Annotated in this window: 48 protein-coding genes (2 of these 48 cut by a window edge); 17 read left to right on the top strand and 31 right to left on the bottom strand. The window is 71.5% G+C overall.

Annotation, left to right across the window (positions count from 1 at the left end):
- The 8 genes from ahcY to P8T65_RS28215 all read right to left on the bottom strand — a co-directional run.
- Positions 1-947: the 5' portion of an adenosylhomocysteinase gene (gene ahcY / locus P8T65_RS28250; RefSeq protein ID WP_316728016.1), read on the bottom strand. It extends 511 nt beyond the left edge of the window; only the first 947 of its 1,458 coding nucleotides appear in the window; it begins with the start codon at positions 945-947; its stop codon lies off the left edge, out of view.
- A gap of 353 nt (positions 948-1,300) precedes the next feature.
- Entirely contained in the window at positions 1,301-2,278 is a 978-nt protein-coding gene (locus P8T65_RS28245) for a cation diffusion facilitator family transporter (protein ID WP_316728015.1), read from the bottom strand.
- Positions 2,279-2,476: 198 nt separating this feature from the next.
- Positions 2,477-3,628: a mannose-6-phosphate isomerase, class I gene (manA, locus tag P8T65_RS28240; protein WP_316728014.1), complete on the bottom strand. Its 1,152-nt coding sequence runs from the start codon at positions 3,626-3,628 to the stop codon at positions 2,477-2,479.
- Between the two features lie 106 nt (positions 3,629-3,734).
- Positions 3,735-4,862, bottom strand: coding sequence for an SIS domain-containing protein (locus tag P8T65_RS28235; protein WP_316728013.1), 1,128 nt, complete (start codon positions 4,860-4,862; stop codon positions 3,735-3,737).
- A gap of 117 nt (positions 4,863-4,979) precedes the next feature.
- On the bottom strand, positions 4,980-5,150 hold the full coding sequence (locus P8T65_RS28230; protein ID WP_005485663.1) for a Trm112 family protein: 171 nt from the start codon (positions 5,148-5,150) through the stop codon (positions 4,980-4,982).
- Positions 5,151-5,382: 232 nt separating this feature from the next.
- Positions 5,383-6,747: a phosphomannomutase/phosphoglucomutase gene (locus tag P8T65_RS28225; protein WP_316728011.1), complete on the bottom strand. Its 1,365-nt coding sequence runs from the start codon at positions 6,745-6,747 to the stop codon at positions 5,383-5,385.
- A gap of 117 nt (positions 6,748-6,864) precedes the next feature.
- Complete coding sequence (locus P8T65_RS28220) at positions 6,865-8,481, bottom strand: L-lactate permease (protein ID WP_316728010.1); 1,617 nt, start codon at positions 8,479-8,481, stop codon at positions 6,865-6,867.
- A gap of 248 nt (positions 8,482-8,729) precedes the next feature.
- Complete coding sequence (locus P8T65_RS28215; RefSeq protein WP_086804662.1) at positions 8,730-9,152, bottom strand: DUF3499 domain-containing protein; 423 nt, start codon at positions 9,150-9,152, stop codon at positions 8,730-8,732.
- Positions 9,153-9,499: 347 nt separating this feature from the next.
- Here P8T65_RS28215 and P8T65_RS28210 point away from each other — a divergent pair, with 347 nt between their 5' ends.
- A complete protein-coding gene (locus P8T65_RS28210) occupies positions 9,500-9,955 on the top strand; it encodes a metallopeptidase family protein (RefSeq protein WP_316731763.1) in 456 nt (151 codons plus the stop codon).
- A gap of 218 nt (positions 9,956-10,173) precedes the next feature.
- Here the strand turns inward: P8T65_RS28210 and P8T65_RS28205 are convergent, their stop codons facing one another.
- From P8T65_RS28205 to P8T65_RS28195, 3 genes are all read right to left on the bottom strand, one after another.
- Positions 10,174-11,676: a DUF5719 family protein gene (locus P8T65_RS28205; RefSeq protein WP_316728008.1), complete on the bottom strand. Its 1,503-nt coding sequence runs from the start codon at positions 11,674-11,676 to the stop codon at positions 10,174-10,176.
- Positions 11,673-15,302 carry a glycosyltransferase family 2 protein gene (locus P8T65_RS28200; protein ID WP_316728007.1) on the bottom strand — a complete coding sequence of 1,210 codons (3,630 nt, stop codon included), beginning with the start codon at positions 15,300-15,302 and terminating at the stop codon, positions 11,673-11,675. The genes P8T65_RS28205 and P8T65_RS28200 overlap by 4 nt, the downstream gene beginning before the upstream one ends.
- Before the next feature lie 201 nt (positions 15,303-15,503).
- On the bottom strand, positions 15,504-15,767 hold the full coding sequence (locus P8T65_RS28195) for a WhiB family transcriptional regulator (protein WP_003975777.1): 264 nt from the start codon (positions 15,765-15,767) through the stop codon (positions 15,504-15,506).
- A 627-nt stretch (positions 15,768-16,394) separates the two neighbouring features.
- On the opposite strand from P8T65_RS28195, the gene P8T65_RS28190 reads away from it, so the two are divergent.
- From P8T65_RS28190 to P8T65_RS28175, 4 genes are all read left to right on the top strand, one after another.
- A complete protein-coding gene (locus P8T65_RS28190) occupies positions 16,395-16,892 on the top strand; it encodes a cysteine dioxygenase family protein (protein WP_316728006.1) in 498 nt (165 codons plus the stop codon).
- A gap of 117 nt (positions 16,893-17,009) precedes the next feature.
- On the top strand, positions 17,010-17,969 hold the full coding sequence (gene cofD / locus P8T65_RS28185) for a 2-phospho-L-lactate transferase (RefSeq protein ID WP_316728005.1): 960 nt from the start codon (positions 17,010-17,012) through the stop codon (positions 17,967-17,969).
- A 98-nt stretch (positions 17,970-18,067) separates the two neighbouring features.
- Complete coding sequence (locus P8T65_RS28180) at positions 18,068-19,369, top strand: coenzyme F420-0:L-glutamate ligase (protein WP_316731762.1); 1,302 nt, start codon at positions 18,068-18,070, stop codon at positions 19,367-19,369.
- A gap of 148 nt (positions 19,370-19,517) precedes the next feature.
- Positions 19,518-20,519, top strand: a complete 1,002-nt coding sequence (locus P8T65_RS28175) for a DNA-3-methyladenine glycosylase 2 family protein (protein WP_316728004.1) — start codon at positions 19,518-19,520, stop codon at positions 20,517-20,519.
- 217 nt (positions 20,520-20,736) lie between these two features.
- Here P8T65_RS28175 and P8T65_RS28170 read toward each other — a convergent pair whose 3' ends face one another.
- Complete coding sequence (locus P8T65_RS28170; RefSeq protein WP_316728003.1) at positions 20,737-21,819, bottom strand: NDP-sugar synthase; 1,083 nt, start codon at positions 21,817-21,819, stop codon at positions 20,737-20,739.
- A 201-nt stretch (positions 21,820-22,020) separates the two neighbouring features.
- Complete coding sequence (locus tag P8T65_RS28165) at positions 22,021-23,478, bottom strand: peptidoglycan recognition protein (RefSeq protein ID WP_316731761.1); 1,458 nt, start codon at positions 23,476-23,478, stop codon at positions 22,021-22,023.
- A 120-nt stretch (positions 23,479-23,598) separates the two neighbouring features.
- Between P8T65_RS28165 and P8T65_RS28160 the strand changes: the two genes are divergently transcribed.
- The 4 genes from P8T65_RS28160 to P8T65_RS28145 all read left to right on the top strand — a co-directional run bounded on the left by P8T65_RS28160 (position 23,599) and on the right by P8T65_RS28145 (position 29,785).
- Positions 23,599-24,354, top strand: coding sequence for a TIGR03089 family protein (locus tag P8T65_RS28160; protein WP_316728002.1), 756 nt, complete (start codon positions 23,599-23,601; stop codon positions 24,352-24,354).
- A 250-nt stretch (positions 24,355-24,604) separates the two neighbouring features.
- On the top strand, positions 24,605-25,801 hold the full coding sequence (locus tag P8T65_RS28155) for an LCP family protein (RefSeq protein WP_316728000.1): 1,197 nt from the start codon (positions 24,605-24,607) through the stop codon (positions 25,799-25,801).
- 244 nt (positions 25,802-26,045) lie between these two features.
- The gene (locus tag P8T65_RS28150; RefSeq protein WP_316727998.1) at positions 26,046-27,800 is read left to right on the top strand and encodes an LCP family protein; all 1,755 of its coding nucleotides are present in this window, start codon (positions 26,046-26,048) and stop codon (positions 27,798-27,800) included.
- A 290-nt stretch (positions 27,801-28,090) separates the two neighbouring features.
- The gene (locus tag P8T65_RS28145) at positions 28,091-29,785 is read left to right on the top strand and encodes an LCP family protein (protein ID WP_316727997.1); all 1,695 of its coding nucleotides are present in this window, start codon (positions 28,091-28,093) and stop codon (positions 29,783-29,785) included.
- Positions 29,786-29,893: 108 nt separating this feature from the next.
- Here P8T65_RS28145 and P8T65_RS28140 read toward each other — a convergent pair whose 3' ends face one another.
- Positions 29,894-30,922: a glycosyltransferase family 2 protein gene (locus tag P8T65_RS28140; RefSeq protein ID WP_316727995.1), complete on the bottom strand. Its 1,029-nt coding sequence runs from the start codon at positions 30,920-30,922 to the stop codon at positions 29,894-29,896.
- Between the two features lie 222 nt (positions 30,923-31,144).
- On the opposite strand from P8T65_RS28140, the gene P8T65_RS28135 reads away from it, so the two are divergent.
- Complete coding sequence (locus tag P8T65_RS28135) at positions 31,145-32,509, top strand: LCP family protein (protein ID WP_316731760.1); 1,365 nt, start codon at positions 31,145-31,147, stop codon at positions 32,507-32,509.
- 162 nt (positions 32,510-32,671) lie between these two features.
- Positions 32,672-33,946: an LCP family protein gene (locus P8T65_RS28130; RefSeq protein WP_316727993.1), complete on the top strand. Its 1,275-nt coding sequence runs from the start codon at positions 32,672-32,674 to the stop codon at positions 33,944-33,946.
- Between the two features lie 97 nt (positions 33,947-34,043).
- Here the strand turns inward: P8T65_RS28130 and P8T65_RS28125 are convergent, their stop codons facing one another.
- The 4 genes from P8T65_RS28125 to P8T65_RS28110 form a co-directional block, all read right to left on the bottom strand.
- Entirely contained in the window at positions 34,044-34,409 is a 366-nt protein-coding gene (locus P8T65_RS28125) for a four-helix bundle copper-binding protein (RefSeq protein ID WP_215455871.1), read from the bottom strand.
- Positions 34,410-34,739: 330 nt separating this feature from the next.
- Entirely contained in the window at positions 34,740-35,165 is a 426-nt protein-coding gene (locus P8T65_RS28120; RefSeq protein WP_316727991.1) for an SRPBCC domain-containing protein, read from the bottom strand.
- Between the two features lie 4 nt (positions 35,166-35,169).
- Positions 35,170-35,514 carry a metalloregulator ArsR/SmtB family transcription factor gene (locus P8T65_RS28115; RefSeq protein WP_316727990.1) on the bottom strand — a complete coding sequence of 115 codons (345 nt, stop codon included), beginning with the start codon at positions 35,512-35,514 and terminating at the stop codon, positions 35,170-35,172.
- Between the two features lie 164 nt (positions 35,515-35,678).
- Positions 35,679-36,836: an acyl-CoA dehydrogenase gene (locus P8T65_RS28110; protein WP_316727988.1), complete on the bottom strand. Its 1,158-nt coding sequence runs from the start codon at positions 36,834-36,836 to the stop codon at positions 35,679-35,681.
- A gap of 229 nt (positions 36,837-37,065) precedes the next feature.
- On the opposite strand from P8T65_RS28110, the gene P8T65_RS28105 reads away from it, so the two are divergent.
- The gene (locus P8T65_RS28105) at positions 37,066-38,409 is read left to right on the top strand and encodes a UDP-glucose/GDP-mannose dehydrogenase family protein (protein ID WP_316727987.1); all 1,344 of its coding nucleotides are present in this window, start codon (positions 37,066-37,068) and stop codon (positions 38,407-38,409) included.
- 155 nt (positions 38,410-38,564) lie between these two features.
- Here P8T65_RS28105 and P8T65_RS28100 read toward each other — a convergent pair whose 3' ends face one another.
- Positions 38,565-39,071, bottom strand: coding sequence for a CGNR zinc finger domain-containing protein (locus P8T65_RS28100; protein WP_316727986.1), 507 nt, complete (start codon positions 39,069-39,071; stop codon positions 38,565-38,567).
- A gap of 106 nt (positions 39,072-39,177) precedes the next feature.
- Between P8T65_RS28100 and P8T65_RS28095 the strand changes: the two genes are divergently transcribed.
- Positions 39,178-39,540, top strand: coding sequence for a VOC family protein (locus tag P8T65_RS28095; protein WP_316727985.1), 363 nt, complete (start codon positions 39,178-39,180; stop codon positions 39,538-39,540).
- Between the two features lie 126 nt (positions 39,541-39,666).
- Here the strand turns inward: P8T65_RS28095 and P8T65_RS28090 are convergent, their stop codons facing one another.
- The 4 genes from P8T65_RS28090 to P8T65_RS28075 form a co-directional block, all read right to left on the bottom strand.
- Complete coding sequence (locus P8T65_RS28090; protein ID WP_316727984.1) at positions 39,667-40,992, bottom strand: dipeptidase; 1,326 nt, start codon at positions 40,990-40,992, stop codon at positions 39,667-39,669.
- A 164-nt stretch (positions 40,993-41,156) separates the two neighbouring features.
- Positions 41,157-42,341 (bottom strand): dipeptidase, encoded by a 1,185-nt coding sequence (locus P8T65_RS28085; RefSeq protein WP_316731759.1) that lies wholly within the window; start codon positions 42,339-42,341, stop codon positions 41,157-41,159.
- A gap of 53 nt (positions 42,342-42,394) precedes the next feature.
- On the bottom strand, positions 42,395-42,928 hold the full coding sequence (gene purE / locus P8T65_RS28080; protein ID WP_184893276.1) for a 5-(carboxyamino)imidazole ribonucleotide mutase: 534 nt from the start codon (positions 42,926-42,928) through the stop codon (positions 42,395-42,397).
- Positions 42,925-44,085 (bottom strand): 5-(carboxyamino)imidazole ribonucleotide synthase, encoded by a 1,161-nt coding sequence (locus tag P8T65_RS28075; protein ID WP_316727983.1) that lies wholly within the window; start codon positions 44,083-44,085, stop codon positions 42,925-42,927. The genes purE and P8T65_RS28075 overlap by 4 nt, the downstream gene beginning before the upstream one ends.
- Positions 44,086-44,357: 272 nt before the next feature.
- Here P8T65_RS28075 and P8T65_RS28070 point away from each other — a divergent pair, with 272 nt between their 5' ends.
- Entirely contained in the window at positions 44,358-44,900 is a 543-nt protein-coding gene (locus P8T65_RS28070) for a GtrA family protein (RefSeq protein WP_316727982.1), read from the top strand.
- Positions 44,901-45,106: 206 nt separating this feature from the next.
- Here P8T65_RS28070 and P8T65_RS28065 read toward each other — a convergent pair whose 3' ends face one another.
- Together P8T65_RS28065 and P8T65_RS28060 are read right to left on the bottom strand one after the other, a co-directional pair.
- Positions 45,107-46,375 carry a HAMP domain-containing histidine kinase gene (locus P8T65_RS28065; RefSeq protein WP_184893270.1) on the bottom strand — a complete coding sequence of 423 codons (1,269 nt, stop codon included), beginning with the start codon at positions 46,373-46,375 and terminating at the stop codon, positions 45,107-45,109.
- Positions 46,376-46,574: 199 nt separating this feature from the next.
- The gene (locus tag P8T65_RS28060; RefSeq protein ID WP_184893268.1) at positions 46,575-47,252 is read right to left on the bottom strand and encodes a response regulator transcription factor; all 678 of its coding nucleotides are present in this window, start codon (positions 47,250-47,252) and stop codon (positions 46,575-46,577) included.
- A gap of 480 nt (positions 47,253-47,732) precedes the next feature.
- On the opposite strand from P8T65_RS28060, the gene P8T65_RS28055 reads away from it, so the two are divergent.
- A complete protein-coding gene (locus P8T65_RS28055) occupies positions 47,733-49,238 on the top strand; it encodes an oligopeptide:H+ symporter (RefSeq protein WP_316727980.1) in 1,506 nt (501 codons plus the stop codon).
- An 88-nt stretch (positions 49,239-49,326) separates the two neighbouring features.
- On the opposite strand, the gene P8T65_RS28050 is transcribed toward P8T65_RS28055, so the two are convergent.
- From P8T65_RS28050 to P8T65_RS28030, 5 genes are all read right to left on the bottom strand, one after another.
- Positions 49,327-49,641 carry a hypothetical protein gene (locus P8T65_RS28050; RefSeq protein WP_316727979.1) on the bottom strand — a complete coding sequence of 105 codons (315 nt, stop codon included), beginning with the start codon at positions 49,639-49,641 and terminating at the stop codon, positions 49,327-49,329.
- A gap of 184 nt (positions 49,642-49,825) precedes the next feature.
- Entirely contained in the window at positions 49,826-50,887 is a 1,062-nt protein-coding gene (locus P8T65_RS28045) for a hypothetical protein (protein WP_316731758.1), read from the bottom strand.
- Between the two features lie 87 nt (positions 50,888-50,974).
- Entirely contained in the window at positions 50,975-51,712 is a 738-nt protein-coding gene (locus P8T65_RS28040; RefSeq protein ID WP_316727978.1) for an LPXTG cell wall anchor domain-containing protein, read from the bottom strand.
- A gap of 168 nt (positions 51,713-51,880) precedes the next feature.
- Positions 51,881-52,396, bottom strand: coding sequence for an ATP-binding protein (locus P8T65_RS28035; protein WP_316727977.1), 516 nt, complete (start codon positions 52,394-52,396; stop codon positions 51,881-51,883).
- A gap of 390 nt (positions 52,397-52,786) precedes the next feature.
- Positions 52,787-53,155, bottom strand: a complete 369-nt coding sequence (locus P8T65_RS28030) for an STAS domain-containing protein (RefSeq protein ID WP_230221066.1) — start codon at positions 53,153-53,155, stop codon at positions 52,787-52,789.
- Between the two features lie 247 nt (positions 53,156-53,402).
- On the opposite strand from P8T65_RS28030, the gene P8T65_RS28025 reads away from it, so the two are divergent.
- Positions 53,403-54,305: an RNA polymerase sigma factor SigF gene (locus tag P8T65_RS28025; protein ID WP_316731757.1), complete on the top strand. Its 903-nt coding sequence runs from the start codon at positions 53,403-53,405 to the stop codon at positions 54,303-54,305.
- A gap of 241 nt (positions 54,306-54,546) precedes the next feature.
- Positions 54,547-56,574 carry an RICIN domain-containing protein gene (locus P8T65_RS28020; protein WP_316727976.1) on the top strand — a complete coding sequence of 676 codons (2,028 nt, stop codon included), beginning with the start codon at positions 54,547-54,549 and terminating at the stop codon, positions 56,572-56,574.
- 82 nt (positions 56,575-56,656) lie between these two features.
- Here the strand turns inward: P8T65_RS28020 and hutI are convergent, their stop codons facing one another.
- Positions 56,657-57,671: the 3' portion of an imidazolonepropionase gene (gene hutI / locus P8T65_RS28015; protein ID WP_316727975.1), read on the bottom strand. Its footprint extends 317 nt past the window's final position; only the last 1,015 of its 1,332 coding nucleotides appear in the window; its start codon lies off the right edge, out of view; its stop codon occupies positions 56,657-56,659.

The following is a 57,671-nucleotide window of genomic DNA, read 5'->3' as shown; positions in this document are numbered from 1 at the left end:
TCGTCGAGGGTCGTGACCTGGTAGCCGTCCATCGCCGCCTGCAGGGCGCAGATCGGGTCGATCTCGGTGACGATGACACGGGCGCCCTGACCGCGCAGGGACTCCGCGCAGCCCTTGCCGACGTCGCCGTAGCCGCAGACCACGGCCGTCTTGCCGCCGATGAGGACGTCGGTGGCACGGTTGATGCCGTCGATCAGGGAGTGGCGGCAGCCGTACTTGTTGTCGAACTTCGACTTGGTGACGGCGTCGTTCACGTTGATCGCCGGGAAAAGCAGGACACCGTCGCGCTGCATCTCGTACAGGCGGTGGACGCCGGTGGTGGTCTCCTCGGTCACGCCGCGGATCTCCGAGGCGAGCTGGGTCCACTTCTGCGAGCCCTCGGTGATGGTGCGGTTGAGGAGTTCGAGGATGACGCGGTGCTCCTCGTTCTCGGCGGTGTCGACCGCCGGGACCTCGCCCGCCTTCTCGTACTCGACACCCTTGTGCACCAGAAGGGTGGCGTCACCACCGTCGTCGAGGATCATGTTCGGGCCGCCTGTGGGGCTGTCCGGCCAGGTCAGCGCCTGCTCGGTGCACCACCAGTACTCCTCCAGCGTCTCGCCCTTCCAGGCGAAGACCGGGACGCCCTGGGGGTTGTCCACCGTGCCGTTCGGGCCGACCGCGATCGCGGCGGCGGCGTGGTCCTGGGTGGAGAAGATGTTGCAGGAGGCCCAGCGGACTCGGGCGCCGAGGGCGACCAGGGTCTCGATGAGAACAGCGGTCTGCACGGTCATGTGCAGGGAGCCGGTGACGCGGGCGCCGGCCAGCGGCTGGGACTCGGCGTACTCCTTGCGGATCGCCATCAGACCGGGCATCTCGTGCTCGGCGAGGGTGATCTCCTTGCGGCCGAACGCGGCCAGGGAGATGTCGGCGACCTTGAAGTCCTGCCGGTTGTCGACAGTCGTCATTGCGAACTGCTCCTCGGTGTCGGGTCGAGGGTGGGTAGGGCTGGTCTGCGCGGCGGCGGACACAGGGGTGCCCCGAAGGAGACACGGGCATGCCCGCGTGCGCGCAGCGCAGTCCGTCGGAGGCCCTCTCTCCCTCGGTCGGTCCGCGGTGGGACCGCCCGACCGCCATCAGCAGCGACGTCTGGCTCCGTCCCAAGCTACACCGGTTGGCTCTGCCTGCCCCAGTCCGCCTGCGTACAGATCGAGCCGAAGAGAGCGGTCCGGCGGGGAACGGGCAGGGGCCCGTCGCGGTCGTTCGTGCGACGGGCCCCGGTGTTCGGTGCCTGGTGGAACGGCCCGAACGGGCCGGTGGGTCAGTGCTCGGCGGGAGCGGTCGGGCCGCCGGGCGCGGCCTCGGGGTCGGCGCCCTTGACGGCTTCGGCCTCGCTGTAGATGTCGGGCTCCAGGTAGATGACCCGGGCGATCGGGACGGCCTCGCGGATGCGGGCCTCGGCCGCGTTGATGGCGTTCGCGACCTCGGTGGCCGTGTCGTCGTGCCGGACGGCGATCTTGGCGGCGACGAGCAGCTCTTCGGGGCCGAGGTGGAGCGTGCGCATGTGGATGACGCGGGTGACGGTGTCGCCGTCGACGACGGCCTGCGCGATCTTCTCGACGTCCTCGGCGCCGGCGGACTCGCCGAGGAGGAGGGACTTGGTCTCGGCGGCGAGGACGATCGCGATCAGGATGAGCAGGACGCCGATGCAGAGGGTGCCGATGCCGTCCCAGACGCCGTCGCCGGTGAGCAGGGCGAGGCCGACGCCGCCGAGGGCGAGGATCAGGCCGACGAGGGCGCCGAGGTCCTCCAGGAGGACGACCGGCAGCTCGGGGGCCTTGGCGTGGCGGACGAACTCGGTCCAGGACTTGTTGCCCCGCAGGACGTTGGACTCCTTGATGGCGGTCCGGAAGGAGAAGGTCTCGGCGATGATCGCGAAGACGAGGACGCCGACCGGCCAGTACCAGGCCTCGATCTCGTGCGGGTGCTTGATCTTCTCGTAGCCCTCGTAGAGGGCGAACATGCCGCCGACGGAGAAGAGGACGATGGAGACGAGGAAGGCGTAGATGTAGCGCTCGCGGCCGTAGCCGAAGGGGTGTTCGGCGGTCGCCTCGCGCTTGGCCTTCTTGCCGCCGAGGAGCAGCAGGGCCTGGTTGCCGGAGTCGGCGAGCGAGTGCACGGACTCGGCGAGCATCGACGACGAGTTACTGAAGAGGAACGCCACGAACTTCGCTACCGCGATCGCGAGGTTGGCGGCGAGTGCCGCCACGATCGCCTTGGTGCCGCCTGACGCGCTCATGTGTCCGAGGTGTCCCTTCGCCTACGCATACGTCTGTGCGCGGGATGGGTACCCACGCTTCGGTCCGTCACCGGCCGGGCTTTGCCCGCCTTTTGCAGGGGGCATTGTTGCAGCCCGGCCCGGTGTCGGTGCATCGGGTCGTGGATAGGGAGGGGACGTGGATCGGAAGGGGTCGTGGATCGGGAGTGCGTCAGGCCGTCACGCGAGCACGGTCGCGCGGAACAGCGTGCCCGGGCCGGACACCTCGGCCTTCTCGTCCGCCGGTACGAAGACGGACTCGCCGGGGGCGAGGGTGTGTTCGCCCGCCCGGACCGAACCAGCCGTGCAGAGAAGGATCTGCGGGGTGGCGCGAGTGAGATCGTGCGGGGCGGCGGCCTCGGGGAGGACGAAGCGGGAGAGGCGGAACTCGTCGATGGGCGTCTCGTAGACCTCTTCGCCGTCGGGGGACGCCTCCGGGCGCAGCACGCCCGGGTCGGTCGCCTCGAAGCGGACGATGCGCAGGAGTTCGGGGACGTCGACGTGCTTGGGGGTGAGGCCGCAGCGCAGCACGTTGTCGGAGTTGGCCATGATCTCGACGCCGAGGCCGTTCAGGTACGCGTGCGGGATCCCGGCGCCCAGGAACAGGGCCTCGCCGGGCTGCAGGCGTACGTGGTTGAGGAGCATGGCGGCGATGACGCCGGGGTCGCCCGGGTAGTGGTGGGCGATGTCGGCGTAGGGGGCGTGGGCGCCGCCGAGGCGGGCGCAGGCGGCCGCGGCCTCGGTGACGGTGTGGGCCATCTCCTCGGGGTCGGCGCCCAGGACGGCGGTCAACACCTCGCGCAGCGCCGCCTCTTCGGGGTGGGCGTGCAGGAGGTCGACGTACGGCTTGAGGGAGTCGACGTCGAGGGCGGCCAGCAGCTCGGCGGCTTGCAGCGGTTCGCGGAAGCCGCACAGGCCGTCGAACTCCGTGAGGGCGCAGATCAGTTCCGGCTTGTGGTTGGCGTCCTTGTAGTTGCGGTGTCCCGCGTCGATCGGGATGCCGCGCCGCTCCTCGTCCTCGTACCCCTCCCTGGCCTGTTCGAGGTCGGGGTGGACCTGGAGGGAGAGGGGCGCGCCGGCGGCGAGAAGCTTCAGGAGGAAGGGGAGGCGGGGGCCGAACTTCTCGACGGTCCGGGTGCCCAGCTCGCGTTCCGGTGCCTCGTCGATCACCTCGGTGAGGGGGCCGCGTCCGGTGCGCGAGGGCGCGCCGGGGTGGGCTCCCATCCACATCTCCGCCTGCGGCTCGCCCGTGGGGGCCACTCCGAGGAGCTCCGGGATGGCGGTGGTCGAACCCCAGGCGTAGGGGCGGACGGTGTTGTCGAGGCGGTCCATGGTGTGTGTTTCTCCGTACGTGGGGAGCCGGCCGGGCCCCGGTCGAGGTCGGGCCCGGTCGGGATCGGGCTCCGCGCGGGTCGGGCTTCGGAAGCGTCCGTGAGGATCAGGCTCCGGAGGCGAGCGACAGGTAAACGGCGGCGAAATCGGTGATGGCGATCATCTCCGCGAGGGTCTCCAGGTCGGTGCCCTCCTCGGGTTCCAGCTCGCTGATCGCGGTGTCGTGGCCGAGGGCCAGCTCGCGGGCGGCCGGGACGGCGCTGAGGCCGCCGGTGGGGCGGTCGCGAAGGAGCACCACGCGCGCGTGGAGGGCGGGCGGTTCCTCGACGCGGTCGCGGAAGAAGTCGTCGGGGTCGGCGCTCGCGGCGAGCGGACCGGACAGCAGCACCGTGTGCGAGGCGAGCGCCTCCGGCAGCTGGGCGGCGAGGGCCGGGCGCCCCGCCAGCTCGGCGAGCGCGGAAGCGAAACGGCGGCCCACGGGGGCCGCTGCCTGGCCCTCGGTCCAGATCACCGGGAGGGCGTCGGCCAGCTCGGCGGCGAGCGTCTTGGCCGGATTGCTGTAGGTGGCGATGGCGGGGCCGCAGCGCTCGGCGACGTGGTCGAGGCGGTCGGCGACCTTCTGCAGGGCGTCGGGCGCGGCGGCGACCAGGCCGGTGCGGTCCAGCAGCGCGAGCATCGGGGTGAGCAGCGCCCACAGCACGCCGGGGGCGGCGGCGCCGAGGGGCACCTCCTGCTCGTACGGGCCGGTCGCCATCGGTACGAAGAGTCCGTGGGCGCCTTCCATGGCCTCGGCGACCGGGGTGCGGGGCGGGGCGACGGCGACGACCGTGCAGCCGCGGCGGTAGGCCTGGTCGATCAGGAGCGCCAGGCCGGGTTCGGCGCCGTCGGCGGTGGCGATCAGGAGGAGGTCGACCGAGCCCGCCCAGCCCGGGAGGTCCCAGCGCAGGGCACCCGCCGCGGGGGCCACGCCGGTGGGGTGCAGGCGGGTGAGGGGACAACTGGATCCCGCGAGGGCGCCGAGCAGGTCGGCGACGCCCGCGGAGGCCATGCCGGGGCCCGCGATCAGGAGAGCGCGGGGCCGGCCGTCGGGTTTCAGGTCGGGGATACCGGCCTCGGTGCCGAGACGGATGGCCGTGCGGACCCGGGCGCCCGCCTCGGCGGCGCCGCGGAGCAGGTCGCGGCGGTCCGCCTCCGACAGGGCGTCGGGGGTGTCTAGCAGCGATTCGTCGAGCATGGGCGGCAGCCTCCGATCACCAGGTGCCCTGATGCGCCTTTTGCCGGGTTTCCCGGCTCGTGCGGGGTTACGCCTTGCGCGGGAGCGTGATCGCGCGGGACCTGCAGGTCGGGCGGGTCAGGCGGGGCGGCGGGCCTCGTCGACGAGGAGTACGGGGATGCCGTCCCGGATCGGGTAGGCGAGGCCGCAGTCCTGGCTCGTGCAGGTCAGCTCGGTGTCCTCCTCCGTGAGGGGGGCGTGGCACGCCGGGCAGGCGAGGATCTCCAGGAGGCCGGCTTCGAGCGGCATGTCGGGGTCCCTTCGGGGGGCGGGTTCGTGCGGTGCGGCCTGGTCAGAGTACCGCCGTGCGGGGGTTGGCGCCGGGGTTGGGGGCCGGTGCCGTTTGCGCCCGCGCCGCCCTTACCCGTCCCTCCGCAAGGGGCTGCGCCCCTTTGACCCCCACACGTCCGCCCGGTGGGGCTGCTCGCGCAGTTCCCCGCGCCCCTGGAAAAGCAGGGGCTGTGCCCCGTACTTTTCCAGATCAGGACCTGATGATCGCCAGGACCTCGTCCCTCACCTTTGCCATCGTCGTCTCGTCCCTCGCCTCCGCGTTCAGTCTCAGGAGGGGTTCCGTGTTGGAGGGACGGACGTTGAACCACCAGTCGGGCGCGGAGACCGTGAGGCCGTCGAGGTCGTCCAGGGTGAGGTCCTCGCGGTTCTCGTACGCGGAGCGGATCGCGGCCAGGCGGTCCGACTGGTCGGCGACCGTGGAGTTGATCTCGCCGGAGCCGGCGTAGCGGTCGTACTCGGCGAGGAGGCCGGAGAGAGGGCCGTCCTGGCCGCCGAGAGCGGCGAGGACGTGGAGGGCGGCCAGCATGCCCGTGTCGGCGTTCCAGAAGTCCGCGAAGTAGTAGTGGGCGGAGTGCTCGCCGCCGAAGATGGCGCCGGATCTGGCCATCTCGGCCTTGATGAAGGAGTGGCCGACACGGGTGCGCACCGGCGTCCCGCCGTTCTCGCGCACCACCTCCGGGACGGACCAGGAGGTGATCAGGTTGTGGATGACCGTGCCCTTGCCACCGTGCTTGGCGAGTTCGCGGGAGGCGACCAGGGCGGTGATCGCGGAGGGCGAGACGGCGTCGCCCCGCTCGTCTACCACGAAACACCGGTCGGCGTCGCCGTCGAAGGCGATGCCGAGGTCGGCGCCCTCCTCGCGGACGCGCTTCTGGAGGTCGACGATGTTCGCCGGGTCGAGGGGGTTGGCCTCGTGGTTCGGGAACGTGCCGTCCAGCTCGAAGTACATCGGGACCAGGTCCAGCGGCAGGCCCGCGAAGACGGTGGGGACGGTGTGGCCGCCCATGCCGTTGCCCGCGTCGACGACGACCTTCAGGGGGCGGACGGAGGTGAGGTCGACGAGGCCGCGCAGGTGCGCCGCATAGTCCTCCAACGTGTCCCGGTGGGTGATCGTCCCCGGTGTGGCAGCCGGGGCCGGGGCTCCCGACTCGCTCCAGGCCTCGACCAGCTCGCGGATCTCGGCGAGACCTGTGTCCTGGCCGACGGGGGCGGCTCCGGCGCGGCACATCTTGATGCCGTTGTACTGGGCGGGGTTGTGGGAGGCGGTGAACATCGCGCCGGGCAGGTTCAGCACGCCGGACGCGTAGTAGAGCTGGTCCGTGGAGCAGAGGCCGATCTCGGTGACGTCCACGCCGAGCGCCGCCGCGCCGCGGGCGAAGGCGCGGGACAGGCCGGGCGAGGACGGCCGCATGTCGTGGCCGATCACGACGGCGTCCGCGCCGGTCACCTGGGCGAAGGCCGCCCCGAAGAGCTCGGCCAGGGGCTCGTCCCACTGGTCCGGGACCACCCCGCGTACGTCGTACGCCTTCACGATCGTCGACAGATCAGCCGCCATGGCCACACCCTCCTGAAGTCCCCACCGGATCACCCCAAACTACTCGGGCGCACCGACAGCCGACGGTGGTACCTCCGAGTGGCCGCCCGGGACGGCGCCGGTCCGGCCGGAGGGCCCTCAGGGAAGCATCCATTCCAGTACGGGCGTGCTCTGCCCCACCACGATCAGGCACATCACCAGCAACAGCCCGAGGCTCCATGGCAGCACCTTGCGCAGCAGGTCTCCCTCGCGCCCGGCGAGGCCGACGGCGGCGCAGGCGATGGTGAGGTTCTGCGGGGAGATCATCTTGCCGAGGACCCCGCCCGAGCTGTTGGCGGCGGCGAGCAGTTCCGGCGACAGGCCCGACTCGCGGGCCGCGCTCACCTGGAGGGCGCCGAACAGGGCGTTGGCGGAGGTGTCCGAGCCGGTGACCGCGACGCCGAACCAGCCGAGGACGGGCGACAGGAAGGCGAGTCCCGCGCCGGCCGCCGCCACGAAGTGGCCGATGGTGGCGGCCTGTCCGGAGAGGTTCATGACGTGGGCGAGGGCGAGCACGGACGTCACGGTGAGGATCGCGAACCGCAGTTCGTGGACCGTCGCGGCCCACTCCCTGACCGCCACGCGCGCGTGGACCCCCAGGACGACGGCCGTGCACACACCGGCGAGCAGCACGAGCGTGCCGCCGGTGGACACGATCGGCCAGGTGAAGACGTTGCCTCCGACGGGGTCGCCGACGGGGTCCGTGACGTTCAGGAAGGGCCAGTCGTACGTCCGCGTCGCCCCGGCCAGCCAGTCCTTCACCACCGGGATCTGGGCGACGGAGAAGATCACGACGATCAGCGCGTACGGGGCGTAGGCGCGCAGGACTTCGCGCCGGGGGTCCCGCTCGTCGAGGCCGTCGCTGCGTACGCCGGTCAGGACGGTGGCACGTACGGGCGCGGCGGCGGGCCGTCGGGCTTGCGGTACGGCGACGAGGGCGCCCGCGCCCAGCAAGGCGGCGCCGATGTCGGCGAGTTGCGCGGAGACGTAGTTGGAGGCGATGAACTGGGCGACGGCAAAGGCGAGTCCGCATGCGAGGGCGGGCGCCCAGGTCTCGCGCAGCCCGCGCCGCCCGTCGACGAGCCAGACCAGGACCAGGGGCACCACGAGGGCGAGCAGCGGTGTCTGGCGGCCGACCACGGACGCGACGGTGTCCAGGGGCAGTTCGGTGACCTGCGCGAGCGTGACGACCGGGGTGCCCATGGCGCCGAAGGCGACGGGCGCGGTGTTGGCGACCAGGGCGACCACGGCGGCCTTCACCGGTTCGAAGCCGAGCGCGACGAGCATGACGGAGCAGATGGCGACCGGCGCGCCGAAGCCGGCGAGGGCTTCCAGGAGCGCGCCGAAGCAGAACGCGACGACGAGCGCCTGGATGCGCGGGTCGTCGGAGAGCCGTCCGAAGGAGCGGCGCAGGATGTCGAAGTGCCGGGTGTGGACGGTCATCCGGTACACCCACAGGGCGTTGACGACGATCCACATGATCGGGAAGAGGCCGAAAGCGGCCCCCTGGGCAGCGCTGGAGAGCGTCTGGCCGAGCGGCATGCGGAAGGCGAGCCAGGCGACCAGAAGGGCCGCCAGAAGGCCGATCAGGCCTGCCAGATGGGCTTTCAGTCGCACACCGCCGAGCAGGATCAGGACGGTGACGAGGGGCAGGGTCGCTACGAGGGCGGACAGGCCGAGTGAACCGGCCACGGGTTCCAGTTGCTGGACGTACACGGAGCCTCCCCGGATTCCGCGATACGGAAGCGGCTTCTCATGGCACGGGCACCCGGAATGATCGCGTCCGCACCGACAGGACGTCAACGGGTGTGCACCACGGAGCGGAACGGCGCGAACGGAAACAGCCACGACGGGACGGAGGGCGACGGGAGGGATGCACGGACTCGCGGATTCTCGGCAACGAGCCCGCGTGGGGCTCTAGTTCGCGGGGTGCGTCCGGGGGTCGGCCGCCGGGGAGCGTGTGCTCAGTTGTCCGGTGAGCGCAGCACCCGGAGATGGCCGCGGCGGGCGACCTCCATCGGGTCGGCCGTGCGGGCGCCGCCACCGGCCTCGGCCGCGCGCTGCTGCGGGCGGGCCGCCTCGCGCACGGCGTTGGCAAGGGCCTCCAGGTCATCACCGCTGGGGCGCGCGGGGGCCGAGGCGTCCAGCAGCCGTACGACCTCCCAGCCGCGTGGCGCGGTGAGGCGCTCGGAGTGCTCGGCGCACAGGTCGTAGCAGTGGGGTTCGGCGTAGGTGGCGAGAGGGCCGAGGACCGCGGTCGAGTCGGCGTAGACGTACGTCAGCGTCGCGACGGCGGGGCGGCCGCAAGCGGTGCGCGAACAGCGACGTACAGGGCTCACGACGTTGGACGGTACCGCACTCTTGAGCGGGCCGCGACGACTCTGCACCAGGTCACCCCCCCGTGTCGTGCTGTGAAACGCCCCACACGCCCCTCCGAACCCACGGCGTTGACCTGCGAGTAGCCGCGCGTCCGCAATGCCGAACGACGCCGAACGCGATCAATTTTCCGCACAAACCAGTCCAATTGGCGCGAGTTCGCCGGTCTCGCGGAGATACGGAAACGAGCCCAACCTTGGCTGGAATGGTCATCCGGCGACATGCCAACCGGCGCGCCGGAGTAGCGCCGTACGGCGCGCCGGTTGGACATGCCAGGTCAGCCGGTGCGGGTCCGGAGACGCGGCCGGGAGTGTGGAGCCGGGCGGGCGGACCGTCCGGGGACTACGCTTCACAGGTGATGGACGACCTCGTACCGCCCCGCGCCGCATCCGCACCCGGGCCCCGCCGCCGTGATCGGCACGGCAGGGGGATGCGCGGGCCGATCGCGCCGCCGCAGGTGCCGCTCGCGGCGAGCCGCGCGGACGTGTTCGCGGATCTCGTGCAGGACTCCGTGGAGCGGCTGGAGCGGCGGTGGCCGCAGCTGGCCGACATCGACTTCCTCGTGCTGGAGGTGCCGCGGCTCGACGGGCCGTCGGACGGGGCGTGGAACGACGAGGCGGTGCCGCTCGGGGGGATCGTGGGGGCACGGGAGGGGCGGCCGGCCCGCGTGGTCGTGTATCGGCGGCCGGTGGAGATTCGTACCAAGGGGCGGGAGGAGCGGGCCGCGCTGGTGCATGAGGTCGTGGTGGAGCAGGTGGCCGAGTTGTTGGGGCTGAATCCGGAGACTGTGGATCCTCGGTACGGGGAGGACTGACCGGGGGTGGGGGTGCGCCCCGGAGGGATGTCGCCCCGCCGCCCCATCCTCAAGGGGCTGCGCCCCTTCGCCCCCCAGACGTCCGTCCGGTGGGGCTTCTCGCGCAGTTCCCCGCGCCCCTTGAGGGCCTGCGGCCACTCAGGGGCGAAAAGCACGGGGCGCAGGCCCCGCTTTTCAGGGGCGCGGGGAACTGCGCGAACAACCCCCACCCGCACCCGCTAACGCTGCATGATCGACAGGTCCTGGTGGGCCTTCGGAACCGCTACCGTTCCCCGGTCGTTCGGGAGGGTTTGGATGGTGAAGGCGGGGATGTTGTCGAACTTGGATTCCAGGGTGCGGGAGGCGTAGACGGGGCCGCCTGACGTCGACTCCACGGTGAGTGCGTAGGCGCCCTTGAGGCCGTTCGGGGCGGGCATCTCCACGTTCTGGGTGGTGCCGGCCTTGATCGTGAAGGTCTTCGTCGCGGCCTCACCACCCCCGCTGCCCACAGACGCGGTGATCTTGACCTTGGCCGCGGCGGTGGGCGCGGTGAGGGCCAGGGTCGTGCCCTTGGCGCGGTTGTCCGTGACCGTGGCGCGCGCGCCGACCGGGCGGGTCGCCGGGATGAACGCCGTCTCCTGGCTCGCGCCCTTGCCCCGGACGACCCGGAGCGCGGCCACCACCGGGACCGAGTCGCCGGTGGGGGTGAGAACGAGGGACCCGGGCTCGCCGCGTGTGATGTCGCCCAGGTCGGCGGTGGCGGTCATGCCGCCCTTGACGTGCAGCGTCTCGTTGCCGGCCGGGGTGATCGGGCCGTTGGGCGAGGTGAGGCGGAGCTTCAGGTCGGCGTCGGTCTCGCCGGGGGTGAAGGCGACCAGGGTCACGGAGGCGGCGTCCTTCGGGATGCCGGGGAAGACGAGGCTGCCGGCCGGGTCGGCCGCGGCGGACAGCCAGTCACCGCCCTGCTTGTCGTCGAGGGCCTGGACCGCGGCGGCGACCCGGCCGCTGCGGACGTTGACATGGACCGTGAGGTCGGCCTCCTTCGCCGTGGCGAGCGTCGACAGCAGGACCGGCTCGTCGGAGCTGGGCTGCACCGTGATGCCGTCGCCGACCGTGGACTTCAGGGCGCCGTCCTTGCCGAAGAGCTCGATGTCCACGACGGCCGCCGAGTCGTCCGGGTTGACGAGGTGGACGTAGTCGGTGCGGCCCGCGGCCGTGCTCGCTCCCGGGAACCAGAACTCCGTGTCGGGGGCGGCACAGTTGACGCCGAGCAGACCGCGGCCGGTGCCGGCGGCGACCTCGGTGGTCTCCTGGACCGTCCAGCCGGGCGCGAACTTCCCCTCGGCGGTGCCGATCAGCGCGGGCGAGTCACCGCCGTCGGTGCTGTCGGCGACGGGCTTGCCGGGCTCTTTGACCTCGATGACCGGCTTGACGGCCTTGCCCTTGCCGCTGTCGCCGCCCTTGTCGGGAGCTGTCGATCCCCCGCCCGCCGCGACGAGTTCCGCGCGGCCCTCTTGGCCGGTGCCCTCGGTGACGGGGGTGAATGCGGTGTACGCCGTCTCCGCGACGTCGGAGGTGCTGGGCCGGGGGCAGAGCAGACTCGTGCGCTGCACGGGAAGTTGGGCGGCCGCCTTCGCCGTGGTGTCGCCGCCGGAGGCGTCGGGCGCGGAGAGCGTGGCGAAGCCGGTGACGGCGGCGAGGGCGGTCGCGCCGGCGATCAGGGACAGGGTCTGGCGGTTCACTGCTGGCTCCCGTCGGGGCGCTCGGTGTCGGCGCCGGTGCGGTGCGACGGGTCGTACGTCGCGTCGTAGCCCTGGGCGTACGTCTGGTCGTACGAGGCCGTGTGGTTGCCGTAGGTGGCGTACGGGTCGTACTGGGCGCCCTGGTAGGGGTCGGCCTGGTAGTGCTGCTGGTCGTAGGTGCCCGCCGGGTACTGCTGGCCGCCCTGGTAGGCCTGGTCGTAGTGGCCGTACTCGGCGCCCGACTGATCCGCGGTCGCCCACTGCCCGTACGGCTGCTGCTGCGGGACGGGGGCCCCGGCCGGGACGTCCTCCGCGGGGGACGGGAGGCCCGCGTCGGTGGGCTGTTCGGCCTCCGCCTCCGCCTGGGCGCGCAGCCGGCGGGCGCGACGGCCGTCACCGGTGAGGTCCTGGGCGGGCACGGCGACGGGCTCGTCGGGGAGGTCGTCGTCGACGTCCCGGCGGCGGCCCGGCAGGGCGAGGACCACGAGGACGACGGCGAGCGAGCCCTGGGTCCACAGCCAGCCGGTGTGGGTCACCGGGGCGTCGAAGGTGACGTCCAGCCTGCCGCCGTCGACGGGCAGTTGGAAGCCCTGGGCCCAGCCGTCGACCGTGGTCGGGGTGAGGGGCTTGCCGTCGAGGGTGGCCGTCCAGGCCTCGTCGGCGGTGTCGGCGAGACGCAGGACCCGGCCCGAGCCGCCGGCCGGAATGGTGGTGTGCACCTCGACGGGGCCGGCGGCGACGGCCCGGGGGGCGCCGGAGGAGGCCTCGATCGTGACGCGCGCGACCTGGCGGTCCACCCGCCACAGGGCGCTGCCGTCCTGCTGGCTGAGCCTGCTCAGGCCGGGGGTGGCGTCCAGGACGCGGCTGACCTCGCGGGGCGCGCCGGGCCGGACCAGGACGTAGCGCACGGCGAAGCCGCCGAGTTCGTCGGTCTGGTCGGCGCCGGAGCCCGCCACGAGGTTGGCGACGACCTTGTCGAGCTGCTCGTTCTCCCCGGCTCCGGCGGTGAGTTCGGCGTCGCCGAGGCGGACGCCGGAACCGCGGACCAGGGTGTAGCCGACCTCGGCGGTGGAGTCGCTCTCGAGGACCAGGGTGCGGGCCTGGTCGCGGGTGCCGCTCTCCTCGGCGACGAACGCGGGCACCTGGACGGGATCGCGGCGCACCAGAGGGCCGTCGGCGCCGCCGAGCACCCAGCCGGCGGCGGCCAGCAGCGGGCCGACGGCGGCGGCGAGCGCGATGAGCACGGCGACCGGCTGGCGCCAGCCGAAGCTCTGTTCGGCCACGCGGTGGCGGGCTCCGTCGGCGCCCAGGGTGGCGGCGGTGAGGAGGGCGATGCCGTAGACGAGGGTCGCGGGGCCGGCCCAGGTGGAGCCGTTGGAGAGGACCGCGAGGACGAGGGCCACCAGGGCGGCCGTCCAGGCGGTCCGGATGGCCGGCTGCCGTTCCGCGCGCAGCAGGGCGGCCAGGGCGGCCAGAACGACGCCGATGAGCGTCAGTCCGCCGACCGTGCCGGGTCCGCCGGGGCTGATGCCGAGCAGATCGGTCGCCGAGGCCGTGCCGGAGCCGTACTCCAGGCCGGCCTCCTCGAAGAAGCCGAACGGCAGCAGCGTCAGCGACCAGGGGGCGAGGAGCAGCAGCGGTGTGCCCAGCTGGGCGAGGAAGCGCAGGCCGTAGGCGGTGATCTCGCGGCGGCGCACGGCCAGGAGCCCGAGGCCGAGGAGCAGCGCGATGGGCCACACGATGGGGGTGAACGCGGTGGTGATCGTCAGCAGCAGCGCGTACGCCCAGGTGGCGCGCCAACTGCCGCGCGCCCCCGTGCTGTTCGTGAGCCCGGCGGCCGCGGCGCCCGCGCGGGCGATGAGGGGCAGCAGGATCGCGAGGACGGCGGTGCCCAGACGGCCGGTCGCGAGCGCGCCGGTGACGGCCGGCAGGAAGGCGTAGACGATCGCTGCCCAGGCGCGCAGCAGCCGGGACTCGACCAGGCGGCGGGAGGCGAAGTACGCGGTGAAGCCGGCCAGCGGCACGGAGGCCACGAGGAGGACGGTGACCGCGAGCCCGGTGGAGCCGAACAGCAGCGAGGCGAGCAGGGCCACGACGGCCAGATACGGCGGAGCGGCCTCGGCGTCGCCCGCGCCGACCGGGTGCCAGGCGTCGAGGTAGCGCGACCAGAGCTCGGCGGAGTCCGCGGGCGCGGGCAGCAGGGCGCCGCCGGCCAGCGCGCCGCCGCCGAGCAGTCCACGGCAGGCGACGAGCGAGGCGAGGAGCAGGAGGGCGAAGAGGACGGGGCCGGGGGCGCGTGCGACGCGCTTGAGCCGGGCGAACTGCTCGACCTGGAGGAACTCGGCGTCGTCGTCGCCGGGGCCCGACTCGATCGCGCCGCCGTGCCGTCCGGCCGGGGAGGTTTCGGTGTCGGAACGGCCGAACAGATCACCGGCGGCCTGTTCGACGGTGGCCCGGACGGTCGCTCCGGGCGGTGGGAACAGCGGCCGCAGCTCGCCCTTGTCCAGCTGCGGACGGCCTCGTCTGCGCCGCCCGGCGATGATCCGCTCGGGCCGCAGCAGCACGCTCAGCAGGCCCCGGACCTCGTCGACGGCCTGTCCGGGGACCTTGCCGACGAGATACGCGACGACCCTGAGCAGGGTGCCGAGAACGACGCGCAGCAGCACCCAGGGGAGCTGGGCCGTACGGGAGTTGACGAGGAGGGTGTAGACCGCGCCCGCCTTGTCGACCATGTGCGGGGAGGCGGCGCTGCGGCCCACGCAGTCGACGGTGCGGCGCTCGCGCGAGGAGGCCTCGGCGTGCCGGACGACGGCGTCGGGGGCGACCAGGACACGGTGTCCGGCGGCGGTGGCGCGCCAGCACAGGTCGACGTCGTCCCGCATGAGGGGCAGCCGGCGGTCGAAGCCGCCCAGCTCGTCGAAGACGTCGCGGCGGATCAGCATGCCGGCGGTGGACACGGCGAGGCTGGGCCTGACGTGGTCGTGCTGGCCCTGGTCCTGCTCGCGGCGGTCCAGGCCGGTCCAGCGGCGGCCGGAGGGGGCGATGGTGACGCCGACCTCCAGGAGCTGACGGCGGTCGTACCAGCCGCGCAGCTTGGGGCCGACGACGGCGACGTCGTCTCGGCCCAGCTCGCGCTCGTTCTCCACGGCCCGCAGCAGCTGGGCGAGGGCGTCGGGTTCGGGGGCGCAGTCGTCGTGCAGCAGCCACAGCCACTGGACCGGCTCGCCGTGGGGGAGCTCGGGCATGTCGTACGCGTCGTCGCGCCAGCTGCGGGTGACCGGGTCCCAGCCGCTGGGGCGGCGGAGGTAGGCGAGGTCGTCCTCGGTGAGGACGCCCGCGGTCCGGTTGGCCTCCTCGACGGCCTGACCGAAGCCGGTGCGCCGGGCGAGGTGCAGGACGCGGTCCGCGCCGAGCGCGTCGGAGAGGAGCTGGGCGGAGTCGTCCGCGCTGCCGGTGTCGGCCGCCATGGCGCTCTGGACGGGACGCTCCTGGCCGAGCAGCCCGGCGAGCGCGTCGGGCAGCCAGCGCGCGCCGTCGTGCGCGACGAGGACCGCGGTCACCACATGACGTGGGAATTCGGGCGTGGCAGCGTCGTGGTGGGCTGCGGTGTGGCTGTGCACGGACATCGAGGTACGGGCCCCGGTTCGGTGGACTGCGGTGGACGTCTGTGTCCGGCGAGGACAGCGGGACGTCTCGGACGAGGGCCCACACTAACGGCTGAGCAGCACGGCGGCCCGCCGCCTGTGGACAACCCACGCGCGACGGGCCGGACATGTTCGGTTGCTTCTGTTCGACTGTTCCCGGGACGGGTCGGGTTCCGGGACGGGTCAGACGGCCGCCTTCTTGAGACGACGGCGCTCGCGCTCCGACAGGCCGCCCCAGATGCCGAACCGCTCGTCGTTCGCGAGCGCGTATTCGAGGCATTCGGAGCGGACCTCACAGGCGAGGCAGACCTTCTTGGCCTCGCGGGTCGAGCCGCCCTTCTCGGGGAAGAAGGACTCGGGATCGGTCTGGGCGCACAGCGCGCGCTCCTGCCAGCCGAGTTCCTCGTCCGCGTCGTCGACCAGCAGTTGCTGCACGAGCTCGGTCATGTGCGCCCCTCGTCCGTCTTTCGCGTCCCCGTCGTGCGGCCGTTACCGATTTCGGCTGAACGACACGAGTGAAATTACAAGTGTGCTGCTACGGGCGAGTCAAGCCGAGATCTGCTATTGAGCCCCTTATTCACTCTGCGGAACCAAGGCTATGCGGAAAGTGTTCAAATCGGCATAAACCCTGACAGCAGCGCGGCCGCAGAGGGGAGTTCTCACCGGATCACCCTTCCTTACGGGGAAAGACGCCCAGGAGTTCGATCTCGTTCCGGCCCGATCCGACTCGCTCGTTCCGGGTTGTGCGCCATGTGTCCCCGACTCCCCCAGCACAAACCTTTCGCCGCGCGGATGTACCGAAAGAGGTGAACGGTCATCCACATACCGGACGCGAAGTTGACAGCGGAGGTGTGAACCGCTGTGCTTGTGGGCATGCTCGCGCACTTGGCACTCACCGCTACCCGGACCGCCGGGTCCCACGGTGCTGCCCGCTGCCGCTGTAGCTGTTGCTGTCCCAGCTGTTGAGCCTTCCCCGCTCCGGCTGCCACTGAGCCCGTCCCGGCTCGGCTGCTGTTCCCGCACGCGAAACCCAGCCCTCCCCCACGCACTCATCGTCGAGGACCACCTCACTTCATGAACAGCGACAGCGACCTCCAGATCGCCGGCGACCTCCTCGAAGTACCGCACCTCCTCCAGGCGCCGCGCCAACACCCCGTCACCGTGGCCGAGTTCGCCGGCCTGGCCCGTTCCCTCGCCGACGACCGCTCCCGGTGGGAGCACCTCGTCGAGTACGACGCGACCACCCGCTGGTACCACCGGCTGCAGACCGGCCCCGGGTACGAGGTGTGGCTGCTGTCCTGGGTTCCGGGACAGGGCACCGGGCTGCACGACCACGGGGGCTCCTCCGGCGTGCTGACCGTGCTCGACGGCGCGCTGACCGAGCGCACCGACCGGGGCACGCGCGTGCTCGGCGCGGGCGCGCAGCGGGTGTTCGCGCCGGGATACGCGCACGAGGTCGTCAACGACACACTGGAACCGGCCGTCAGCCTGCACGTCTACTACCCCGGCCTGACGGAGATGCCGATGCACACGAAGGCCTGCGCGGCGCGGACGGCGACGGTCACGGCCTGAGCGGTCGCGCGGGCCCCGCCGAGCCCGCGGGGCCCGTCTCTCACCGGGACGGCGCGAAACCGGCCGTGATCGCGGCCGGGGGACCCGTTGTCGCACCCGCCTGCGAGACTGAGTGCCATGCGCATTGTGGTTCTGGCAGGCGGCATCGGTGGTGCCCGGTTCCTGCGCGGTCTGAAGCGGGCCGTGCCGGACGCGGACATCACGGTCATCGGCAACACCGGGGACGACATCCACCTCTTCGGGCTGAAGGTCTGCCCGGACCTCGACACGGTGATGTACACCCTCGGTGACGGCATCGACGAGGAGCAGGGCTGGGGCCGGGCCGACGAGACCTTCCACCTCAAGGAGGAGCTGGCGGCGTACGGCGTCGGTCCCGAGTGGTTCGGGCTCGGCGACCGGGACTTCGCCACGCACATCGTGCGGACCCAGATGATCGGCGCCGGATATCCGTTGAGCGCCGTCACCGAGGCACTGTGCGACCGGTGGAAGCCCGGCGTGCGGCTCATCCCGATGACCGACGACCGCGTCGAGACCCATGTCGCCGTCGAGCAGGACGGCGAGCGCAGGGCCATCCACTTCCAGGAGTACTGGGTACGGCTGCGGGCCTCCGTGCCGGCCGAGGCGATCGTGCCCGTCGGTGCCGAGCAGGCGAAGCCGGCGCCCGGGGTCCTGGAGGCGATCGCCGAGGCGGACGTGATCCTCTTCCCGCCGTCGAACCCCGTCGTCTCCGTCGGCACCATCCTCGCCGTGCCCGGCATCCGGGAGGCGATCGCCGAGGCGGGGGTCCCCGTCGTCGGCCTCTCCCCCATCGTCGGCGGCGCGCCCGTGCGCGGTATGGCCGACAAAGTCCTCGCCGCCGTCGGCGTCGCGTCCACGGCCGCCGCCGTCGCCGAGCACTACGGCTCCGGGCTGCTGGACGGATGGCTCGTCGACACGGTGGACGCGGGCGTCGTCGAGCGGGTCGAGACGGCCGGGATCCGGTGCCGGGCCGTGCCGCTGATGATGACCGATGTGGACGCGACGACGCAGATGGCGCGTGAGGCGCTGGCGCTGGCGGAGGAGGTGCGCGGAGCGTGAGCGACGGGCTGAACGACGGGCCGCGCGGCGGGCTGCGCGGCGGGCTGCGCGGCGCGCTCGGGGATGCGGGCGGAGAGGGTCGGGCGGCCTCGGACGGCCTGCCCGGTCCCGCCTACCGGGTCTGGGCGCCGACCGGGATCCCCGAGGTCCAGCAGGGGGACGATCTGGCCAAGCTGATCGCCGCCGCCGAACCTCGGCTGGCCGACGGGGACGTGGTGCTCGTCACCTCCAAGATCGTGTCCAAGGCGGAGGGGCGGGTGGTCGAGGCGGCCGACAGGGAGGCCGCGATCGACGCCGAGACCGTGCGGGTGGTGGCCCGCCGCGGGCCGCTGCGGATCGTGGAGAACCGGCAGGGGCTGGTCATGGCCGCCGCCGGGGTCGACGCCTCCAACACCCCCTCCGGGACCGTGCTGTTGCTGCCCGAGGACCCCGACGGCTCCGCGCGGGCGATCCGGGACGGCATCCGGGACGCGCTCGGCGTCGAGGTCGGGGTCCTGGTCACCGACACGTTCGGACGCCCCTGGCGCAGCGGGCTGACGGATGTCGCCATCGGCGCGGCCGGGGTGCGGGTCCTCGACGACCTGCGCGGCGGCACCGACGCGCACGGCAATCCGCTCAGCGCGACCGTCGTCGCCACCGCCGACGAGCTGGCCGGCGCCGGTGACCTGGTGAAGGGCAAGGCCGCCGGGTTGCCCGTCGCCGTCGTCCGGGGGCTCGCGCAGGTGGTGGCCGAGGACTCCGGCGAGGGGACACGGGCCCTGGTCCGGGGCGCGGCGGACGACATGTTCCGGCTCGGCACCTCCGAGGCCGTACGGCTGGCGGTGACCCAGCGGCGGACGGTCCGGGCGTTCACGGACGAGCCGGTCGACCCCGGCGCGGTGCGGCGGGCCGTGGCCGCAGCCGTGACCGCGCCGGCGCCGCACCACACGACGCCGTGGCGGTTCGTGCTGCTGGAGTCCGCGGAGTCGCGGGTGCGGCTGCTCGACGCCATGCGGGACGCGTGGATCGCGGATCTGCGACGGGACGGCAAGAGCGAGGAGTCCATCGCGAAGCGGGTGCGGCGCGGGGACGTGCTGCGCAACGCGCCGTATCTGGTGGTGCCGTGTCTGGTGATGGACGGCTCGCACGTCTACGGGGACGCGCGGCGGGACGCGGCCGAGCGGGAGATGTTCGTCGTCGCCACCGGGGCCGGCGTGCAGAACTTCCTGGTCGCGCTGGCCGGGGAGCGGCTGGGGTCCGCGTGGGTGTCGTCGACGATGTTCTGCCGGGATGTCGTACGGGAGGTGCTGGGGCTGCCGGCGGAGTGGGATCCGATGGGGGCGGTGGCCGTGGGGCACGCGGCGGGGGCGCCTCCGGCTCGGGGGGAGCGGGATGCGGGGGCGTTCATCGAGGTGCGGTGAGAGGTGGGGCCGGGCGCCTATGGTTCGGGGTGGCTCGGGTTCGGTGGGCAGGTGCGGGTGCGTGGGGCTTCTCGCGCAGTTCCCCGCGCCCCTGAAAGGCCCCACCCTCTAGGCTCATAAGGCACCGCTTCACCATCCAGGACTTCTCGTGGCCGGACGTTTTCCTCAACGGCCCACTCGTACGACCGTGCGGGGTGGGCATGTCGTCGTGCCCGGTGGGGTGCCCCGGCAGGGGGCCGTGGCCGGGCGGCGGCGGACCTGGGTGCCCGAGGGGGCACTCGATCTGGGGCTCGTGCTGGGGCCGCTGCGGCGGGGGCCCGGGGATCCGACCTTCCGCGCCATGCCGGACGGGTCCGTGTGGCGAACCAGTCGTACGCCGGTCGGCGCCGGGACGCTGCGGGTCGCGCTGCGGGGCGGGGTCGTCGAGGCGGAGGCCTGGGGGCCGGGAGCCGAGTGGCTGCTCGACCAGGTGCCCACGATGCTCGGCGCGTCGGACCAGCCCGAGGCCTTCGCGCCCCGGCACCGGATCGTGGCGATGGTCTGGCGGCGACGGCCCGGGTTGCGGCTGACGCGGACCGGGCTGGTGCTGGAGTCGTTGATTCCGTCGGTTCTGGAGCAGAAGGTCACGACGGACGAGGCGTATCGGGCGTGGCGGCTGCTCGTACGGCAGTTCGGTGAGCCGGCACCGGGGCCCGCGCCGGGGCGGATGTGTGTGATGCCGAGGGCCCGGGAGTGGGCGCTGATCCCGTCCTGGGAGTGGCATCGGGCCGGCGTCGACGACAAGCGGGCGTCGACGATCCTGCGGGCGGTGCGGGTGGCGGGTCGGCTGGAGGAGGCCGTGGGGATGTCGCCGGTGGAGGCGCGGGCGCGGTTGGAGTTGGTGCCGGGGATCGGGCCGTGGACCTCGGCGGAGACCGTGCAGCGCAGTCATGGGGCGGCGGACGAGGTGACCACGGGGGATCTGCATCTGCCGGGGATCGTGGGGTTCGCGTTGGCGGGGGATCGGGATGCGGACGACTCGGTGATGTTGTCGTTGTTGGAGCCGTATGCGGGGCAGCGGCATCGGGCGGCTCGGTTGATTCTGTTGTCGGGGCGGGTGCCGGGGCGGAGGGTGCCGCAGATGCCTCGGTGGGACATCGGGAAGTTGTAGCGCCCCCGCCGCCCCTACCCGTCCCTCTTCAAGGGGCTGCGCCCCTTCGACCCCCAGACGTCCGCCCGGTGGGGGCTGGTCGCGCAGTTCCCCGCGCCCCTGAAAGGCAGGGGCTGCGCCCCGTGCTTTTCGGCCTGAGGGCCGGAGGCCCGAAAGGGGCGCGGGGAACTGCGCGACCAGCCCCCACTCAGCCGCAGACGACGAACGCACCCGGCAGTTACTGGTCCGACGAGAAGCGGAGCGCTCCCGTGGGGATTTGGGCGTCGCACCAGACTCGGACGCCCGTGCGGAGTTCGTTGTCGGCGCCGATGATCGCGCCGTCGCCGACGACCGTGCCCGTGAGGACGGAGCGTTCGCCGATGCGGGCGCGGGCGCCGATCAGGGAATCGGTGATGACGGCGCCGGGTTCGACGACCGCGCCCGCCAGGACCGTGCTGCCGGCGACCCGGGCGCCCTCGCCGACGAACGCGCCCTCGCCCACCACCGTGCCGCCGGTCAGCTTGGCGTCGCCCGCGACCCGGGCGGTGGGCAGGATCAGCCGGTCGCCGCAGCGGCCCGGGACCGCGGGGGACGGGGCGCGGCCGAGGACCAGGTCGGCGGAGCCCCGGACGAAGGCCGCGGGGGTGCCGAGGTCCAGCCAGTACGTGGAGTCGACCATGCCTTGGAGGTGGGCGCCCGCGGCGAGGAGGTCGGGGAACGTCTCGCGTTCCACCGAGACCGGGCGGCCCGCCGGGATCGTGTCGATGACCGAGCGGCGGAAGACGTACGCCCCCGCGTTGATCTGGTCGGTGACGATCTCCTCGGGGGTCTGGGGCTTCTCCAGGAAGGCCAGGACCCGGCCGGTCTCGTCGGTGGGGACGAGGCCGTAGGCGCGGGGGTCGGTCACCTGGGTGAGGTGCAGGGAGACGTCCGCGCCGGTGGACCCGTGGGTGGCGACCAGGCGGCGGATGTCCAGGCCGGTGAGGATGTCGCCGTTGAAGACGAGGACAGGGTCCTCGGGGCCGGAGTGGAGATGCGAGGCGGCGTTGCGGATCGCGCCGCCCGTGCCCAGCGGCTCCTCCTCCGTGACGTACTCGAGGTGGAGGCCGAGGGCGGAACCGTCGCCGAAGTGGGGTTCGAAGACCTCGGCGAGGTAGGAGGTGGCGAGGACTATGTGGTCCACGCCCGCCGCTCTGGCTCTCGCCAACTGGTGGGTGAGGAAGGGGACTCCGGCCGCCGGGACCATGGGCTTGGGAGTGTGCACCGTGAGCGGACGCAGCCTGGTACCTCTGCCGCCGACCAGGAGGATCGCTTCTGTCACCTGTCGTCTCTGCTTCCTGCCGGGACCGGCCGAACTGTCATTCGACCGGCCAGTGTATGCAGGCCGTTCCATGGCGCCTTCGCGGCCGTGCGTATAGCTGTTGACGTGCCATGAGGCACGTCAACGGTGGTGTGCGTCGAGGGCGCGACGGGCGCGCCCTCGACCTGTGCTGTGCGTCGTGTACGCATGACCTCCGGCCGGTCACCGGCCCTGCAAGCGGGCCGCCTCCGAGCGGGCCGTACCGAGCTTTCCGTAAAGGCGCCCCCCCGGGCACTCGGTCGCGAACCCGTCACGGTGACCGGAGATCACGTTCAGTCGTACCTTCTTGCCTTTTGGGTAGAGATTGCCGCCACCCGAGGTGAGGTATGTCTTCCCCTTCGGGTTCGCTCCGTAAAGACCCAGTTTCCAGGCTGTTAGTTGCGCGATCGCCTTGACCGTCGCAGCGGGCGGCTTGGTGCTGCTGAAACTGCCGATGACCGCGGCACCCATGCTGTTCGTGTTGAAACCGAGGGTGTGGGCACCCATGACGGCCTTCGCGACACCACCCGCGCGTCCCTCGTAGATGTTTCCGCACTTGTCGACGAGGAAGTTGTAGCCGATGTCGCGCCAGCCGCTGCTCAGGACGTGGTAGCGGTAGATACTGCGGATGACGGAAGCGGCCTGCGCGCACTTGTAGTTGTTGCCCGACGCGGTGTGGTGCACGAAGGCCGCGCTGACCCGATTGGTGTAGCGGAAGTCGCGCTCGCGCAGCGTCTCGTCGGCTCCCCAGCCGGCCCGCGTGACGATGCGGGGACGCGGCCCGATGTACGGCTTCGCCCCGGGCACCGCCGTCGCCAGCCGCTCCACCGTCTCCTTGCGCGACAGCGCCGGGATCGCGGTGGAGCCGAGCGGCGCGAGATCGGCGTTCACGGCGGAGGCGGCGGCCGACTCGACGGTCAGCGTGCCCAGCCTGGGGGCGTCCACGGTGCCGACGGGCGGGGGTTCCGCGATGTGCGCGGCACCCGTCACGGCAGCCGGTCCCGCCGCGCCGCCGGGGGCGCCGACGCCGGGGTCGACCAGCTCCAGACGTAGGCCGTCCGGGAGCAACTGGACGCCCGGAGCGGCCGTACGGCCCCGGGTCTCGGCGCGCACGCGCACCTCGACGCCGTCCGAGTCGCCGACCCACAGCGGAGCGGTGGAGCCGCGCACCCGGCCCGAGGAGCGTTCGGCGGTGTCCGGGTCGGCGGCGTGCTCGTGGTTGTGCGTCTCGACGTCCTGCCAGCCGGACCAGCGGGCGGTGTCCGTCGCACGGGTACGGACCTGGACGCGGCCCTCCAGCTCGGCGTCCGGGTTGTCCCAGACGACGCCGACGAGGGAGAACGACCGCACGTCCCGCTTGCCGAGGCCCTTTTCGGGGGCGGCCGGGCCGAGGTTGCGGTCCGCTCCCAGGGGGACGAGGGGGAGCGACTGGGTGCTGCCCGCCGCGGGGGCGAGCGAGAGCGGACGGGTGGGGGTCGAGGATCGCGCCAGGGTGTGGACCGCCGCGGAGGACGAGTCCGTCGGGGTCGCCGCGGAGGCCGTCGCCGGGAGGGCCGCCGGGAGGGCAAGTGCCGCGGCGCAGGTGACGCCGATCGAGGACGCGAGGAATCGTGATCTACGCATGCTTCCGATCCTGGACATAGTCATACATATCTGTCCATCGCGGGATTGACGGGTCGTCGGCTCCGCTCCGCCGAACCGGTTAGCTCTCGGGTCCGCCGGGAACCACGGGCGCGGCGGTCCCCGCGTACCCTTACGCGGATGAACACCACCGACCGCACCCCGGCCGACCTGCTGCGATCCGCGCTGGCCGCGGATCCCGCGCGCCCGCTGGTGACCTTCTACGACGACACCACGGGCGAGCGGGTCGAATTGTCCGTGGCCACCTTCGCCAATTGGGTGGCCAAGACCGCGAACCTCCTCCAGGGCGAGTTGTCCGCCGAGCCGGGCGACCGGGTCGCGCTGCTGCTGCCGGCGCACTGGCAGACGGCGGTGTGGCTGCTCGCGTGTTCGTCGGTCGGGGTGATCGCCGAGGTCGGCGGGGACCCGGCGGCGGCCGACGTCGTGGTGAGCGGACCGGACACGCTGGACGCGGCCCGGGCGTGCTCCGGGGAGCGGATCGCTCTCGCGCTGCGGCCGCTCGGGGGGCGGTTCCCGCAGGCGCCCGCCGGGTTCGCGGACTACGCCGTCGAGGTGCCGTCGCAGGGGGACCGGTTCGTGGCGTACGCGCCGGTGGATCCCGAGGACGCGGCGCTGGTCGTTGCCGGGCGGGAGTTCAGCGGGGCGCAGGTCGTGGAGCGGGCCCGGGCCGAAGCGGCCGGGCTGGGGCTGACGGGGCCGGGGTCCCGTCTGCTGTCGGGGCTGGGGTACGACACGTGGGAAGGGCTGGCCGCGGGGTTGTACGGGCCGCTCGCCAGCGGGGGGTCGGTGGTGCTGTGCCGGCATCTTGAGCGGTTGGGCGAGGACGCGCTCGCCAAGCGGATCGAGAGTGAGCGGGTCACTTCGGTCTCGCGGTGACGTGTTCTCGGTGACTGTGCGCGCTGACGCCGCGGGGCCGCGGTAGCGGGGGTCCGGCTCGCGGAGCCGCCCTGGGGAGTGAGGTCCGTCGGCGGCCGCGGGTGCGTCGTGGTTGCTCGCGCAGTTCCCCGCGCCCCTTCGGGGCGCGACCATACCCCGTTCGGCCTAGCACCGGCCGCCCTCCACCCCCGTCCCGCGCCATCGTCGTAGGAGCAACGACTCGCTCGTACGCCGTGAGGGGTGGCCGGAAGTGGACGACGTCGGAGGGCAGGCGCGTGGGCTGGGGCCCGGTGCGGGCGGTTCGCCCACCCGGCTCGGACCCCGGCGTCGCCGTCGGCGTCGGTGGGCGCGATGGGTCGGGGCCGGCGCCGTCCTGGCGGTCGCCGGCGCGCTGGGCGTGGGGTGGGCGGCGTACCAGAAGCTGGACGGGAACATCACCTCGGACCGGACGGCGGCGGACGAGCTGGCGCGGTACGAGAAGGAGCGGCCGACGGCGCTGGTGCGGGGCGCGCAGAACATCCTCGTCATCGGGTCGGACTCGCGGTCGGGGGGCGAGAACGGCGAGTACGGGCGGGACTCGGGCACCGAGCGGTCCGACACGACGATCCTGCTGCATCTCGCGGCGGACCGGCGCAGCGCGACCGCGGTGTCACTGCCCCGGGACCTGATGGTGGACGTGCCGAGCTGTCGGCGGCCCGACGGCAGTCACACCAAACCAGTGTTCACCATGTTCAACTACGCTTTCCAGAGCGGCGGTTCGGCCTGCACGATTCGTACGGTCGAGCGCATGACCGATATCAGGATCGACCATCACATCGTGGTGGACTTCAGCGGCTTCAAGGAGATGGTCGACGCCGTGGACGGGGTGGAGGTGTGTCTCACCGAACCCATTCACGACAAACAGGCCGGCCTGCGGCTGCCCGCGGGCAGGGTGAAACTCGACGGGGAACAGGCCCTGGGATATGTGCGGGCCCGCAAGTCACTGGGTGACGGCAGCGACACGGAGCGGATGGACCGGCAGCAGCGGTTCCTCGCGGCGCTGGCGGCGAAGGTGCGCGGCAATGACGTCCTGCTGAATCCCGTGAAGCTGTATCCGGTGCTCGACGCGGCCACCTCGTCGCTCACCACGGACCCGGGACTGGCGAGTCTGCGCGGGCTTTACGACCTGGTGCGCGGCCTGCGCACGATCCCCATGGAAAAGGTGCAATTCCTGACCGTTCCACGAAAGTCGTATGCGTACGACGTCAATCGTGACGAGCTCGTCGAGCCGGCGGCGCGGAGCCTTTTCGTACGGCTGCGCGCCGACGCGCCCGTGGCGGTGGCCCGCGAACTCCCCACGGGGACACGGGAAGGGCATGCGGAAGAGCTTTCGGGAAGCCTCTCCGGGACACCCGATCCCGTACCGACTTTCCGCGGCAGCACGGCCGCCGAGAAGGACTGCGGATGACTCCGGAGGGGTTCCGCGGGTAAAGCGCACGTCAACACAAGGAACAAATGCTCTAGGAAATGGGCGGATTGCCCGGTTGTAGGGACGTGCAATTTGTCACCGCCGTCGCTGGACGCCTGATCGTGCGGCTAGTGTGAGCGATCCGGTGTGTCAGGCCTATCGGTCACGCACCACTTGCAGCGAGACCCGAGCGTCTTTTGAGGGGGAAGACGCCGCGTGGCCCCGACGGAGGAATCAGACAACCGTGGACGCGCAAGGCCGTGGGCGGGCGGACGACATCGACCCCGCAGACCAGTGGGTACTCAACCCGAGCACCGGTGAATACGAACTGCGACTGACCCCTTCCGCACCGCAGTCGGCGGTGCCGAGGCCGCGCCGGGCCACGCCCGCGGCGGCGGGGGCCAGGGCCGCGGCCGGCGGAACGTCCGCGCGCTCCGCGTCGGCGGGCACGGACACCCGGGAGATCCCCGACACGCTGCCGGGACCCCGGCGCCGACGGGGCACGCCCGAGGAGGACCCGCTGCCGGGCCGCCGGGGCGGCCGGGGCAAGACGAAGCCCAAGAAGAAGTCGACGGGCAAACGGATACTGGTGTGGACGGGCGGCACGCTGGCGTTCGTACTGGTCGGCGTCACTGGCGCCGCCTACCTCTACTACCAGCACCTCAACAACAACATCCAGAAGATCTCGGACGACGGCGCGGGCACCGGCGGCTTCAGCAAGGACCGGGCGATCAACCTGCTGGTGATCGGCACGGACAAGCGGACCGGCGCGGGCAACGGGAGCTACGGCGACAAGGACAGCGTCGGCCACGCCGACACCACGATCCTGCTGCACGTCTCCAAGGACCGTACGAACGCGACCGCGATGAGCATCCCGCGCGACATGATCGTGGACGTCCCCGACTGCCCGACCACGCAGGAGGACGGCTCCAAGAAGAACATCGCGGGGACGCCGAACGTCCGGTTCAACACGAGCCTCGGCCAGTACGGCCGCACGCCGAGCTGCACGGTGCGCACCGTGGAGGAGCTGACCGGCATCAAGTCGGACCACTTCATGGTCGCCGACTTCAACGCGGTGAAGACGCTCTCCACGGCCATCGGCGGTGTCGAGGTGTGCCTGGAGAAGGACATCAAGGACTCCAAGTCCAAGCTGGACCTCACCGCGGGCAAGCACACCATCGAGGGCGAGGAGGCGCTGGCGTTCCTGCGCACCCGCTACAGCGTCGGCCTCGGCAGCGACCTGAGCCGGATCGAGCTGCAGCAGCAGTTCCTCAGCTCGATGATCCGCCAGATGAAGTCCAAGGACACGCTGACCGACCCGACGAAGGTGCTGGACCTCGCGGAGGCCGCCACCAGCGCGCTGTCGGTCGACTCCAAGATCTCCGACATCAAGGTGCTGGCCTCGCTCGGCCAGGAGGTCGGCAAGGTGAAGACGAAGAACATCACCTTCACCACCGTGCCGGTCGTCGACAACACCGACGGCGCGACCGTGCTGCCCACCCCGGGCAAGGCCGAGCAGCTCTTCGAGACCATCAGGAACGACGTCTCGCTCACCGAGGTGAAGAAGCAGAAGAAGGAGAAGGAGGCCGCGAAGCTCAAGGGCTCGCGCGCCGACGCCTCCGAGGTCCGGGTCAGCGTCTACAACGGCGGTGCCGAGGCCGGCAGCGCACAGGCCACTCTCAACTGGCTGCAGAATGATGTCGGCGTGACCAAGTCCAGCCAACTCGGCAACGCCGACAAGACGTTGACGAAGACGACCCTCGCGTACGACCCCGACCAGGCCGACCAGGCGCGCAAGCTGGCCGACCTGATGGGTCTGTCCGCGTCCGCGCTGAAGCCCGGCAAGGGCAACAGCGAGACCAACTCCCAGGGACTGCCCTCGATGGTGCTGACCCTGGGCGAGGACTTCAAGGGAGCCGGGGTGCCGCTCAGCGGCGGCTCGGCGGCGGATCTGGACGTCCAGAAGAACACCGCGGACAAGGAAAAGTGCGCCAGTTGATGACCTGAGGGGGTCATGGCGCGTCCTACCGGACGCGAGCAGTACAGGACAGCCGAGAGATCCGGTGTTGTACCGGGCGGGCGCGACGACGCACCCGCCCGGTCGGTTCTGAATGTCGTCGAAAGTGCCGTGGGGCGGTACGTGCCCCCGCGCCGACCCGTGTCCGCATGTCATCCGGTCGGAACACATGACGCGTTCAACAGAACATGAGTACATCCAGGTTGGGTTCTCGACGGTCCAACAGGAGGCGGGGACGGCCCCGCCACGGCAGGGTGGGGAGGGGCAGGGAGATGGTACGGAGCGACGTGCGCGGGGACGGGGGGCGACCGCGTGTCGAGGAACCCGGCGAGCAGGACGGAGACCTGGGTCCGAAGGGGGACCTGGATCCGAGGGGCGAGGCGTCCGGCTCGGACGGCGACACGGACGTCAGGGTGCCCGCGCAGGGCGGACGGAAGCGCCGCGACGGCTCAGGCGGTGGCCGGGGGCGCGCGAAGGCCCCCGAAAGGCCCCGGCGCAGACGGGTGTTGCGCTGGTCGGCGATGGTCCTGGCGGTGGTGATACTCGGCACCGCTGGTGCCGGCTACCTCTACTACCAGCACCTCAACGGCAACATCAAGAAGGAGAAGCTGAACCTCGGCGACACGAAGATCGCCGAGCCGACGCCGAACGCGGCCGGCCAGACCCCGCTGAACATCCTGCTGATCGGCTCGGACGCGCGGGACACCGCCGAGAACCAGAAGCTCGGCGGCGCCAAGGAGAACTTCAACGGACCGGCGCTCGCCGACGTCCAGATGCTGCTGCACCTGTCCGCGGACCGCACCAACATGTCGGTCGTCAGCATGCCCCGCGACACCCTGCTGGACATCCCCAAGTGCACCGACCCGGACAGCGGCGAGGTGTACGAGGCGCTCACCCATGTGATGACGAACCAGTCGCTGGAGCGCGGCGGCCCCGGCTGCACGGTCGCCACCTGGGAGAAGCTGACCGGCATCCGCATCGACCACTTCATGATGGTCGACTTCTCCGGCGTGGTGTCGATGGCCGACGCGATCGGCGGCGTGCCCGTCTGTGTGGACGCCAACATCTACTCGCACACCAGCGACGGCAAGGGCTCGGGGCTGAAGCTGGAGAAGGGCACCACCTACATCAAGGGCAAGCAGGCCCTGCAGTGGCTGCGCACCCGGTACGGCTTCGAGGACGGCAGCGACATCGCGCGCGCCAAGGCCCAGCACCAGTACATGAACGCCATGGTCCGCGAGCTGCGCGAGAACGCCACGATCACCAACCCGAACAAGCTGCGCAGGCTCGCCGAGGAGGCCACCGACGCGCTCACCGTCGACGAGGGCCTCGGTGACGTCGCCAAGCTCTACGACCTCAGCACGGAGCTGCGCAAGGTCGAGCCGGCCCGGATCACGATGACGACGATGCCGTACACGTACGCCGGCGCGCGCGTCGTCCCCAAGGAGGGCGACGCGGAGAAGCTGTTCCGGCTGGTGCGCGAGGACATCTCCCTGGACGGCAAGGACAAGAAGAAGGCCGCCACCGAGGACGCGACGTCCGACGACCCGGCTGCGGCGAAGGACGAGATCGGGGTGCTGGTGGTCAACGGCACCATGACCTCCACCCTCGCCCCGGTCGCCGGCCGCGCGCACACGGTGTCCCAGCTGCTCGTCGAGGAGGGCTTCGCCAAGTCCTCGTCCGACGCGACCACCGCGACCGCCGAGGACAAGACGGTCGTGCGCTTCCCGAGCGCCGAGCTGGAGGGCGACGCCCAGGCCGTCGCCAAGGCCCTCGGCATCCCGCTGGGCCAGGTGGAGAAGTCCACGAACGTCAGCGGTGTCACGCTCGTCGTCGGGGCCGACTGGCGGGAGGGGAAGACGTACCAGGCCGAGAAGGAGGACGACACGACTCCCGAGTCGGCGGACGCCCTCAACGGCGCCAACAAGAAGGCGTGCATGAAGGTCAATCCGGGGTTCACCTGGTGACTGACCGCGCCGACCGCCCGTACCTGAGCCGGGCAGCGAGCCGTCCGTAGCCGAGCAGGGCCCCTCACGTCATCGACGTGAGGGGCCCTGCTCGTCCGTACGGGATGCTCAGCCCTCGGTCAGCACCGCGGGGCGGCGGGACGCGATGACCTTCTTCGCCAGGGACCGGGGGCTGGTGAGGAAGCCGAAGCCCCAGGACATGTGCATGGTGGCGAGGGCGACAGGGATCTGGAGGCGGGCCTTGAGCGGCAGTCCCTTGCCCGCCGGGATCGAGCCCGCGACGATCGCCGCGAGATAGCCGCCGGGGACGACGAAGCCCAGCGGGTTCACCAGGGCGCCCACCAGGGTGCCGGCCACGATCGCGCACACCGCGGTCGGCGGGGCGAGGTAGCGCAGGTTGATGGAGCCCTCGTGGTAGCGGGCGACGACGTGCCGCCAGCGCCCGTAGTCCTTGTACTGCTTGGCGAGCGCCTTCACGCTGGGGCGGGGCCGGTACGACACCCGCAGCTCGGGCGAGAACCAGATGAGGCCGCCCGCCTCACGGATCCGGAAGTTCAGCTCCCAGTCCTGGGCGCGGATGAACTCCACGTTGTAGCCGTCCTGCCGCTCCAGCGCCTCACGCCGGAAGACACCCAGGTAGACCGTCTCGGCCGGCCCCGCCTCGCCGCCCGTGTGGAAGGCGGCGTTGCCGACGCCGATCTTCGAGGTCATCGCGGCGGCGACCGCGTGCTCCCAGTCGTTCTCGCCCTCGGCGTGCATGATGCCGCCGACGTTCTGCGCGCCGGTCTCCTCCAGGAGCCGGACCGCAGTGGCGATGTAGTTCGGGGAGAGGATGCCATGGCCGTCGACCCGGACCACGATCGGGTGGCGGGAGGCCTTGATCGCGGCGTTGAGGGCGGCGGGCGTCCGGCCGGTGGGGTTCGGGACCGTGTGGACGCGCGGGTCTTCGCGTACGAGCTCGGCGGCGATCTCGTCCGTGCGGTCCGTGGACGGACCGAGGGCGATCACGACCTCCATCTCGCCGGCGTACTCCTGCGCGAGGATCGCTTGGACGGCTCCGCGCAGATGCCGCTCCTCGTTGAGGACGGGCATGATCACGGACACGGCGGGGAGCTGCACGTCGGGCTTGGCGTTCATAGGGGGCTCACGTTACCGCGAACGGGGGACACCAACGCGCGCCGCCCGGGCGCGTGCGCGGGGCGCGGAGGCCGGGACCCTACGGTGCTCAAGGTTCTCTGACTTCTCCCCCTTCCCCTGACCGGTCTCGCGGAGGTGTCCCCCGTGTCCACACCGCCCCGCCGTCCAGCCCGTCCGCAGCAGCCCCGGCCCCCCGTGCGCCCCCGGCGGCGGGGCTGGGCCATGCAGGCGGTGACCACGCTCTCGGTGGTGGTGCTGGCCGCCGCGGGCATCGGGCACGCGGTGGTGACCCGCCTGGACGGCGAGATCAAGCGGGTCGACGCCTTCAAGGACATGAAGAACCGCCCCGAGGCGGGCCACGGCATGAACGTGCTGCTGGTCGGCACCGACGGCCGCAACCGGATCAGCGAGGAGGAACGGCGCAGGTACCGGCTGGGTGGGGCCCCCTGCCACTGCACGGACACGATGATGATCGTGCACATCTCGGAGGACGGGGAGCGCGCGAGCGTCGTGAGCCTGCCACGCGACTCGTACGCCGAGACGCCCGAGCACACCGACCGCGCCACCGGCAAGGTCTCACGCTCCCACCCGATCAAGCTGAACGCGGCCTACTCGGAGGGCGGGCCGCAGCTGACCGTGCGCACGGTCGAGCACATGACCAAGGTGAAGATCGACCACTACGTCGAGGTCGACTTCACCAGCTTCATGCGGACCGTCGACGTCCTCGGCGGCGTCGAGATCTGCACCACCCGCCCCCTCAAGGACTCCTACACCGGCCTCGACCTGGACGCGGGCACCCATGAGCTGGACGGCGGCGAGGCCCTCCAGTACGTCCGTTCCCGGCACGCCGACGGCTCCTCCGACCTGGGCCGGATGAAGCGCCAGCAGCGGTTCATGGCGTCCCTGATGTCCCAGGCCACCTCCTCCGGGGTGCTGCTCAACCCGATGAAGTTCCGGGACATCACCCAGGCCGTCCTCGGTTCCGTCCGCGCCGACAAGGAGTTCGGCACCGGTGAGCTGATCGACCTCGGCCGCGCGATGCGCAACCTCACCCCGGCCTCGTCGGAGTTCACCACCGTGCCCATCGGGCGCATGGGGTACGCGGTGGAGGGCGTCGGTTCGACGCTGAAGTGGGACGACGCCAAGGCCGCCCGCCTCTTCGACGCCCTGCGCGACGACCGCCCCCTCGCCCCCTACAAGGCCGGCGGCTCCTACGCGCTCGTCGACGTGGCCCCGCAGCAGATCCGCGTCCAGGTCGAGAACGGCACCGCCGTCCCTGGCCTCGGCAAGAAGGTCGACCGTCAGCTGGCCGCCACCGGCTTCCGCACCACGAGGACCCCGGTCAACGCCGCGCAGCCGAACGCCACCCGCACCCTGGTCCTCCACGACCCCCGCTGGGACCGCTCCGCCCGCTCCCTCGCGGCCGCCCTCCCGGGCTCGCAGCTCCGCCCGGTCCGCGCCCAGGGCCCGGTCATGAAGGTGGTCGCCGGCACGGACTTCAAGGGCGTCCGCAAGGTACGGGCCGAGGACCCCGAGCGCGGCGAGTCGGGAGTGGTACGCGGCGACCAGGTGACGTGCGCCCCGTAAGCCACACACGACCCGCACCCGCCCTCAAACCGCTCCCCCAGCTCAACAGGCGCCCCGGCCCCCTACAAAACCGTGCAATTTGTGTCGGCTTCGCAACAGCCTCGCCTTTGTTTTTCATCGACCCTTGTAAAGCCCACAGCCCGACCCGGCACACTGGGGCGCATGAACGATTGGCCCGAGGGATGGTCCGGCAACAACCGCGGCGGCGACTACGCCCAGCCCGAGGGACCGCGCGTGATGCGCCAGGTCCGTCGCGGCCCGTCGGCACCCCCTCAGGGTGGCGTGCCCCAGCAGCCGTCGTACGGCGACTCGTACGGTGACGGCTACGGCAACAGTGGCCCCGACCAGCAGCAGTACGGCGGCTACAACAGCGACTACAACACCGGCCAGGTCTACGGCGCCGGCGGCGTGGGTGGCGGCGGTCACGGCGGTGGCCGGGGCGAGCGTGGCACACCGAACTGGGGGCGCCGCATCAAGCTGACCGCGATCACGGTCACCGTCGTACTGCTCGCCACGACGATCGGCACCTACTTCTGGGCCGACTCCAAGCTGAACCGCGAGGTCGACCTCTCCAAGGTCATCGACCGGCCGGCCGAGGGCGAGGGCACCAACTACCTGATCGTCGGTTCCGACAGCCGCGCGGGCCTGTCCGACGAGCAGAAGAAGGAGCTCCACACCGGGTCCGCCGACGGCAAGCGCACGGACTCGATGATGATCCTGCACACCGGCTCGGGCGGCCCGACGCTGATCTCGCTGCCTCGTGACTCGAACGTCGAGATACCGACGTTCGTGGGCTCGGAGTCCGGCAAGACCTACAAGGGCACCGGCCGTCAGGTGAAGCTGAACGCGGCGTACGCGGAGGACGGGCCCGAGCTGCTCGTGCGTACCGTCGAGGCCAACACGGGACTGCGCATCGACCACTACGTGGAGATCGGTTTCGCCGGCTTCGCGAACATCGTCGACGCGGTCGGCGGGGTCGAGATCGAGATCCCGAAGGGCGGCATGAAGGACACCAAGTCCGGTGCCGACTTCGAGGCGGGCAAGCAGACCCTCAACGGCGAGCAGGCCCTCGCGTTCGTCCGGACCCGCTACGCCCTCGCGGGCAGCGACCTGGACCGTACGAAGAACCAGCAGAAGTTCCTCGCGGCCCTCGCCAGTCAGACGGCGACGCCGAGCACGGTGCTGAACCCCTTCAAGCTGTATCCGACGATGAGCGCGGGTCTGGACACCCTGATCGTCGACGAGGACATGAGCCTGTTCGACCTGGCCGACATGTTCTGGGCGATGAAGGGCGTGACGGGCGGCGACGGCAAGTCGATGAACATGCCGATCTCCGGCAACTCCGCCAACGGCAACCTCCAGTGGGACACCGCGAAGGTGAAGCAGCTGGTGGAGCAGTTGAAGAACGACGAGACGGTGACGGTGTCGAGCAACTGACCCGGCGGCCGGCGTGACCGAGGGGCACCCCCTGATCCATGGGGGTGCCCCTCGGTCGTTGGTGCGTTCGGGTCGTGCGGACGTCTCGCGCGACGCGTCAGGCGGTCGCGCCCGCCATCGTCCGGCACATCTCGGAGCAGCGGCGACACGCCTCGGCACAGCGCATCATCTGCTGATCGTCCGGCATGGACATACACGCCTCGGCGCACATGTCACAGGCGCGGGCGCACATCGCGCACATCTCGGCGGACAGCGGCGAGCGGCGCATCATCATGTCCGCGCACATACGGGTCATCTCGGCGCAGTCCATCAGGGCGCGCATGATCTGCATCTGGGCCTGACCGCCGGCCTGCATGCAGGAGCTCATGGTCTCCTCGCACACGCTGTGGCACGTCATGCAGGCGTTGACGCAGTCCTGCATCTCCTTGCTCATCGCGGTCATGTTCCCGGCCTGCTGCGTCATGGCTCCTCCTGGGGGTGGTGGGAGAACGGGATCCGGGGCCGGACCCCGCGCACCTTCCGTCCTACGCCTCCCCGCCCCCGACCGCCATCGGGCGGACGGAAACAGTCCGCCCCATCAGCCCCGTACGACAACAGCCTTCGGCGGGTGCTGGGGGCCGAGCACGGAATGCGCCGGAGGGGTTACGCAAGGCGCGCAAGACCGTGCACGCCAGCCATCGGCAACGAACCCGCCAACTCACCCCGGAGCCGCTCCACTTCCCCCAACCTCACCTCGGGAAGTCGCCCACGGGCAACCGAGACCACCCAGCGTGACGAAGCACTGCCAGGCCGTTTAGAGCCTCGCCGTGAGCTCGTCCAGACATGCCTCCCAGCCTCCGGAGGCGCCGTCGGCGATCGAGGGGTCGGCCAGGACATGCGTGAACACCAGCAGGCAACCGGAGTCTTCGTCGCGCAGCTCGATCCTGAGGTGGTCGTCGAACTCGCGCTTCTCGCCGTCCGGGGCGTGCTCGTCGAAGGCGAACAGCCGCAGCGGCTCGAAGTGCGTGACCGTGGCCGTGTAGACCGTGCCCTCGCCATCGTCGAGGGCAATCCGACCGCCGACCCTGGGCTCCAGCTCCGTCACCCGCATCGGGTACCACTGGCTCAGATGGCGGGGGTCGGTGACGGCCGACCAGACTTTCTCCCGGCTGTGCTTCAGATGACGTTCGAATCGCAGGGCAGGTCGGCCGTCGACGGTGATGGTCCTGGTCGGGCTCATCTCTTCACTGCTCCTCAGCCGCCTGACACGGCTGCTCGGGGACGTCGGGCATCCTGTCCAGGTGCCCTTCCAGCGCATCCAGGCGTCCCGTCCAGAGCCGACGATACGGAGCGAGCCAGGAGTCGAGGTCGGCCAACGGCTCCGGACGGAGCTCGTACCAGCGACGCTGCGCTTCCGCCCGTACCGTGACCAGCCCGGCTTCACGCAGCACCCGCAGATGTCTGGACACCCGAGGCTGACTCATCTCCAGCTCATGGGCGATCTCACCCACGAGACGGGGACGCCCGAGCAGCAGCCCGAGCATCCGCCGCCGCGTGGGGTCGGCCAGCGCATCGAAAGGCAGGGACACACCCTCAATATGCACCTAGCGTTATATAACCGCAAGGGCATACACGAGGAAGGTGCTGATCGGCGTACGGGAACAGCCCCCGACCGTACGCCGGGGGCTGCGCCGTTCGCGCGGGTCATCGGCCGTTTGTCAGCCCGCATCCGCACCTGACCCGCAAGAACCTGCTAGGGAAGGTTCCTGGCCATCACGATCCGCTGCACCTGGTTCGTGCCTTCGTATATCTGCGTGATCTTGGCGTCGCGCATCATGCGCTCGACCGGGTAGTCGCGGGTGTAGCCGTAGCCGCCGAGGAGCTGGACGGCGTCCGTGGTGACCTCCATGGCGACGTCGGAGGCGAAGCACTTGGCGGCGGCGCCCTGGAAGGTGAGGTCCTTGTCGCCGCGCTCGGACTTGGCGGCGGCCTGGTAGGTCAGGGCGCGGGCGGCCTCGATCTTCATGGCCATGTCGGCGAGCATGAACTGGATGCCCTGGAAGTCGGCGATCGGCTTGCCGAACTGCTTGCGCTCCTGGACGTAGCCCTTGGCGTAGTCGAGGGCGCCCTGGGCGACGCCGAGGGCCTGGGCGGCGATGGTGATGCGGGTGTGGTCCAGGGTCTTCATCGCCGTGGCGAAGCCGGTGCCCTCCTCGCCGATGATGCGGTCGGCGGGGATGCGGACGTTGTCGAGGTAGACCTCGCGGGTCGGGGAGCCCTTGATGCCGAGCTTCTTCTCCGGGGCGCCGAAGGAGACACCCTCGTCGGACTTCTCGACGACGAACGCGGAGATTCCCTTGGAGCGCTTCTCCGGGTCCGTGACGGCCATGACCGTGTAGTACTCGGAGACGCCCGCGTTGGTGATCCAGCGCTTGACGCCGTTGAGGATCCAGTGGTCGCCGTCGCGGACCGCGCGGGTCTTCATCCCGGCCGCGTCGGAGCCCGCGTCCGGCTCGGAGAGGCAGTACGAGAACATCGCGTCGCCCTTGGCAAGCGGGCCCAGGTACTTCTTCTTCAGCTCCTCGGAGCCGGAGAGGATCACGGGCAGCGAGCCGAGCTTGTTGACGGCCGGGATGAGGGAGGAGGACACACAGGCGCGCGCCACCTCCTCGATCACGATGACCGTGGCGAGCGCGTCGGCGCCGGCACCGCCGTACTCCTCGGGCACGTGCACGGCGTGCAGGTCGTTCGCGACCAGCGCGTCCAGCGCCTCCTGCGGGAAGCGGGCCTCCTCGTCCACGGCGGCGGCGTAGGGCGCGATCTTCGCCTCGGCGAGGGAACGGATCGCGTCACGGAGCATGTCGTGCTCCTCCGACGGGCGGTACAGGTCGAAATCAGCCGATCCGGCCAAGGTCTCTCACGCTCCTGACGCTAACTACCGTTAAGTAACTCAAATTTTAAAGGTCTGGCCACGCCACTGGTACGTGAGTTTGACGACAGGGGCGACGGGCCTCGCCCCTCTCCGGGGGAATCTGCCCGGTCAAGGACTCGAACAGGCCCCAGACTATGCTCACGTGCACGCCCGCACGCGGCTGTGCGGGCGTGCACGCCCCCCTCAGCCGGACACCCCAGGAGCACCCATGGCCCTCAAGATCACCGTGATCGGCACCGGCTATCTCGGCGCGACACACGCCGCGGCCATGGCCGAGCTGGGGTTCGAGGTGCTCGGGCTCGATGTCGTCGAAGAGAAGATCGACATGCTCCGGCGCGGTGAGGTCCCGATGTACGAGCCGGGCCTGGAGGAGCTGTTGCGCAAGCACGTCGCCGGGATCGAGGGATCCAGCGGACGGCTGCGCTTCACGACCGACTACGCGGAGGTCGCGGCCTTCGGCGACATTCACTTCGTCTGCGTGAACACCCCGCAGCGGCACGGCGAGTACGCCTGCGACATGAGTTACGTCGACGCGGCCTTCGCCTCGCTCGCCCCGCATCTGACGGGCCCGGCCCTGGTCGTCGGCAAGTCGACGGTGCCGGTGGGGTCCGCCGACCGGCTGGCCGCGTATCTCGCCGAGCACGCGCCCGCCGGGGAGGACGCCGAGCTGGCCTGGAACCCGGAGTTCCTGCGCGAGGGCTTCGCCGTGAACGACACCCTGCACCCGGACCGGATCGTGGTCGGGGTGCGCAGCGAGCGCGCCGAGAAGCTGATGCGCGAGGTGTACGCGACGCCGGTCGGCGAGGGCTCGCCCTTCGTCCTCACCGACTTCCCGACCGCCGAGCTGGTGAAGACCTCCGCGAACTCCTTCCTCGCCACCAAGATCTCCTTCATCAACGCCATGGCCGAGGTGTGCGAGGCCGCCGGGGGCGATGTCGCCAAGCTGGCGGAGGCCATCGGGCACGACGACCGGATCGGGAAGAAGTTCTTGCGCGCCGGCATCGGCTTCGGCGGCGGGTGTCTGCCCAAGGACATCCGGGCGTTCATGGCGCGCGCCGGTGAGCTGGGCGCCGACCAGGCCCTGACGTTCCTGCGGGAGATCGACTCCATCAACATGCGCCAGCGCGGTCAGATGGTGGAGCTGGCCCGGCAGGCGCTGGGCGGCGGCTCCTTCCTGGGCAAGCGGGTCGCCGTGCTGGGCGCCACCTTCAAGCCCGACTCCGACGACGTACGCGACTCCCCCGCCCTCAACGTGGCCGGGCAGATCCACCTCCAGGGCGGCCAGGTCACCGTCTACGACCCCAAGGGCATGGACAACGCGCGGCGGCTCTTCCCGACGCTCGGGTACGCCGACACCGCGCTGGACGCCGTGCGCGGCGCGGACATCGTGCTGCATCTGACGGAGTGGAGCGAGTTCCGCGAGCTGGACCCGGCGAAGCTGGGCGAGGTCGCGTCGACGCGGCTGGTGCTGGACGGCCGCAACGCGCTGGACCCGGAGCTGTGGCGCCGGGCGGGGTGGACGTACCGGGCGATGGGGCGGCCGACCGCGTAGGGCCGCGCCGGCAGGGCTCAGGCCCCCGCGGAGGGCAGCGGAAGGTGACGCCGTTCCGGCCGAGGCTCAGTCGGCCGGAACGGCGTCTTTTCCTATTGTCCACGTTCCGGCGCCCGGCGGGGGCGAAGCGCTTACTTCGCCCGGGGCCGAAGCGTTCACTTCGCTCGGTAGCGGCGCATCTTCGCACGGGCTCCGCACACCTGCATCGAGCACCAGCGGCCGCGGCCGGCCGGGCTGCGGTCGTAGTACGCCCAGTGGCAGTCGGGTGCCTGGCAGGCCTTGAGGCGTTGCCAGGTGCCCGCCGTGAGGGCCTCGGCGACGGCCGCGGCCACGCGGGAGAGCAGGGGAGCGGGGTCGGCGGCGGGGCGCAGGCTCGCCGAGCCGTCCTCGGCGGAGACCGCGACGACGAGCGGTGCCGCGGTCAGGAGGGTGCCGAGCGGCGTCACCGTGCGGTGCGGGGCATGACCGGCGTGGGCCAGCAGGGTCGCGCGGAGGGACTCCCGCAGCTCGCGCACGGCCGTGAGGTCCTCGTCCGCCGCCAGGCCCAGGCCGGCGCGCGCCTCCGGCGTCTCCAGGCTGTCGGCGCCCGTCTCCACGTCCAGCGTGTTGACCAGGCTCTCGACGAGGGCCAGGCCGCCGGGGGCGGACGCTCTCTCACTCATGCCGGGAGGTTACCTCTTAAGGGGTACATGAGGTAACGGTTACCGGTTACTCTCCTCTTCAGGTAACTGAAGTTCGGATGAGCAGAGAACGAGCAAGGAGAAGGCCATGGCCATCGCCACGCTGGATGTCGTCGTTCTGGACTGTCCCGACCCGGCCTCCCTCGCCGGGTTCTACGCCGAGGTGATCGGCGGGAAGGTCAGCGGGGAGGGGGACTGGGTGGATCTGGAGGTGCCGGGCGGGGGTGCGCGGCTGGCGTTCCAGAAGGCGCCGGGATTCGTGGCGCCCGAGTGGCCCTCGGCGCAGCGGTCGCAGCAGTTCCATCTCGACCTGAACGTGGAGGACATGGACGCCGCGGAGAAGGAGGTGCTGGCGCTGGGGGCGACGGTGCTGGACGCGGCGGACCGTGAGCGGGGGTTCCGGGTGTACGCGGATCCGGCGGGGCATCCGTTCTGTCTTTGCCGCGCCTGAGCTCCGCTGCTGCCGAGTTCGCGGTAGGGGGAGGGGGTGCGGGGAGCTGAGCGGCCGGCGGTCGTTCGTGGCTGGTCGCGCTGGTCGCGCAGTTCCCCGCGCCCCTGAAAGGGGCTACGCCCCCTTTCAGCCGTCCAGTTCCGCGATCCTCGCCGTCGAGGCTTCCCGGCGGTCGCGTGCCGCCCTGGCCGTGAAGTCGGCTGTGCGCAGGACGCGTTGGACGTTGCCCCAGGTGAGGAGGGCGAGGTCGGGTTCGGACCAGCCCCGGTGCATGAGTTCGGCGACGAGGCGGGGGTAGCACGAGGCGTCGGTGAGGTCCCGCGGGTGGGCGGCACCGGAGTCGTAGGTGCCGGAGAGGCCGACGCACTCGGGGCCGGCGATCGCTCGGACGTGGTCGAGGTGGTCGGCGACGTCGCGGACCGAGGGACCGGTCTGCTCGGCGGTGAGCGGCACCATGCACAGGCCCCGCGCCTCGCCCAGCGCGGCGAGGATGTCGTCGGGGAGGTTGGCCGGGTGGGACCGCAGCGCGGCGGCCGCCGAGCGGGTGCACACCACCGGGGCGCGGGAGACCGCGAGCGCCCGGCGGACCGTCTCCTCGCAGGCTCCGGAGAGGTCGGCGAGGACGCCGATGCGGTTCATCTCGCGGACCACCTCCTCGCCGAACCTGCTCAGCCCGGACTCGCCCGCCCAGGACGCGCCGGCGAGGGTGAGGGCCTTCAGCCCGAGCGCGTGCAGGGAGCGCAGGATGGCGAGGGAGTCGCCGATCGCCGGGGCTCCGGCGGGGCCCAGCAGGACGGCCACCCGACCGCAGTTGCGGGCGTCGGTGGTCTCGCCGGCGCTGTGCGTGAGCCGCAGGCCCTCGGGGTGGGCGTCGACGACCGTCCTGACCAGGTCCAGCTGCTCCAGCGTGGCTCCCACGGCCCGCTCGCCCGCGAGGCCCTCCGGGAGGTGCAGCGACCAGAACAGCGCGCCGATGTGCCCCTTGCGCATGCGCGGCACGTCGGTGTCCACGCCACCCTCGCCCAGCTCCAGGTCGTAGCGGGGCAGCTGACGCAGCACCCACGGCAGTCCGCTGTAGCCGTCGGCGACGGGGTGCGCGACGAGGAAGGCGTCCGCCTCGGCCAGCTCCGAGGAGGGCGAGGACGGCGAGGGGGAGGGGGATGCGGCGGGTCCGGCCACCACGAACGCTTCGCCGTCGGGGGCCCCGGGGACGTCCGCTCCACCGCGACGGACGTCATCCGCTCCACCGCGACGGACGTCGGTCGCGCCATGGGGGCGGACGTCGTCCGCCTCGCCGTCGTCGGGGTGGCCGTCGGCGCCGGGGGGTATCGGCTCCGCCGCCGGTGGGCGCCTGTCGCGCTTGCGCGCGGGCTCGGCGCGGGTGGGGTCGGGGGGCGTGTCGAGTTCGCCGGCCTCCCCCGCGGCTTGCAGTTCGTCCTGCAGATCTGCCATGGCAAACCTCCGTAGCCGTTGGGTGATCGCAGTACTCGTCACCGTGGCACGGAGGCCGCCCGCCTTCCTGGTGGGTGGGGCGTTCGGGTTGAACGGCCGTCGCGGGGCCGCCGCTACGCCACCCGGGTGAGACCCGGGCGGCGCCCGGCGTCACCCGTCCGGCGTCACCCGTCCAGCTGTTCCAGCGTCGCGTGGGACGGGCCCGTGCGGGCCTGGAGGTCCCGGGCCACGTCCTCCGCCGCGCCCAGCACCCGTACCGCGTTCCGCCAGGTCAGCTTGGCCAGGTCGGTCCGCGACCAGCCCCGGTCGAGCAGCTCGGCGATCAGGTTCGGGTAGCAGGAGACGTCGCCCAGACCGTCCGGGGTGAAGGCGGTGCCGTCGTAGTCGCCTCCGATGCCGAGGTGGTCGATGCCGGTGACCTCGCGCATGTGGTCGAGATGGTCCGCGACCGTGGCCACCGTGGCGACCGGACGGGGGTTCTGCTCCTCGAAGGCGCGGTGGACCGCCATCGCCTCGGGGGTGGTGTCGAGGTGGTGCAGACCGTGGACCCGCATGTTCTCGTCGGCGGCGGCCGTCCAGTCGACGGCGGCCTGGAGCACGAACTTCGGGACGAACGTCACCATCGCCACTCCCCCGTTGGCCGGGAGCCGCTCCAGTACGTCGTCCGGGATGTTGCGGGGGTGGTCGCAGACGGCCCGCGAGGAGGAGTGGGAGAAGATCACCGGGGCGACGGACGCGTCGAGCGCGTCCCGCATCGTCGTGGCGGCCACGTGCGAGAGGTCGACGAGCATCCCCTCGCGGTTCATCTCCCGCACCACCGCGCGGCCGAAGTCGGTGAGGCCGCCGACGGCCGCCTCGTCCGTCGCGGAGTCCGCCCAGGCGATGTTGTGGTTGTGGGTGAGCGTCATGTAGCGGACGCCGAGGGCGTACAGCATCCGCAGCGTGGCGAGGCTGTTGTCGATGGAGTGGCCGCCCTCGGCGCCCATCAGGGAGGCGATCCGGCCCTCGGCGCGGGCGGCCTCCATCTCGGCGGCGGTCAGCGCGGCCCGCAGCTCCGCGGGGTGACGGTCGAGCAACCGCCGTACGCAGTCGATCTGTTCGAGGGTCGCGGTGACGGCGCCCGGCCGGTCGGAGGGGACGTACACCGACCAGAACTGCGCCCCCACCCCGCCCGCGCGCAGCCGCGCCAGGTCGGTGTGGAGGAAGGCGCTCTGGTCGCCGGTGATGTCCCGCGCGTCCAGGTCGTAGCCGACCTGCTCACGCAGCGCCCAGGGCAGGTCGTTGTGCCCGTCCGCGACCGGGAACTCCCGCAGCAGCTCCCGGGCCGCCTCCAGCGATGTCATGGTCATCTCCCCCGTGTCCCCCGTGATCCCCGTCATGTCGGTCACGTCCGCTTCTACGTCTACTTCCCGAAGCCGAAGCCGCCGCCCGATCCCTCGACCTTGGTGCGCAGGCGCTTGCCCTTCTCGGTCGCCTGGTCGTTCAGCTCCTGCTGGAACTCCCGCATACGGCCGAGGAGTTCCTCGTCGTGCGCGGCGAGGATGCGCGCGGCCAGCAGGCCGGCGTTGCGGGCGCCGGCGACGGAGACCGTCGCGACGGGCACACCGGCCGGCATCTGCACGATCGACAGCAGGGAGTCCATGCCGTCGAGGTACTTCAGCGGCACCGGCACGCCGATGACCGGCAGCGGGGTCACGGACGCGAGCATGCCGGGCAGATGGGCGGCACCGCCCGCGCCCGCGATGATCACCTTGATGCCCCGGTCCGCGGCCTCCTCGCCGTACGCGATCATCTCGCGCGGCATCCGGTGCGCCGAGACGACGTCGACCTCGTACGCGATCTCGAACTCGTCGAGGGCCTGCGCGGCGGCCTCCATGACGGGCCAGTCGGAGTCCGACCCCATGACAATGCCTACGACGGGGCTCACAGGGCTCATTCGGTGATCGTGCCTCTCAGGTATCCGGCGGCGTGACGGGCGCGCTCCAGCACGTCGTCGAGGTCGTCGCCGTAGGTGTTGACGTGACCGACCTTACGGCCGGGCTTCACGTCCTTTCCGTACATGTGGATCTTGAGCCGCGGGTCGCGGGCCATGCAGTGCAGGTACGCCGAGTACATGTCCGGGTAGTCGCCGCCGAGGACGTTGACCATGACGGTCCACCGGGCGCGGGGGCGCGGGTCGCCGAGCGGGAGGTCGAGGACGGCCCGTACGTGGTTGGCGAACTGCGAGGTGCTCGCGCCGTCCTGGCTCCAGTGGCCGGAGTTGTGGGGGCGCATCGCCAGCTCGTTGACCAGGATGCGGCCGTCCCGGGTCTGGAACAGCTCGACCGCCAGGTGGCCGACCACGTCCAGTTCCTTGGCGATGCGCAGCGCCATCTCCTCGGCGCGCAGCGCGAGCGCCTCCTCCAGGTCTGGCGCCGGCGCGATCACGGTGTCGCAGACGCCGTCGACCTGCCGCGACTCCACCACCGGGTAGGCGACGGCCTGCCCGTGCGGCGACCGTACGACGTTGGCGGCCAGCTCCCGTACGAAGTCGACCTTCTCCTCCGCGAGGACCGGGACGCCGGCGCGGAAGGGCTCGGCGGCGTCCTCGACCGAGCGGACGACCCACACGCCCTTGCCGTCGTAGCCGCCGCGGACCGTCTTGAGGATGACCGGAAACCCGTCGCCCTCGGCGCCCTCGGGGAGGCCCTCGGCGGCGAACGCGGCCACGTCGACGGGGTCGGCGACGATGCGGTGCCGCGGGCAGGGCACTCCGATCGCGTCGAGCTTCGCCCGCATCACCCCCTTGTCCTGGGCGTGCTGGAGCGCCTCCGGGCCTGGGCGCACGGGGATGCCGTCCGCCTCCAGCGCCCGTAGATGCTCGGTGGGTACGTGTTCGTGATCGAAGGTGATCACGTCGCAGCCCTGCGCGAACGCACGCAGCGTGTCCAGGTCGCGGTAGTCGCCGATGACGACATCACCGACGACCTGCGCCGCGGAATCCTGAGGGGTGTCACTGAGGAGCTTGAACCTGATGCCGAGCGGGATGCCCGCCTCGTGTGTCATACGAGCGAGCTGGCCACCGCCGACCATGCCGACTACCGGGAACGTCACGCCCCCAGGGTATCGGCCACGGAATCGGCCACTCCCGGGTGCCCGATTTCCCCGCCCGTCTCCCCCCTGGACCGGCCCGGACCTCCTCCGTGTCCGGGCTGTGAGGTTCTGCACAGGCATGGCCCAGGGGCGCTGGTTAGCATGGCTGAACCAGTGGATGTCGACGGAAGATCAATTCTTCTCCGGTCATCCAGATCTTTTCGGACGGGACAGCGACCCGGCTGACCACCGGCACGACACCGACCGGAACCGAGCGACGGGGGCCGCACACGATGGGAAGTACCAGCTCGGGGCTTGATACGAGGCCCCGCGGCGCCCTGCGCCGCCGACTCGACCTGCTGGTCCGTGAGGTCGCCAAGTTCGGCGCGGTGGGCGGTGCGGGGCTGCTGGTGAACCTCGGGGTGTTCAACCTCGTGCGCCACACCACCGAGCTCCAGGTGGTCCGGGCCAGCGTCATCGCCACGGTCGTCGCCATCGCGTTCAACTACGTGGGCTTCCGCCACTTCACGTACCGGGACCGCGACAAGAGCCGCCGCACGAAGGAACTGACACTGTTCCTGCTGTTCAGCGCGGTCGGCCTGATCATCGAGAACGGCGTCCTCTACACGGCCACGTACGGCTTCGGCTGGGACAGCCCCCTGCAGTCCAACATCTTCAAGTTCCTCGGCATCGGCGTCGCGACCCTCTTCCGGTTCTGGTCGTACCGCAGCTGGGTGTTCCGGGCCCTCCCGGCCCGCGAGACGGTGGCCGACGCGGAATCGTTCCTGGAAGCGGAATCCGCCCACCCGCGGACGGTCACGGGCAAACGCCGCTGAGGGGGGCACGCCCTGCTTTTCAGGGGCGCGGGGGACTGCGCGAGAAGCCCCCGGAAGCCCCGGAAGCCCCACCGGACCGGCAGCCGCCCGTGCTACGGCCCGGAAGGCCGCGGCTCATCCGCGAACCCTCGCACCGACCGCCGGGTGCCGCCGCCGAGTGCCGAGGCGCCGCCGCCGAGTGCCCGAGTGCCCGAGTGCCCGTCGGTCTACCTGACCGGCCGGTGCTCGCCGGCAGGCGTGCGCACCGGCGTGCGCGACAGGAACAGTCCGAACACCGGCGGCTGCGCCTGGAGCATCTCCAGGCGGCCGCCGTCGGCCTCGGCGAGGTCGCGTGCGACGGCCAGCCCGATGCCCGTCGAGTTGCGCCCGCTGATCGCCCGCTCGAAGATCCGCGCGCCGAGGTCGGCCGGTACGCCGGGCCCCTCGTCGGTGACCTCGATCACCGCCTGGTTCCCGGTGACGCGGGTGCGCAGCGCGACCGTGCCGCCCCCGTGCATCAGCGAGTTCTCGATCAGCGCGGCCAGCACCTGCGCGACCGCGCCGGGCGTGCCCACGGCCTGGAGGTGCCGCTTGCCGGAGCTGACGACGGCCCGCCCGGCGCTGCGGTAGGCCGGCCGCCACTCCTCCAGCTGCTGCTTGATGACCTCGTCGAGTTCGAAGGAGACGGCGGAGCCGTTGCGGGGGTCGCGGGAGTTGGTCAGGAGCCGCTCCACGACGTCCGTGAGCCGCTCGACCTGGGTGAGCGCGATGTGCGCCTCCTCCTTCACCGTGTCGATGTCGTCGGTGAGGGTGATCTCCTCCAACCGCATCGACAGCGCGGTCAGCGGTGTGCGCAGCTGGTGGGACGCGTCCGCGGCGAGGCGCCGCTCGGCGGTCAGCATGCGGCCGATGCGTTCGGCGGAGGCGTCCAGGACGTCGGCGACCCGGTCGAGTTCGGGGACGCCGTAGCGCTTGTGGCGGGGGCGCGGGTCGCCGGAGCCGAGCCGTTCGGCGGTCTCGGCGAGGTCGGTGAGGGGGGAGGCGAGGCGGTTGGCCTGGCGTACGGCGAGGACGACGGCCGCGATGACGGCCAGCAGGGCGACGGCCGCGATGATCAGCAGCGTCCGGCCGACCTCGCGGCTGACCGCCGAGCGGGACTCCTCGACCGTGACGACCTCGTCCTTCTCGCCGGTGGCCTGGTGGCTGATGACGTCGCCGACGGGCTTCTCGCCGATCTCGATCGTGGACTGGCCTGGGATCTCGATACGGGCGTAGCGCTCGTCGCCGACCTGGTCGCGGAGGACCTCGGCGGTGATCCTCTCGTCGCCGATGATCCGGCTGTCCACGATGCTCGTCAGCTGGACCGCCTCGGACTCCACACGTTCCTCGGCGCTGTTGCTGATCGTCCGGGTCTCGACGATGACCAGGGAGACGCCGAAGACGGCGATGACCACGAGGACCACGGCGAGGGTGGACTGGATGAGACGGCGACGCACGGTTGCCCTCCGGGCGGGCGGGTGTTCCTGGACCTCTGATTGTGCGGCACCCGGCGCCCGCCGCGGAGCGGGGGCGGTGCCGGGGGCGAAGCCCCGCCAGGGGCGCGGGGAACTGCGCGACCGGCCACGACGTGCCCGCGGCCGCCCCACGACCCCGTACCCCGAGCCGTGAGACGCCCGGCTCAGCCCTCGGCAGGGGTCAGTTCTTCTCGAACCGGAAGCCGACCCCACGCACCGTCGCGATGTACCGCGGATTCGCCGCGTCGTCGCCCAGCTTCTTGCGCAGCCAGGAGATGTGCATGTCGAGGGTCTTCGTCGAGGACCACCAGGTCGTGTCCCAGACCTCGCGCATCAGCTGGTCACGGGTGACGACCCGGCCGGCGTCGCGCACGAGCACCCGCAGCAGGTCGAACTCCTTGGCCGTGAGCTGGAGTTCCTCGTCCCCCATCCACGCCCGGTGGGACTCGACGTCGATCCGCACGCCATGGGTGGCGGGCGGCTGCGCCGGCTCCGCCGAGCCGCGCCGCAGCAGGGCCCGCACGCGGGCGAGCAGCTCGGCGAGCCGGAAGGGCTTGGTGACGTAGTCGTCGGCGCCCGCGTCGAGGCCGACGACGGTGTCCACCTCGTCCGCACGCGCGGTCAGGATGAGGATCGGCACGGTGTGGCCCTCGGCCCGCAGCCGTCGGGCGACCTCCAGGCCGTCCATGCCGGGCAGCCCCAGGTCCAGGACGACCAGGTCGACGCCACCCTGCATTCCGGCGTCCAGCGCGGTGGGGCCGTCCTCGCGGACCTCCACCTCGTACCCCTCCCGGCGCAGTGCGCGGGCCAGCGGCTCCGAGATGGAAGCGTCGTCCTCGGCGAGCAGTACACGGGTCATGGGGTGATGGTAGTCCGCCAAGAACCGCAGGTGGAGGGTGATCGGCAAGCACGATTCACACCTTGGTCCAACGGTTCTCCTACTCTCCCGGGGCATGATCCACTGCGCTGGGCGTTTCGTCCGTCACCGGTGAAGATCCGCGTCGCCGCGTGGAGATGGCGGCCGGGTCCGATGAGGATCCCGCGCCGGTCCCGTGAACAGTGCGTCGCCGCGCCGCACCCTGTGCGCTCCTTTCCTGCGCCTGCCCGACCTGAACCCCCGACTTACCTTCGAATATGCGATCACTAGGACCTTCTTACCTGTGATCCGACTCTCAAGCCCTTCCGGATCCTGCATCCTCCTGGCGTATGGTGACGGAACGCCTGTAGCTACATGTGGGGACCTTTAGCGGCATATATGCGCTGAAGGTTTCTTTTATGTGCGAAACCACCTGTGGGCGCGCGCCCCCACGTGCGCCGTCCCGAACTGCAAGGAACAACCATGGCGTCCAGCCTGACGAAGGACTCGGCCGGCCGGGGAACCCCCGGCACCGAGGGCACCTTCTTCGGCCACCCCCGCGGACTGGCCACACTCTTCATGACCGAGATGTGGGAGCGATTCTCCTACTACGGCATGAAGGCTCTTCTCCCGCTGTACCTGGTGGCCCCGAGCGGCCTGAACCTCGGCGCGGCGACTGCGATCACCGTCGGCTCGGTGTACGCGTCACTGGTGTACTTGCTCACCCTGCCCGGCGGATGGGTCGCGGACCGCTTCCTCGGCCCTCGCCGGACGGTCGCCCTCGCGGGCCTGGTCATCATGGCGGGACACCTGACGTTGGCTCTGCCGTCGGCCGGAACCTTCTACATCGGCCTGGCGCTCGTCGCGATCGGCTCGGGTTTGCTGAAGGCCAACATCTCGACGATGGTCGGCCACCTCTACGACGGCCCCAACGACCCGCGCCGGGACGGCGGCTTCACCCTCTTCTACATCGGCATCAACGCGGGCGCCTTCGCCGCGCCGCTGCTCATCGGCACCGTCGGCGAGAAGGTGAACTGGCACCTCGGGTTCGCTCTGGCCGCGCTCGGCATGGGACTGGGTCTGGCGCAATTCCTGATCGGCAGCCGCCATCTGAGCGAGCGCAGCGAGATCGTCCCGACGCCGATGTCCTCCGAGGAGAAGTCGACCATCCTGCGCAAGGGTCTGCTGTGGCTGGCCGTCCCGGTGATCTTCTACGCCGTCGTGGGCTTCGCCGGCCTCTACACCCTCAACTGGGCGATCATCCCGCTCACGGCGATCGGCCTGATCATCCCGATCTGGGTCATCGCCCGCATCAAGCGGGACCGCGCCCTGGACTCCGTCGAGCAGTCCAAGATGTCGGCGTTCATCTGGTTCTTCGTCGCCGCTGCGGTCTTCTGGATGATCTACGACCAGGGTGCCTCCACCCTGGCGATCTTCGCCAAGGAGTCGGCCGACAACAGCGTGCTCGGCTGGGAGTTCCCGGTCTCGTGGTACCAGTCCCTCAACCCGGTCATGATCATGGCGGCGGCGCCCGTCTTCGCCTGGTTGTGGGTGTGGCTGAACCGGCGGGGCCAGGAGCCCAGCACGATCGCCAAGTTCGCCACAGCGCTGCTGCTGATCGGCGCGTCCTTCTTCCTCTTCCTCGCCCCGCTGGCGATCGCCGGGGACGGGCAGAAGGCCGCCGCGTCGTGGATCGCCGCGATCTACTTCGTCCAGACCCTCGGTGAGCTGACGCTCTCCCCGGTGGGTCTGTCGGTCACCACGAAGATGGCACCGGCGAAGTACGCCTCCCAGATGATGGGAGTCTGGTTCCTCGCGGTCACCGCGGGCGACTCGGTCACCGCGCTGCTCTCCAACCCGGCCGTCGGCGGCGTCAACCTCGACCGGAGCGGCTTCGTCGCCGTCGAGGCCACGCTGGCGGCGATCGCCGGTGCCGCACTGTTCCTGTACCGCGGCAAGGTCAAGCGGCTGATGGGTGACGTCCACTGAGATCGACGGCTTCACGGGGCCCGGCTCGCCCGGAAACGAGACGTGCCGGGCCCCGCGACGCATGACGCGCACGAGCCGTTCGTGAGGGCTACTTCCTCCGCGTCTCCACTCCGCCGCCCATCAGGAAGTTCTTGAAGCCGCAGCGGACGGTGGACTTCTTCTTCGGCGAAGCCCAGTCGCCGTACAGCGTCCACTGGACCACGTGTTCCCGGGCTCCCTGCACCTGTTCGCAGACGATCTTGGCGCGGTGCTGGTTCAGCGCCTTGCCCCTACGGCTCCTCCAGCACTCGGAACATGCTTCGGGCCGCCCCAGCTTGTCCAGTTGGAAGTACGCCTTGCACTTGTACCTGACCGGCGCGGCCTCGGCGTACCCCGTCGTGGACAGGTACAGGCCCCACATCATGAGTACGGCCGCACACGTTCCGGCCGCTACCCGCTTCCCCGGATCATTCGTTCCTCTTTCGCACGCCGCTCCGCAACGGATGGCACCATCACTACCACCGGCCTGTTCTCGCGACGGACAGCCCGTTGCCTCGATCGTCTGCGCGCCCGTGGAATCCCAAGGGTTCAGGGCTGCCGCAGCGAGCTCAGGTGTCACCCTTTCGGGTTCGGCCCGCCGCGGCCTCCGAAACCTCCGTCTGCATGTCCGTGTCGGGGGTGAACCACGGTAGGGGCGCGGATGTCGTGCGTGGTGGGGGTGGTGGGGTACGGGGCTGGGCGTGGGCCGCGGTCGACGGAGGCGGCTTGGGAAGCCAGGCGGGGAGGGCGGCGAGGCGGCGCCTGCGGCGTTTCCGCGCGGGAGCCTCGCGCCCCGGCCGCACGCGGTCCACCACCGCCATGCCGATCCGGAACAGCGCGGCGGGCACGACGAGGCAGAGCATCAGCCAGAAGAGGGTGACGCCCCAGGGGCGGCCCACGCTCCATGTCTGCTCGGTGAGGACCCTGCCGCCGTACTTGAGAGAGACGGTGTAGTCCCCGTGGGCCCCGGCCGCGAGGTCGACGGGCAGAGTGATGCGGGCCTCGCCGCCCGGCCGGACCGTGCCGCGCCATCGCTGTTCCTCCCAGCGCGGCGCGAACACGCCGTGGGAGGTGCCCACCTGGAACACCGGGTCCTTCACCGGGGAGGTGCCGACGTTGCCGACGGTGAGGACCAGTTCACGGGCGGGCGGTGCACCGAACCAGGTCAACAGCCCGCTGGAGCCCGTCAGTCGGCCGTCCGTCAGCAGGGACAGCCGTCCGCCGGCCGCCTCCCGCGGCAGCGGCTCGACCGAGTGCCCCGCGACCCGGAACGCCGCGTCGGCCTCGGCCTTGGGGCCGGTGATGGTGGAGACGTGCACGACGCACGGGCACGGCACCGGGGGCTCCGCCACCGGCAACTCCCGGCGGAACGCGCCCTTGTCGTCGACGGTGACGGCCCGTCCGTCGGCGTTGGCGCAGGAGTCGGTGCCCCCGGGCACCCCCGTCGACGGCGTCGACCGACCGCAGATCAGCACCATCAGGATCGCCCTCGGCCGCCAGCCGCTGCCGGTCACGGCGACCGAACCGCCGGTCCCCGCCTCCGACTTGGACAGCTTCACGGTCTGCTCCCCCGCGGCCGCCCGCGCCCGCGCCTGCGCGGGGCCATCCGCGAGGGATGCCGGAAGCCCCATCACGAGGGCGAGCACCGTCACTGTGAGCACCCGTGCGCACGACGCCGGGATCCGCCTCCGCCGCCTACTGATCACGTTCGGCTCCCGTCAGCGACGTACCGCCTGGTTCCTGCGCGTCACCCACAGCACTCCGGCCGTGCCCGCGAGCAGCACCGTGCCGCCGAGCGTGCCGAGAGCGACCGCCGAGTCCAGGGGCCCGGTCTGCGGCAACTCGCCGCCCGAACCACCCGTACCGCCCGTAGTGCTCGACCCGCCCGAGCCCCCCGTGTCGGCCCCGCCCCCCGAACCGCCCGCGGTGGTGACGTCGAGGGTCAGGGACGGCCCGGGATCGTTGCCCGGCGTGCAGGTGGTCACCGTGCCGAGGGCCTTGATGGTGAGCACACCCGCCGTGAACTCGACCTTGCCGGTCTCCTTCGGGGTGTACGTGCCGCTCAGGTCGTTGATCTTGATCGGGGTGTTGGCCGGGATCGCCTCCTGGTTCGCCGGCCCCGTCACCGTGAGCGTGCCGCTCTCGGCCCCGCCCAGTTCGATCGTGGCGCTCGGCGTCATCGCGCCCTTGCCCAGCTCGACCGGGCTGGACGAGACGCCCTTCTGCCACGACATCGTGATCTTGTAGCCGTCGCCGCTCTCGACGCCCTTGATGTCGATCGGCGACACCGCGGACTTGTCCCCGATCGGCGTCTTGCAGTTGTACTCGACGTCCACGACCTCGGCATGGGCCACCGGGGCGGCCATCAGCACCGCCGAGCCGGCCAGGGCCGCGAGGGTCGCGAGCACGGCGGTTCGTTTCTGGTACGTCCGGTACGACACCTCGGCACCCCACATTCTGACGGAACATCAGATCGGCGGCTCAAGGTACGCCGGGGCCCTTGGAGAAGGAAGACACGCGCAAGTGTCGGATGTGTTCGGATGCGTGTCGACGGCTTCGGCGCACGCCTCGACGGCGGCACGCGGTTCACGAAAGGGAGGGCGCGGCCACCACGCGGGTGGCTGCTACGCGGGTGCTCCCAGCTCCGCCCACACCGTCTTCCCGGACGCCCCGGGGGCCCGCACGACCCCCCAGTCCAGGCAGAGCCGCTGCACGATGAACATCCCGTGTCCGCCCGGCCGTCCGGCCCGATGCGGTGTGCGCGGCGCCGGGCTGCCCGTCCCCCGGTCGGACACCTCGATGCGCAGCACCTTGTTGTCGCACCCGATGCGCAGTTCGGCCGGACCCCCGGCGTGCAGACAGGCGTTGGTGACCAGTTCGGAGACGACCAGCAGCACGTCCTCGGCCGCGGCCCGCTGGTCCGCGGTCGCGGCCGGCAGCCACCCCCACGCGTACAGCGCCTGGCGGGTGAAGTCACGGGCGAGCGGCACCACGCCGCTCTCGCCCTCGAAGTCGAGTCGACGGGGAAGTCGGCTCGCGGCGGGGGCCTCGGGCGGATCCCCGCCCGGCATCCCGGAAGCGCCGCCGGCACCCGGTTCCGGGCCGCGGTCGCCCGGCGAGACAGGCCGGGTGGTGCTCATCAGCGCTTCACCTCACCGATTCACCAGTTCACGATTCAGGACTTATCAAGGGTGCGGGACGAAGACCCGCGGTGCATGCCGTTCTCTGCTGTCATCCGTCGCGCCATCCGTACTTCCGTCACACCTCGCGGTGCACCCGTGCCACCGGGCCGCGACCCCGTCGTATCCGGGTCACCACCGACGCGTCCAGGATGTCTCCTGCCCGAGCGAACCGTCAGAACACCCACGTTTTCGGCACAGAACCTGTGACGCGAATAACCCGACGATCGGCGTGCGACACCTGGGGTACGCCCCGGAACGTACGAGCGGCCAAGGCCGCCGACCCGACGCCGTCGACCGTCACGGTCGACGGCGCCCATGACGGAGGTCACGGGCGGGCCGGTCGGCGGCCTAGTCACCCAGGGCGGCCTCAAGGCTGTCGTGGACGGTGAACACCGCGTCCGCCCCGGTGATCTCGAAGACCCGCGCCACCGCCGGGAGCATGCCCGCCAGATGGACGCCGCCGCCCGCCGCCTCCGCCCTGAGCCGCACGCCCAGCAGGACGTTGAGCCCGGTGGAGTCGCAGAACTCCAGGCGTGAGCAGTCCACCACCAGACGGGTGAACCCCTTGTCCAGACAGCTCTCGAGTGGCTCACGCAACAGATCGGCGGTGTGGTGATCGAGCTCACCCGCCGGGGTCACGACGGCGCTGGGGCCCTCTTCCCGCACCTCGACCCGTAGTCGGCCCGACTGTGCGCTGCCGACCGTCCCACGGTCCATGCCGTCCCTCTCCCGACCGTCGTGACTGCTGACTCGCCCTCGAACACTACGCCTTCTCCACACTCTCCAACACCCGAACAATCGCCCACAAAGGGACATTTCACCACAGGAGGCACTTGCGACGACGTCGGGAAACCGGGTAGGGCTAGTAGTGACACCAATCGACACGGCCGGCTTTGGAGGCGCCGCACACCGCAGTGCACGTATTGGCATCGGCGGCCATATGCCGAGAACGATGGAGGACATCATGTCACCCCGGCTCGACGAATCGCATACCCAGAGGGCGACGTCGGCATCCGCCCCGGAAGAGACGCAGGACGACCTCGCCCATCATCCGGGCGACGCGCTCACCGACCTCCCGGAGATCCCCCCGTACGACGAGGTGGGACCGGTGGACGCACGAGCCCTGTCCAAGACCCTCTTCGAGCGGCTCGAATCCCTTGAGGAAGGCACGTACGAGTACTCGTACGTCCGCAACACCCTGGTCGAACTCAACCTGGCGCTGGTGAAGTTCGCCGCCTCCCGGTTCCGCTCGCGCAGCGAACCCATGGAGGACATCATCCAGGTCGGCACGATCGGCCTCATCAAGGCGATCGACCGCTTCGAACTGAGCAGGGGCGTCGAGTTCCCCACGTTCGCGATGCCGACGATCGTCGGCGAGATCAAGCGCTTCTTCCGCGACACGAGTTGGTCCGTGCGGGTGCCGCGCAGACTCCAGGAGCTCCGACTCGACCTGGCCAAGGCCGGTGACGAGCTCGCTCAGAAGCTCGATCGCGCTCCGACGGTGGGAGAGCTGGCGGAGCGCCTCGGGCTGACGAACGACGAGGTCGTCGAAGGCATGGCGGCGTCCAACGCGTACACCGCCTCGTCGCTGGACGCCCAGCCCGAGGAGGACGACTCCGAGGGCGCCCTGGCGGACCGGATCGGCTACGAGGACCACGGCCTCGAAGGCATCGAGTACGTCGAGTCCCTGAAGCCGCTGATCGCCGAACTGCCGCCGCGCGACCGGAAGATCCTGTCGCTGCGGTTCGTGGCCGGCATGACGCAGTCCGAGATCGGGGACGAACTGGGCATCTCCCAGATGCACGTGTCCCGGTTGCTGTCGCGCACGCTGGTGCGTCTGCGCAAGGGGCTGACGCTGGAGGAGTGACCGTCCGGACCGTCCGTCGCGACGTAGAGCGAAGTCGGCCGGGTGTGGTGGGAGTTGCGACACTCCTGGCGTACCCGGCCGAACCGTTCCCGGCTCGACCCCTATCTCCTCCCCTCCCACCCCCTTACCGCAAGAAACCCCTTCCCCTCGGTTCACCTTCAGCCACTATGGTCACGCGCCAGACTGTTCGGTATGCCTGAAGCCGACGGGTGGACACACGGGGGTGCGAGGAGGCACGAGGATGACTCGGGCTCGGGACGAGCGCCCCGGCGGCAACGACGGCCATGAGGACCACCGGAACACCGGCGCGCCGGGTGCACGCCCCGACGACGGGTCCGAGCACCGGTACGCGAACGCGTCCGACACCCGGCTCACCGCGCTGTTACGTTCCGACTCACCGACCGCGTACGCGGCCCTGCGCGAACTGCGCGAGCGCCACCACCTCTCGGTCCTCGCCTACGCCAGGCTGTGCGCCGCGAGCGAGTCCGCGGCACGGGAACTGGCCACCCAGGCGTTCACGGTCGCCACCAAGGAGACGGCCCGGGGCGTCGAACCCACCGTCCCCTGGCGCCATCGGCTGCTCCTGCTGACCGCGCGGGTCGCCGTCGGCTGGTCCACCGACGGCGGTGCGACCGGTCTCGCCCCCGCCCTGCGGGCCGTGCTGGACACGACGGGCCCCGGAGGCCGAGTCCCGCCCCTGCTCGCGGCGTTCGAACAGCTGCCGCCCCGGCCGCAGGGCCTCGTCTGGTACGGCGCCGTGGAGCGGGAACCGGACGACCGAACGGCCGTTCTGCTCGGCCTCACCGCCGACGACGTCACGTACAAGCGGGAGTCCGCGCTCCACGCCCTGCGCCAGGCATGTCTGCGCGTGCGGCTGGCCGCCTCGGACGACCCGCGCTGCCAGGACTTCCGCCGGCTGATCGAGGAGTCCGTACGACCCGACACCCCTCGCCACAGCACCGATCTGCAGGCCCACATGGAGCACTGCCCGCACTGCGCCGGCGCGTACGAGGAGCTGTGCGCCCTGCGCGACAACCCGCGCGCGACCCTCGCGGAGGGGTTGCTGCCGTGGGGCGGTACGGCGTACACGCGGGGCGCGACCGGGACGCGGGCCGAGGGCTCCGCCGGGGCGGGGGCGGAGACGGGCTCAGCAGCTGCGGCCGAGGCGGTGGCCGAGGCTCGGGCCGCCCTTCCTGCCGGCCCTGGTTCCAGTTCCGATTTCAGTTCCGGTGCCGGTTCGGGTTCGGGTGCCGTTCCGGGTTCGGGCAGCGGATCCGATGCCGGGGGTGGGGAGCGCGCGGCGAGTGGCGCGGGAGCGGTTGCCCCGGATGGGTCGGCCGGGTCGGACGCGGCGTGGCTCGGGTCCGGCATCGATGGCCGAGGCGGTGCGGGGAGGGGTGGCGGGCCCTGGATCGGTGCGGGGGCCGGCGGAGAGAGCGGCGGTGGGGCGGCCCGGAGTGTGGGCTGGAGCCGTTCGTTGCGTCCGAGTGGTGGGGAGGACGAAGACGGGGCCTCGGGCTCCAAGTGGTCGTCGTCGCGTCGGGTCGCGTTGACCTCGGTGGCGCTCGGCGTGGCGTTGGCGCCGCTGTTGGCGTTCCTGGTGTTCTCGGGGTCGGTCGGCTCGTCGTCCGACGACGAGGCCGGCTCCGGCACCACGCCCGCCGTTCCTCCCCCGGGCGCGGTGCCCCCGGGCGCGGTGCCCCCGACCGTCCCGCCGAGCCCGACACCGTCCCCGACCCCCTCGGAGACCGAGAGTCCCTCGAAGCCCCCGGAGAAGGAGAAGCCGAGCAAGAGCCCGAGTCCGGATCCGTCGACGCCCGGCCCGGCGAAGCCGTCGTTGCCGTACGGGCCCCCGCTGAACGGCGCCTACACCCAGGTGGTGAACGTCGCGTCCGGCCTGTGCCTGGACATCCGGGGCGAGTTGGAGAAGGGCACCGACGTCGTCACGGCCACCTGCTCCTCGCGGGCCACCCAGCGCTGGCGCCTCGACTCCAACCGGGACGCCCTCCAGTCGTTCGCCGATCCCGACCTGTGCCTCGACAGCCGAGGGGCGACCGACGACGGAGTGGGCATCTGGGACTGCGACTCGCTCGACGGGGACAACGGCGACAACCTGCGCTTCGAGGTCGACTCCCGCGGCATGATCCGCCCGGCGGTCGCGCCGGGGCACGCCGTGACCCCGGACGCCCTCGGCTCCGTCTCCTTCACCGAGGTGTCCGGACACGACGGGCAACGCTGGCGCGCGGGCGCGGGACCGGTCCACAGCTGACACCGGCACCGTTGCCGGCACCGGGCACCGCCGCCCGTGCCCCGCTCCGGTCCGCCCGCGCAGGCCCGCGCCCGGCTGTTGGTCAGGCGACGCGCGCTCCCCTGCGCCACACTCCGCTGACCAGGGGTACGCCCGGCCGGTAGGCGAGGTGGACGTGGCTGGGCGCGTCCAGCAGCGCGAGGTCGGCGTACGCGCCCGGCGTGAGGCGTCCGATGTCGTCGCGGCGAAGTGCCCTCGCGCCCCCGGCCGTGGCCGACCAGACGGCCTCGTCCGGCGTCATCCCCATGTCCCGCACGGCGAGCGCGACACAGAAGGGGACGGACGAGGTGAAGGACGAGCCGGGGTTGCAGTCCGTGGAGAGGGCGACGGTGACACCCGCGTCGAGGAGGCGCCGGGCGTCCGGCCACTCGGCGCGGGTGGAGAACTCGGCGCCGGGGAGCAGCGTGGCGACCGTACGGCTGTTCGCGAGGGCGTCCACGTCGGCGTCGGTGAGATGGGTGCAGTGGTCCGCGCTGGCCGCGTCCAGTTCCACGGCGAGCCGGACGCCGGGGCCGTAGGAGAGCTGGTTGGCGTGGATGCGCGGGTGCAGGCCCCTGGCCTTGCCTGCCGTGAGGATCGCGCGGGTCTGGTCGCCGTCGAAGGCGCCCTTCTCGCAGAAGACGTCGATCCAACGGGCGTACGGGGCGCAGGCGTCCAGCATCTCGCCGGTGACGAGGGCCACGTAGGCGGCGGGGTCCTCGGCGTGATCCGGGGGGACGATGTGGGCGCCGAGGTAGGTCACCTCGTCCGTGTGACGCGCGGCGATGCGCAGCGCCCGTGCCTCGTCCTCGACGGTCAGGCCGTAGCCCGACTTGGTCTCGAAGGTGGTCGTGCCCTGGCGGAGGGCCTCGCGGAGGTAGCGGGTGAGGTTGGCCTCCAGTTCCTCGTCGGTGGCGGCGCGGGTGGCGGCGACGGTCGTGCGGATGCCGCCCGCGCTGTAGGCCCGGCCTGACATCCGGGCGTTGAACTCGGCGGTGCGGTCGCCCGCGAAGACGAGGTGGGAGTGGGAGTCCACGAAGCCCGGGATCACCGCCCGCCCACCGGCGTCGACGCGATTG

The organism is Streptomyces sp. 11x1, assembly GCF_032598905.1.
Classification (GTDB): domain Bacteria; phylum Actinomycetota; class Actinomycetes; order Streptomycetales; family Streptomycetaceae; genus Streptomyces.
The sequence above is the reverse complement of the archived record's forward strand: the minus strand, read 5'-3'. Positions and strand labels throughout refer to the sequence as shown.

Excerpts from the sequence above, each read along its gene's own strand:
- P8T65_RS28245 (WP_316728015.1), bottom strand. The coding sequence starts at position 2,278 with ATGAGCGCGTCAGGCGGCACCAAGGCGATCGTGGCGGCACTCGCCGCC.
- manA (WP_316728014.1), bottom strand. The coding sequence starts at position 3,628 with ATGGACCGCCTCGACAACACCGTCCGCCCCTACGCCTGGGGTTCGACC.
- P8T65_RS28235 (WP_316728013.1), bottom strand. The coding sequence starts at position 4,862 with ATGCTCGACGAATCGCTGCTAGACACCCCCGACGCCCTGTCGGAGGCG.
- P8T65_RS28230 (WP_005485663.1), bottom strand. The coding sequence starts at position 5,150 with ATGCCGCTCGAAGCCGGCCTCCTGGAGATCCTCGCCTGCCCGGCGTGC.
- P8T65_RS28225 (WP_316728011.1), bottom strand. The coding sequence starts at position 6,747 with ATGGCGGCTGATCTGTCGACGATCGTGAAGGCGTACGACGTACGCGGG.
- P8T65_RS28210 (WP_316731763.1), top strand. The coding sequence starts at position 9,500 with ATGGACGACCTCGTACCGCCCCGCGCCGCATCCGCACCCGGGCCCCGC.
- P8T65_RS28200 (WP_316728007.1), bottom strand. The coding sequence starts at position 15,302 with ATGTCCGTGCACAGCCACACCGCAGCCCACCACGACGCTGCCACGCCC.
- P8T65_RS28195 (WP_003975777.1), bottom strand. The coding sequence starts at position 15,767 with ATGACCGAGCTCGTGCAGCAACTGCTGGTCGACGACGCGGACGAGGAA.
- P8T65_RS28190 (WP_316728006.1), top strand. The coding sequence starts at position 16,395 with ATGAACAGCGACAGCGACCTCCAGATCGCCGGCGACCTCCTCGAAGTA.
- cofD (WP_316728005.1), top strand. The coding sequence starts at position 17,010 with ATGCGCATTGTGGTTCTGGCAGGCGGCATCGGTGGTGCCCGGTTCCTG.
- P8T65_RS28165 (WP_316731761.1), bottom strand. The coding sequence starts at position 23,478 with ATGTCCAGGATCGGAAGCATGCGTAGATCACGATTCCTCGCGTCCTCG.
- P8T65_RS28160 (WP_316728002.1), top strand. The coding sequence starts at position 23,599 with ATGAACACCACCGACCGCACCCCGGCCGACCTGCTGCGATCCGCGCTG.
- P8T65_RS28145 (WP_316727997.1), top strand. The coding sequence starts at position 28,091 with ATGGTACGGAGCGACGTGCGCGGGGACGGGGGGCGACCGCGTGTCGAG.
- P8T65_RS28140 (WP_316727995.1), bottom strand. The coding sequence starts at position 30,922 with ATGAACGCCAAGCCCGACGTGCAGCTCCCCGCCGTGTCCGTGATCATG.
- P8T65_RS28135 (WP_316731760.1), top strand. The coding sequence starts at position 31,145 with ATGCAGGCGGTGACCACGCTCTCGGTGGTGGTGCTGGCCGCCGCGGGC.
- P8T65_RS28130 (WP_316727993.1), top strand. The coding sequence starts at position 32,672 with ATGAACGATTGGCCCGAGGGATGGTCCGGCAACAACCGCGGCGGCGAC.
- P8T65_RS28125 (WP_215455871.1), bottom strand. The coding sequence starts at position 34,409 with ATGACGCAGCAGGCCGGGAACATGACCGCGATGAGCAAGGAGATGCAG.
- P8T65_RS28120 (WP_316727991.1), bottom strand. The coding sequence starts at position 35,165 with ATGAGCCCGACCAGGACCATCACCGTCGACGGCCGACCTGCCCTGCGA.
- P8T65_RS28105 (WP_316727987.1), top strand. The coding sequence starts at position 37,066 with ATGGCCCTCAAGATCACCGTGATCGGCACCGGCTATCTCGGCGCGACA.
- P8T65_RS28100 (WP_316727986.1), bottom strand. The coding sequence starts at position 39,071 with ATGAGTGAGAGAGCGTCCGCCCCCGGCGGCCTGGCCCTCGTCGAGAGC.
- P8T65_RS28095 (WP_316727985.1), top strand. The coding sequence starts at position 39,178 with ATGGCCATCGCCACGCTGGATGTCGTCGTTCTGGACTGTCCCGACCCG.
- P8T65_RS28090 (WP_316727984.1), bottom strand. The coding sequence starts at position 40,992 with ATGGCAGATCTGCAGGACGAACTGCAAGCCGCGGGGGAGGCCGGCGAA.
- P8T65_RS28085 (WP_316731759.1), bottom strand. The coding sequence starts at position 42,341 with ATGACCATGACATCGCTGGAGGCGGCCCGGGAGCTGCTGCGGGAGTTC.
- purE (WP_184893276.1), bottom strand. The coding sequence starts at position 42,928 with ATGAGCCCTGTGAGCCCCGTCGTAGGCATTGTCATGGGGTCGGACTCC.
- P8T65_RS28070 (WP_316727982.1), top strand. The coding sequence starts at position 44,358 with ATGGGAAGTACCAGCTCGGGGCTTGATACGAGGCCCCGCGGCGCCCTG.
- P8T65_RS28060 (WP_184893268.1), bottom strand. The coding sequence starts at position 47,252 with ATGACCCGTGTACTGCTCGCCGAGGACGACGCTTCCATCTCGGAGCCG.
- P8T65_RS28055 (WP_316727980.1), top strand. The coding sequence starts at position 47,733 with ATGGCGTCCAGCCTGACGAAGGACTCGGCCGGCCGGGGAACCCCCGGC.
- P8T65_RS28050 (WP_316727979.1), bottom strand. The coding sequence starts at position 49,641 with ATGATGTGGGGCCTGTACCTGTCCACGACGGGGTACGCCGAGGCCGCG.
- P8T65_RS28045 (WP_316731758.1), bottom strand. The coding sequence starts at position 50,887 with ATGGGGCTTCCGGCATCCCTCGCGGATGGCCCCGCGCAGGCGCGGGCG.
- P8T65_RS28040 (WP_316727978.1), bottom strand. The coding sequence starts at position 51,712 with ATGTGGGGTGCCGAGGTGTCGTACCGGACGTACCAGAAACGAACCGCC.
- P8T65_RS28035 (WP_316727977.1), bottom strand. The coding sequence starts at position 52,396 with ATGAGCACCACCCGGCCTGTCTCGCCGGGCGACCGCGGCCCGGAACCG.
- P8T65_RS28030 (WP_230221066.1), bottom strand. The coding sequence starts at position 53,155 with ATGGACCGTGGGACGGTCGGCAGCGCACAGTCGGGCCGACTACGGGTC.
- P8T65_RS28025 (WP_316731757.1), top strand. The coding sequence starts at position 53,403 with ATGTCACCCCGGCTCGACGAATCGCATACCCAGAGGGCGACGTCGGCA.
- P8T65_RS28020 (WP_316727976.1), top strand. The coding sequence starts at position 54,547 with ATGACTCGGGCTCGGGACGAGCGCCCCGGCGGCAACGACGGCCATGAG.